Below are 57,671 nucleotides of genomic sequence, written 5' to 3'. Positions count from 1 at the left end.
TTTACAAATTTTGTGGATGAACTTGGTTACAGACGGTTTACCAGCCTTAGCATTAGCTGTGGAACCTCCAGAACCGGATGTGATGCAACGTCCGCCTTTTAGTCCCCGCGAAAGTATCTTCGCTAGGGGATTGGGTTCTTATATGATTCGCATTGGGATAATCTTTGCCATTATCACCATTGCCTTAATGTGGTGGGCTTATCAACATACCCATGCTGCCGGGTATCAGGGAAATCCCGATACTTGGAAAACAATGGTATTTACTACCTTGTGTATTGCCCAAATGGGTCATGCGATCGCTATTCGCTCCAACAACCGACTGACCATCGAGATGAATCCCTTCTCGAATATCTTTGTACTAGCGGCTGTTGTCGTCACCACGATTTTGCAGCTGATGCTAGTTTACGTCCCACCCCTGCGAGATTTCTTTGGTACTCATTACCTGACTCTAGAGGAATTGGGAGTTTGTATTGGTTTCAGTGCCTTAATGTTCATCTGGATTGAAGGGGAGAAGATATTTTTGCGGATTATGGGCAAGAAGGCTGTCTGAAAAAGTGAGGAGTTGGGAGTTAGGAGTTAGGAGTTATGAGTTATGAGTTATGAGTTGAAGAACGTTTTGCATTCACAACTCAAAACTTAAAATTCCTCACTCCTCACTCATAATTTCTAACTCTTAACTCCTCACTCCTAACTTTTCGTTATGTACCTAAGAACTCTAAACCTCCGACAATTTCGCAATTATCAAGACCAAAAGGTTGAGTTTACTGCTGCCAAAACAATTTTGGTAGGTAATAATGCTCAGGGAAAGTCAAATTTGTTGGAGGCGGTGGAGTTGCTGGCGACATTGCGATCGCACCGCATGGCCCGCGATCGCGATTTAGTTCAAGAGGGGGAAGCCATAGCCCAAATTGATGCCACCCTTGAACGACAAACAGGTGTTAGTGACCTGACCTTAACCCTACGCCGCAATGGTCGCCGTAGTGTTGCTCTCAATGGCGAATCTATCCGCCGTCAAATGGATTTTCTCGGCGTTCTCAATGCAGTCCAATTTTCCAGCTTAGATTTAGAACTAGTACGCGGCGGCCCGGAAGGTCGCCGCAACTGGTTAGATACACTATTAATTCAACTGGAACCAGTTTATGCTCACATTTTGCAGCAGTATAACCATGTGTTACGCCAGCGCAATGCCTTTTTAAAAAAAACTCAAGACTCAGCACTGGATACAGAGCAATCAGAACTAGCGGTATGGGATGCACAGTTAGCGACCACAGGAACTAGAGTAATTAGACGACGCGATCGCGCCATTCAAAGATTAGCTCCCATTGCTACCACCTGGCACGGCAGTATCAGCGGCAGTACAGAAGTTCTGCAAATCAAGTACATGCCGAATATTCCTTTAGAAGATAACCATCCAGAAGAAGTACAGCAAGCTTTTTTAGCAAAAATTCAGCAGCGAGCGGTTGCTGAAATGCACCAAGGCACGACTCTTGTCGGCCCGCATCGAGACGAAATAGAATTAACTATTAACCAGACACCCGCTCGCCAATATGGTTCTCAAGGTCAACAACGAACGCTGGTTCTAGCTTTAAAATTAGCTGAATTACAATTAATTGAAGAAGTCGTTAAAGAGCCACCATTACTATTACTTGATGATGTTCTTGCTGAACTAGATTTATCCCGCCAAAATCAATTGCTTGATGCCATTCAAGACCGCTTTCAAACCCTGATTACTACCACTCACTTGGGTTCATTTGATTCCCAATGGTTGAAGTCCTCCCAAATTATTTTGGTGAAAGCAGGAGAGTTAACAATTAAAAATTAAAAATTTATTTAAAGACATTTTCATCTGGGGATTTATAGCGTCCATCTGTATGCCTCTACTCTGATTTTTTGTGATGTTTTTCTAACCTTTTAAAAACGTTGAGAACCAAGAAAGTCAGCATAGCACTGATTAATCCTAACTGCCATAAACCACAGCCAGCAGCAATTCCCAATGCAGACGAAACCCAAATAGCTGCTGCTGAGGTGAGTCCGTGAATTTCAAGTTGCTGTGACTCTTGGGAAGATTGGCGCACAATTTCTCCAGCGCCGAGAAATCCTACACCAGCTGCAATCCCCTGAATCACTCGGCTAAGTGCATCAGGACTAGCTTGTAGTCCCTCTGTTTGCATGATTATCAAGGTAAATAAGGCTGAACCTAAACTCACCAGCATGTGAGTTCTTAAACCTAGCTGGTTTGCGCCTAATTTGACGTTCTAAGCCGATGATTGCTCCAATCAGCAATGCAATACATAGCCGGAAGCTGATATTCAGCCAATCATTAGTTGCAAGGTAGTAAGTGTTTGACAATGTTTAGTCTGATATGGAGAATTCTATATACTAGGTTAAATCGTAATATTTTTATGAAAAAAGTACAAAACTATTCTAATGTTTTATTAATGGGTGTAGTGCAGTAGCCTATCTCAATATTTGGAATCTATCAATTCAGGAATGCTTTTGAAACGGAGAATTAATATTTTCCATTATTAGGATTATTTTTCAACAAGATAATATTATTCTGGTAAATAAATGGAGATTTGCATTGTTAAATTGTGGCAACGATCGCCATTTGGGCAAACTACATGAATTTTAAGTTTGCTAAATAGTTGTTTGACTATTTAAAATGAATGAGCTACAAAATTATACCTTAAATTGTTAGATTTAACCTATATACTCAACAATGAAATATGATCCGACCATGTATAAGTAGAGCAAATCAGCTATACAGCGTATTTCAAGTTACTGAAGTACACAACGATTCGTCTCAAAGCCAGCTATCAAGCCTGTTTTACTTCTGATTTTTGACTCCTGTTAGCGCAGCGGGGCGTAGCCCATTCGGAATTTTCCTCTATCCTGCTTCAAAACCCGTAACTTTATAATTCATCCAAAAGAAAACTGCTGTAAGTCCTGAGTACTTTTTATTCAGAAGTCAGTGGATTAACCTGATAACATACCAAAAAGAAATGGCTGTGGCTACAAATAGACAACTAACAAATTGAGTGAATAAACTCTACTGGCTAGATCAAATTAAACTACAAGACCGCGCCAAAGTAGGTGATAAAGCCTTTTACTTGAGCAAAATTATCCAGCGTGGCTATCCGGTGATGCCTGGTTTTGTAGTTTCGGCAGAAATTTTGCGGCAATTTCTCGAAAATCTCAATAGTTCAGAATCATTAGTAGCTGACTTACCCCATTCTTCGCTACATCTTGATGTCACTAATTGGCGTCAACTTCAGCAGGTGGCTAGCCGCTTGCGCCAAGAAATTCTGACTGCGACTGTAACTCAGGAGTGGGTGAGTACAATTTTTCAAGCCGCTAGAGAATGGCAAACTAGCTGTTTGATTCTTCGACCTTCTTTAACAGTATCAACTGCTACTCCAGGTATAAACAACAATATATCGGGTTTACTGGAATCGGTATTTTGCCAGTGCGAACCGGAAGCGATCGCTTTGGCTCTAAAACGTACCTGGAGTCAAATATTTCGAGCTCGGAGTCTATTATATTGGCAGCACTTAGGAATTAATCTGCAACAAATTAATCTCGCAGTTTTGGTGCAACCTGTTGAAAATGCGATCGCCAGTGGCTCGCTCACAACCAATGCCTCTGGGTGGGAAATTGAAGCTACTTTGGGATTAGGAATTGCGATCGCTCTTGGCGAAGTCCAGCCAGATGTTTACTACATTCAACCGGAAACTGGGGTTGTGCTTGAGCAACAACTGGGCAATAAAATGCTGGCTTATGGCGTTGATGATGCAGCGCCTAAAGTTTTTTCGCAACCCGTGCCGAACTCAGCGTTAACAACAGATCGCACCTGTCTGATTACCTATCTACTTCCAGAAGCCCAACAAAAACAGTACTCTTTACAAGAAGAATACTTACAACAAATAATTGCTCTGGGAACTCAACTGGTAAGTGAACTAGGTAAAACCTTTACCATTAAATGGACTATCGCCGAGCAAACTACATCTGGAAAGCTCTACATCACACAAGTTAGTCCTTCACAATCTGTAATTCCCCACTTACACTTCATTCGGGGACTAGGAGCAGCCGGGGGACGGGTTGCAGCCACTGCCCTGGTAATTATTAATCCGCAACAGAAACCCGAACAACTACCGAAGGGAGTCATTTTAGTAATACCAACCATTACACCTGATTGGTTGCCATTATTACAACAAGTTGGTGGTATTATCACAGAACAAGGGGGATTAACCAGTCACGCGGCAATTCTAGCTAGAGAATTAAGTATTACAGCAGTAGTAAATGCAACATCTGCCACAACTTTAATCCAAACTGGCGAACGATTGCTGCTTGATGGCGACAGAGGAGAAGTTTATCGCATCAAAGGAGACTCAAAGGAGGAGATGGAGAGAGGGAGAGAAGAAAATCTTCTTTCCTCCCATCACCCCAATCCGAAAGTGCCTCATCCTGCTGTTACGTCTCATCTACCTATGATTGCTACCCAACTGCTGGTTAACTTGAGTCAATTCACTTTAATAGAACAAGTGCAAAACCTGCCTGTGGATGGAGTGGGATTGTTGCGTTCCGAATTGATGGTACTAAATATATTGAACGGGCAACATCCCAATAGTTGGATTTTAAGCGGGCGTCAGGCAGAATTGTTAGAGCTATGGTCTGAGCAGATTATGCAATTTGCTCGTGCCTTTGCACCAAGACCAGTTTTTTATCGTTCTTTAGATTGGCGATCGCAAGATTTACCATCATTGCGTGATAGTTTAGAATCTTCGCCCCAATCGATGTTAGGTGAACGCGGCACTTTTAGCTATTTACGAAATCCCGCAGTATTTGAGTTGGAACTGAAAGCTTTGGCAAGCGTACAGCGAGCTGGTTACACCAATGTCAACCTACTGTTGCCTTTTGTGCGGACTGTAGAAGAATTTATTTTTTGCCGTCGCAAAGTTGAGCAAGCTTTTTTAACCGAAGTGGCACAGTTTCAATTGTGGATGATGGCAGAAGTACCAAGTGTCTTGTTTTTATTACCAGAATATGTGAAAGCAGGTGTAGCCGGAATTTCTATTGGTACAAATGACCTGACCCAATTATTGCTAGGAGTGGATCGAGAACAAGGGCAGCTAGCCAAAGTATTTAATGAACGTCATCCAGCCGTTATGAGTGCGATCGCTCAACTGATCCAAATGGCTAAAAGTGCCGATATACCTTGTTCAATCTGCGGTCAAGCACCAGCCCTCTATCCAGAAATTATTGATAAATTAGTGGAATGGGGTATTACTTCCATTTCTGTTGAACCGGAAGCAGTCGAACGAACATATCAAGCGATCGCTCGTGCTGAACAACGTCTGATTTTAGCAGCAGCACGACGAAAACTTCAGTAGTTAGAAGTAATAACTACCCCTTGCTTATGAGTTTATTTCACCTCAAGGAGGGTTGAGTTGCATCTTTCTTTTGATAGGCAATATTCATCAAGGGAATTACTAATTAAAAGCCCAAATTTAAAAGCCTAAATCGCCACGTTCATCAAATGTTCGGCGTGTTAGAGTTTGCGCGTTCTGAATTGACGCCGATTCTACTATCTCGTTGGCTAAGACCTAAAGTTACTCGTTTCATAATCCAGTACAAACCTGCAAGTACCACAAAGGTGATAGCAATAATCACCAAGGGCTGTTTTCCCAAAATTTCTTCTACCCCTTTAGTTAGTAAGGCATCGGGTTGAGTAATAAAATCCCAACTGTTGAAACGCAAAAATCGCCCCCAATAAACACCAACAGCACAAAGAAAATGTGTAATCGTCTCAACGCGCCAAATCCATTGGCTCTTACCAATACGATGTAAGTAGTGACCCCAATTAATTAACGATATTACATAAGCTTCAAATCCACCTAAAATTACTAGCAAATATACAGGAATAAGTACCAAAGTAATCATCCATACCGATTGAATGGTGCGGATATCATCTATTAAGTGAATTACATCGGTTAACAAATATGGTGCATTTGGTAAAAAAGCATAGAAAACTAAGAATCCTAGCCACCAAAGCCAAGTGCCGCCACGCCTCATGCGAAATAGCCAGACACTCAAAGCCAAAGGTATAAAAGCCAGAAATAAATTCCAAGTCATCCACTTCATATTAATTTGCAAGACCTGCACAACTCTGGCTATCAATTCTTCTTTCATAGGTGCTTACTTAAAAGATGTTTGATTGATATAGACTCACTTTGTAGTGTTAGTATTAACCTTAGTGATTGATCGAGTTTTTGTAGCCTCCAAGAAAATTAATTGTCTCCAAGATCGGACAAGATTTTTATGTCAGTTAAAAGTAAATGCATACTGATATATGTCCAAAACTTAGAGTTTTTGTATATTTTATGCTGGAGGATGAAATTTATCAATCAATCGGCTTAAGTCTACTAGTATAGCCAGAAAATCATCAGGGTAAAACATACTACCGAAAGGTAGTTTTAGCAACAAAAACGCCGCGAATATATGATGGTGGGCTTTTTTAATTGCAATGTATGCCTCTGTGCTAACTATTATATTGATTTCATTTTGCCCTGCTAGAGTTCCAGAAGCATTCAAAATTTTTGTCAAGTTAGCCTTTGGTTAGGGGCGGGCGTCTCGTCCGCCCCACAAGAAGTAGTTGGATATTTTTTATTGAAAAGTTCCTAACTAACGCAGTAGCACTCGACTACGAGGACCGATCGCTTGTTTGCGTGAAGTTATTGCACAACTCTTAGCAGAATCCTGTGAACAAGCAGCTTGAGCAAGGGTTGCAGGGTTTATCTCCAGAGAATTACCGCTACTGAATTCCATATTAGGTGTAGTAGAGAGCGATGGAGAATTAGATTCAGATGTATAGGTTGTAGGTGTCGAGGAAGCGATCGCACTACCACCACTAACTACAGGTGCAGGAGCGATCGCACTACCACCACTAACTACAGGTGTAGGAGCGATCGCACTACCATCACCAACTACAGGTGCAGGAGCGATCGCACTACCACCACTAACTACAGGTGCAGGAGCGATCGCACTACCATCACCAACTACAGGTGCAGGAGCGATCGCACTACCACCAACTACAGGTGTAGGAGCGATCGCACTACCATCAATTACTGATGGAGGAATGGGTGTACTACCACCGCTAATTACTGGCGGGGGAGTCGGTGTACTACCACCGCTACTTACTGGTGGGGGAGTGGTTGTACTACCACTACCAGTAGTTGGTGGGGGAGTTATGAGAGTTGCAGTTGCAGGTACTTTGATTTGTATTCTTGCTAGGGGTGAGTTAGTCATTTCCAAAGATGTCACCTTTGGCGAACCTGGGAGATCGGATTTGAAATCAAAGACTGTGGGGGTGGCGCTACCATTGCGATCGCTATATCGCACTCCATATCCACTCACTTCAAAAGTGCCTTGATACTGGTTTCCAGTGTTTGGATCGGTGACAGTACCAGTGTATAAGGCTTTTGTGAGATTAAATTCATCCTGAACTACTCCTTGAAATGTGGTTCCTGCCAATTGTCCCTGGTATTTATAGGGTGTTAACTCACCGCCAGAGAGAATCGGCGAAGTGAGAACGCCATTAAAGGAGACAATCGGAATGCCTTTAAAGTCAACAAAATAATGCAGACTACCATCAGAGCGTGTTTGTACCTGCACATAGTCTGACTTGTATATAGGAACATAATTAGGATTGTTCTTAGTACCTAAGTTCCGCGAGTAAGTCCCCGTGTCATCTGTATCAATGCGAGTAGTGCTTTGATTGAAATTGGGATTATTTCTGGGGAGTTGGATAGTACCCGATAATGTACCAGTGCTTTGAATTGTGATTTGAGCAGAAGCACTTGTTCCACCTAAACCGATGAAGACTGCGGCTAAACTGCTGCTGCTAACAAGAACACAACCCAACTGAACTGATGAATTTAATTTCATGAAAAATTTGCTCCTTTAATCACATACAAAAAAAATACGCGTATGTTTACGCATGACTTTTCCTTGCTCCTAATGGATCGTGAAAGCATCTAATACTGAACTAATCAGTATTTAAATAGCGTATTTTATTACGTTTACATCAGTACAAAATTAAAACCGGAAACTTGCTCTTAATGTCCCAACGATTAGTGCATCGTTAGCAGCATTGTGATCGGGATTGAAAATAACGAATAAGCCTGGAGTCAAGGCGATATTGTCGCTCAGTTGGGCGCGGTAAAAAACTTCGACGTGAATTGATGTGTCACTACGTCCACCTGCTGTCCCCCCATCAGAAAAGTTGGGAAAATTGAAGCCGTCGGGTAAAGTACTGGAAGTAATTTTGGGCGGTTGTCCAACGAGAACGCCCCCTAAATTCCCAGGACGCAACAAATTAGGAAAAGCCGCGAACACCATCCAGTTAGTAGTTTCTACACTTCCAGAAAGTTTAGATGGCTTGGAGGAAGTAAAGCCACCCCAACCGCCCAAATGCAAGTTAGGGTTAATTCGCCAAGCAACGGTAGCGCCAATAGCTTGGGTATCGAAAGCTGTAGGATCTGCAAAAGGTGAAATCAGTTGAGAATCACCAATACCACCTCCCAGTAAGCCATCTGGGGAGTGGGAATAGAGATAATGTACGCCGACATCGACGTTATTTGTGGGTGCTAAACTTAACTGAGCGCCAGCAGTATATCTACCACCAAATAGTCCGCCCTGCTTGGTGTCGCCAGGAAAACTGGGTATTTCGGCACTATAAACGCCTTGTAAACTGATGCGATCGCTAATCTGCCAGTCAAAGCCTATACCACCATTCCCGTTACCAATACCTAAAATCGGGTTCCGCTGACCAAATAGAGAAATTGCGCCATCGCTAGAACCTTCTAAAGGGCTAATACCGCGAAAGGTGTTTATCGGATTGACTCCCGCCGTACCGACGACAATTCCTAAGTTATTCGAGGCGAGAAATCGATAAGATAAGTCACTAATAACTAGATTGTTGTTTGTATTTGACTCGAAACCCAACCGCCCCATATTGGTAGATAACAACGATGCATTAGAACCCAAATTACCCGCAGACAGCCCTGTTAATAGCAAATCTCGTCCTGTAAATGACGTTGCTAAGGTTAGTTGGGCGCTACTTGTAAAAGTCACATTGGTTTTTCCCTGGCGTTCAGGTACTCCATCTCTCGGAAACAAATCCACGTCGGGGCTATTGGTTCCCTGCACGCTAAAAATCGCTTGACCAAATAATCTGGTTGTTGTGGAAAACCGATTTCCTTGTAATTCACTAGTCTGCTTTTCCACAGCTTCAACACGCTGCTGTAATTGCTGCAACTCTGCTTTGAACTCGCCCTGTAATCTTTGCAGCAAGATTAAATCTTCCTTATTAACATTATTAATTTTATTGTTAGTGTAGGCGTAGCCCGCACTTCGGCTGCGCTCTTCTCTACAAGAGGCTGCACTTCGACTACGCTCAGTGACCACGCCAACGGCTACGCTCAGGACAGGCTCAGTGACCACCGCAGGCATCGCATCGTTAATCTTCTCCAAACAAGCATTTAAACCAGCCGCAAATTCATAACGGCTGATGCTACGATTCCCCAGATAAGTCCCATCAGCGTATCCCTCAATGCAGCCATAGCGTTCTACTAAAGACTGCAAAGCACCAAAAGACCAGTCGGAGGGTTGCACGTCCTGGAGTTGCGATACTGAGGTGACTTGAGACATTGGGTTGTCTGAGTCTGGAGGATGAGGAGATTGGGGAAATTCTTCTGTACTTTCCTGGTTCTGTACAACTTCTGTTACAGGTTGAGTATCTTTTAATTCAGGTAAGTTAGGGGAACTGATAAATTGAATTTTTTCTCTACTTTTTCTAAGTATATTCTCGTACTTATTTTTGATCGCTGACGAGGTGGTTATATCTGGTTGTACGAATTCAGGTGGTGTAATTTCAGCAGGTGAGACAACTTGAGATAAATTATCCTGTGTTGACTGCTGCACCGGGTTTTCTGGCAGAATTACGGACTTTTCTGGTAAATTGAGCGCAGATATTGGCGCTGTTGCCAGCACACTCACCATCAGTAGACTCATATCACTCCTGGTATTTCATTTGACTTGCACCAATACTTCTTTTGACAGATAAAGTTGGTGTATATCAGGAAATTTTTTGAAAAAAAGTGATAAAAGTTACTGTCTATCCGAGAGGCATCACCGTGTCAGTGGGAGAATGAAAGAGCAGAGGAGAAGTTACAGTAAGTTTTTCCCCTCTGCCCAATGCCTCAGATAGATTATTCTGGCTCGCTACAATACTTATTCATCTGATTCACTAATGTATCTGACTGTTTGCCAAGAGTTGTAGCTGTTGTCAGTGCTGAATCAATTTCGGCTCTAGCCTTTTGGATTTTTACTCTTCCAGATTCTGAGGCTTGTGCTGTCTTGGTTGCACCAAGTGCTTTACCTGCTTTGGCGATCGCTTGACTAAGATTTTGAAAAATCTTCACAAAACCGCTTTGAAATTCTTTCAGCTTCGGATCTTTTAGCTTCAGTTCTCCAATGGATTTAGTCACAAAGTCTAAATCTTTAGATAACTGTATGCTAGTTATCACTTGTGTTCCTTTATTTTTATCAATTAGAGAAGTTCCAGCATTGACAACTCGAATCAGTCGCTGGCACTGGGAAACTTTATTGTCACTGCAACTAGTAACTAATAAAGCAATGCTTAGGCTAACAGGAGTAAGAACAGTATATTTACGTAAAACAGACATTAACACCCCAAAGGCAATTCAACCCACAATATAGTATCCAATATTACGGGTAAATGAGGGGATTGGGCAGAGGGGCAGGGGGAGCAGGGGAAAAGGTTAAAGGTTAAAGGGAAAAGGAATAAATTTAATCTTTCCCCTTTTCCCCTNTACCCTTTTCCCCTTTCCCTTTCCCCATGCCCAATGCCCAAATCACCAATCTATCGGCAAACCCAACTGGTCTAAAGTAGCACCATCTTGTAACAGTGGTTGAATATCGCTGTCTATTTGAATACGACCACCAGACAGTACTAAAGCGCGTTGAGTAACTCTGCCTAGCCAATGGAGATCGTGGGAGGCAATTAAGATCGCTTGCACAGGTAACTTTAATAATACTTGCGCCAAATGACGCCGCCATGCTGGATCGAGACCGTTAGTTGGCTCATCCAAAATTAGAATTGTTGGTTCTAGGGCTAAAATCGAGGCTAGGGCGGCTAGGCGTCTTTGTCCACCAGAAAGTTCGTGGGCGGAACGATTGGCGTAAGCTTCTAGACCAAAATCAGCTAATAACTGGTAGGCGCGATCGCTTGCTTCTGCTGGTGATATCCCATAGTTACGTGGCCCAAAGGTAATATCTTCCAAGATAGTCGGCATAAATAGTTGGTCGTTGGCATCTTGGAAGCTAAAGCCAATTTGACGACGTACTTGGGCTAAAGTTTGTGGTTCTACGGGAATACCATTAATCGTTATTTTCCCAGATTGCGGTTGTTTTAAGCCGATTAGGTTCTCCAACAAGGTACTTTTTCCCGAACCAGTTGCTCCCATCAATGCGACGCGATCGCCTTTGTTCAAGGTAAAAGATATTTCCTGTAATACTGGCTCCTGGTGGGAATATGCATACACCAGGTTCTCAACCTCGACTACAGCTGCATGGGGATTATCGGTTGATAATTGGGGATTAGAAGTCAATGATTTCAAAATTTACAAACTTAATATGTAAGGGAATGGAGACGCAATTAATCGCGTCTCTACTGGGGAGTGGGTTAAATTTTGTAAGAAGTTAGGGTTACGCTAGCAGCGATCGCCCAAGCTAGTAATAGGGCAAAACGTTCTTTTGGTCTGAGGGTAGAATCTATTGGTAATTGTCCGTTGTAACCACGAGCTACCATTGCCGCATAGACTCGCTCTGCTCGATCTAGACTACGGAGATATAAAGCTCCAATCATGGCAGCACTGGCATAGCGCAACCATCCCGTAGTTCCATTCAGACCGCGTAGTTGAGCGCTGCGCCGCATTCGCGTTACTTCTGAAAGCAAAATTTCCATATATTGCCCAGCTAACAACAAGTTTTCCTTTAAAGGTGCTGGTACTGGTAACGTTTTAAGGGCAATGCCGAAACTGTGGGGGGTAAGGTTAACAAAAAACTATTCATCGTCACCAGACAAACTAGCGAACGAACTAGCAAAAAAGTGGCTCGTTCCCATCCCTGGGGCAATGCTAACAATGACAAAAAAATCAATTCTGTGCCGAGTAATCCTCCCAATTGGCGAATTGGTACGCGCAAGAAGCAAGCCCATAAAATTGCGATCGCGCCATATACACTTAGTCCATACCAGGCAGAATGCTTTAATAAAGCTGCCCCCACCACAATCACTAGAGACAGTTGCAAGCGTAGCGGTAAGGAAAGTTTAAGCATTCTTCGGTTTCACTACCTTGGCAATTCCAAAGGCAACAGCAAAGCAAACCGCAGCTCCCACCAGCCCAGCGATACTAGTGCCAATTGCCCCCAAGCCCTCAATTCCATAGTCAGCCAAGGGAGTCGGCACAATTATCCGTACTTTCTGGGCTAAGTCGATAAAGCCCGTATTTTCGGCAACTTTCTCCAAACCATCAGGCCATGCTGAGGCAAAGAGTGAGAGTACTCCCGCAATTAAGAAAATAGTGACAATAGGCACTGACCAGCCGCGAAACTCCTGCTGTTCCCCTGGCAATAAATCTGGTCGAGCGGTGGCCAGATAAGTCAGCACACCCCCGGTAATCAGCCCTTCGCCAATACCGATCAAAATATGCACACCAGTCATGGCTGGTAAAACTATCGCTACAGGTGCAGTTCCAGAGAGGGCTAATTCAATGGCACAAGCGATCGCAGCTACCACTACACTTACACCCCCTGCTATACCAGCAGCCAAAGGTAAGCGCCCTTTAGATCCGCCAAACAACCGTTGCAAGGTTTCGGTTAAAACCCAGCCTACCCAAACACCAATCACTCCCATATTCAAAATATTTGCTCCCAAGGCAGTAATACCACCATCAGCAAATAACACAGCTTGAATAATTAAAACTGTGGCGATACACAACGTTCCTGCCCAAGGACTGCCTAAAACGATCGCAGCTAAGGTTCCCCCTAACAAGTGACCACTAGTACCTCCTGCTACTGGAAAATTGATCATCTGGGCAGCAAAAATGAAGGCGGTGGTGAGTCCCAATATCGGGGCACGACGAATCCCAAAAGCCTCTTGCGATCGCCCGAAAGCAACAAACAACGCTGCCGCACTCGCTAAACCAGTAGCCCCTGCCACCGGAATAGAAACAAATCCATCAGGAATATGCATGATCTACCCTGTATTCTTAGTGGTTCATTTACTCAAAACAAGCAATAAAACTACGCCATCTAATTTAATAACAAACAAAATTTTTCTGTTTTTTGCAATGCCCTATCGGGGGATTTTATAGTGTTACTTTTGACATATTTTCAATTTAGTGTCTACTAAACAGTATACTTATTTAGTAACATATTAATTTTTGTTAAGCTTATTTTTGATATTGCGAAACGTTGATAAATCTTCCAAAACGAGACTGTACATATCTAGTCTCGTTTGGTTAATCAAATTACTTCTAAAAACTGGTAAGAACGAAACATTAACTGCCTTTTACCTTGATGGAGTAGTTCGTTTTTTCAAAAATCAAATAGGAATTTATAACTGCTTTTATGGTTAACAAATAGCTATAACTATTTATCAAAGAAAAATTTTGATTTTTCTTTGTTTTGTAGTGTTTAATTAATTGAATATTTATTGCATCAACAAATAAGTTTTTACGGGTGTAACAAGCTTATGTAATCAGCATTTGCACTTTCTTCTTACCTTGCTGTAAAAACAATAATGTATAAGCATATTACCAAGATTTACGATACTCCATACTAAAATAATATTCCCCGTAGTATCATTAAAAAATTATAAAGATATGCTGAATAAAATGTATATTTGCTGACTGAGTTTACTTAAAATTACACGATATTTTACTAAAAAATACGTAATTTTTCATATATTATCATAAAAACAAGGGGTAAAATGTAAAATTTAGATTAATTTAGGAAAATACTGGGATCGAAGTGCGGGAATTACTAAACTTTCAGGGCAACTAACTGTAACAAAAGGATTCCTCAACTTTTGAGCAACTAGGTTTAGTCAATAAAGTCAGCAGATGTTTGATTCTATTTTCCACGGACTTTACACACCCTCGTTTTGCAATTTGGAATATGAAAACAAACTCATCCAACTCGCTGTTACCAGTATCAACTGGCCCACTAAAGATTTCAGAGTTGCCCCCCAACCCCGTGGGTATAGATGATGATAATTCTATTCATCTTTCTCTAGTGATTCCTACTTATAAAGAGCGTGACAACATCAAGAATGTAGTCAGTATATTGAGTCAATTACTGGATGAATCTATTGCAGGAAACTATGAACTAATAGTAGTAGATGATGATAGCCCAGACCGAACCTGGGAGATAGCGCAATCTTTGACGACAGAATACCTCCAGTTGCGAGTGATGCGACGCCAACAAGAACGGGGTCTGTCCTCAGCGGTGATTCGTGGGTGGCAAGCAGCTACGGGGAGTGTACTGGGGGTGATTGATGGAGATTTACAGCATCCACCAGAGGTATTAATACAACTGTTGCATAATATTGATCAGGGAGCAGATTTGGCAGTAGCTAGCCGTCATGTAGAAGGAGGCGGTGTTAGTAGTTGGAGTGTTGTTAGGCGTTTCTTGTCTCGTGGCGCTCAGTTGTTAGGCTTGGTAATCTTACCGGGGGTAGTGGGCAGAGTTTCTGACCCGATGAGTGGTTATTTTATGGTGCGCCGGAGTGCGATCGCAGGTGCGACACTCAATCCAGTTGGATATAAAATTCTTCTAGAAGTAATTGGCCGGGGAAAAGTAGACCAAGTTGCCGAGGTTGGGTATGTATTTTGCGAACGCAAAGAGGGTGAGAGTAAGGTGACATGGAAGCAATATATAGATTACATCCACCACTTAGTGCGATTGCGGCTTTCCACAGGGAAAGTAGGACGATTGAGTAGAAAAGTCAATTTCCCCGTCGGTCGATTTGTCCGTTTTGGGTTTGTTGGCTTTAGTGGTGTGTTTGTGGATTTAACGGTGTTTCACTTACTGCGTACTGTAATTCATTTAGGTTTAACTCGCAGTACGATTCTTTCGGCCGGAGTGGCAATCGTAAATAATTTCCTATGGAATGACGTATGGACTTTTAGTGATATTTCTCAAAGGCAACGTGCTTTGCATCAACGTTTCAAGCGATTTTTGAAGTTCAGCGCGGTCTGTTTGGCAGGAGTTATATTACAAGCTCTAATAATTAATTTTCTCTATAATATCTTGGAAATAAATCAGTATTTAGCTAAGTTGATCGCGATCGCAGTTGCTACCATCTGGAATTTCTGGGTTAATTTGAAACTTAGCTGGCGCGTCACAGACGTGAAATAATCACAACGAGGGATTTGAGCTTTAGATTTTTGTTTTTAGATTTTAGAACGAACTTAAATCTCAAACGTCAAATCTACAAATCCATGACTGTGAGGCCCAGCAATGAGAGTTCTTTTCCAAGGTGCATTTTATTTTTACAAAAAAATTATCTCGTTGCTACCTGCATCTGCTATACATTTCCTGCCTCTGGCAGATAAAAACTCTGGCTCACAACGCAAGCATTGGCATAATTGGCATCGCCTTCCTCCTTTTTGGGTTAATCTCTTGCTGATCTTAATCTGGTTGATCGTCGGCATCAGCTTGCGCCTCACTAACTTGACTGCAAAGCCTCCTTGGACTGACGAGTTTGCCACCTTGGTGTTTAGCTTGGGGAATACTTTTTTATCAGTTCCCCTCGATCAAGCGATCGCACCTGATATTCTATTACAACCACTGCAACCAAACCCAGCGGCTAGTATTGGTGATGTCATTCATAACTTAGCCACACAAGATAGTCATCCACCACTGTATTTTGTGCTGGCTTATCTGTGGATGAAATTATTTCCCAGCGACGGAGGATTAGTATCGCTGTTTGGGGCGCGATTGCTACCAGCTATATTCGGCGCTGCCTCCATTCCGTGTGTTTATGTATTAGGTAGAGTAGCATTTCGTTCGTCATTAGTAGGACACTTGACTGCTGCCATGATGGCAATATCACCTTATGGCGTATTTTTAGCACAAGAAGCGCGTCATTACACTTTGGCAATCTTATGGGTAATTGGTTCCCTCACCTGCTTAGTAATTGCCACACGTCATATTCAAAACCGCACACCTTTACCTATATGGGTAGCACTTTTCTGGATAGGAATTAATGCTTTAGGTATTGCTACTCATTATTTTTTCACCCTGACTCTTTGCACAGAAGTCGTAGTTTTGATTTTTCTGGCTTGGCTTCAATTGCAAACTAGCAGTTCGCCAAGTGAACTTGGCAGGGTAAAGGGTAAGGGGGAAGGGGGAAAGGTTTTAAATCCTTTACCCTTTACCCTTTCCCCTTTCCCCAGCCCTCACCCAGCATTTTTGGGTTGGCAGACTACTAGCAGCAAATTTTCTCTCCTCTTCTCTCCTCCCTGGCGGCGCATCTATGCCGTTGCAATAGGTACTTGTGTAGCAGGTTTAATTTGGATACCAACCTTGTTAGAGAATGAAAATCGTGGTGCTTTGACCGAGTGGATTCGAGGTTCGCGCGTTGGACTAGATTGGTTAAGCCCAATTTTTCAAGCTTTAGGAACATTGATTGCCATGATTTCCCTATTACCAGTTGAATCTTCTCAAGCTTTGGTTGTGATTCCTTCTGGGGTAGTGATGCTGACTTTCTTTATTTGGGCAGTACCAATTTTGCTGCGTGGGATAAAAATTCAACTACAGCATCCAGAAAACCGGATAATGATTCAGGTGTTTGCTGGAGTAGTTATCAGTGCGATCGCAATCTTCTTTATCTTTACGTACTTTTTGGGTATTGACCTCACCAGGGGTGCTAGATATAACTTTGTTTACTTTCCCGCGATCGTGGTTTTACTAGGTGCAAGTCTCGCAGTTTGTTGGCATCCTCCCCAGGAATGGATGGAAACAGAGCCAGGGAAAAATGGGATAACAAGCATAGGTAAATGGGGAATAAACGGAAAAAAAGCCGTAATGTTAATTTGGTTAATGGGATTTTTCAGTGCAGTTACAGTAATCTGCAATCTCGGCTATCAAAAATATTATCGTCCTGACCTGTTTGTGCAACTAATTCAACAAACATCCCCAACACCAGTACTGATTGCCACCACCCACAAGACTTATGTACACACTGGGGAAATGATGGGAGTTGCGAGGGAAATTAAACGTGCAAATTCACTCCAAAATCCTCTGTTTCTCCTGGCTCATCAAGATCGAGATCCGAATGCTTCCACCATTGCTCTGGAAAATACTTTAAAACAATTACCACGACCTTTTGACTTGTGGCTGGTAAACTTTCACGACCCAGTAGCAGAAACCGTGAAAACATGTGTTACGTCTGATACTCAATCTTTGCCACCCGTAGACGGCTACGAATATGAACTTTATCATTGCCAATAAGGTGGGGACTGGGGACTGGGGAAAAGGTTAAAGGTTAAAGGGTAAAGGGTAAAGGGATAAATTTAACCTTTCCCCCTTACCCCTTTCCCTTTGCCCATTCCCAATGCCCAATCGAACTTTATCATTGCTAATAAGGTGGGGACTGGGGTAAAGGGTAAAGGGTAAAGGGATAAATTCAACCTTTCCCCCTTACCCCTTTCCCTTTGCCCATTCCCAATGCCCAATCCCCAATCTATATGCATCTTGTGGAAGTTCCTCAAATATCAATATCCATAGGAGACTAGAGAAAGAATAACAAAGTCTATCTGATACGTTTTCAAGCAGCAAAGGCTGTAACTAGTTAAGGAGGATTTATGCGTGCAGTACTGATGGCAGGGGGTTCGGGAACGCGGCTTCGCCCGTTAACTTGCGATTTGCCGAAACCGATGGTGCCGATTCTAAATCGACCAATTGCCGAACATATTATTAATCTCCTCAAACGACATCAAATTACAGAAGTTATTGCAACATTGCATTATTTACCTGATGTCTTGCGAGACTATTTTCAAGATGGCAGCGATTTTGGCGTGCAGATGACTTATGCTGTCGAAGAAGATCAGCCTTTAGGTACAGCTGGCTGTGTGAAAAACATTGCCGAACTTCTGGATGAAACTTTTTTAGTCATTAGCGGTGATAGCATAACAGATTTTGACCTGACGGCTGCGATCGCATTTCACAAACAAAATAAGTCAAAAGCTACTTTGATTTTAACCAGGGTTCCCAACCCGATTGAATTTGGAGTGGTGATTACCGATGAGGAAGGACGGATTCGGCGATTTTTAGAAAAACCCTCTAGTAGTGAAATTTTTTCTGATACCGTTAACACTGGTACTTACATTCTCGAACCAGAAGTTTTGGAATATCTGCCAGCAAATGTTGAATGTGACTTTTCCAAAGACTTATTCCCCTTACTACTAGCAAAAGATGAGCCAATGTATGGTTACATTGCTCAAGGTTACTGGTGTGATGTCGGTCACTTAGATGCCTATCGTGAGGCTCAGTATGACGCCTTAGACCGGAAAGTAAATCTCGATTTTGCCTACAAAGAGGTTTCTCATGAGTTATGGGTAGGCCAAAATACTTATATTGACCAGACGGCTGTGATTGAAACCCCAGCAGTAATTGGTGACAATTGCCGCATCGGGGCAAGAGTCCAAATTGAGGCAGGAACCGTAATTGGGGATAATGTCACTATTGGTGCTGATGCTAATCTCAAACGTCCCATCGTGTGGAATGGGGCATTCATTGGCGATGAAGCACATCTTTCTGCCTGTGTGATTTCCCGTGGCACTCGTGTAGATCGCCGCGCCCATGTATTAGAAGCTGCTGTTGTGGGTTCGCTTTCCACAGTGGGAGAAGAAGCCCAAATTAGCCCCGGCGTGCGCGTTTGGCCCAGTAAAAAGATTGAATCAGGGGCAGTTTTAAACATTAACTTGATTTGGGGAAACACCGCCCAACGGAATTTATTTGGGCAACGTGGTGTCCAAGGATTAGCTAATATCGACATCACCCCAGAATTCGCTGTGAAATTGGGATCTGCTTACGGTTCAACTTTGAAACCTGGTTCTAAAGTAACGGTTTCCCGCGACCAGCGTAATGTTTCTCGGATGGTGACGCGATCGCTGATTGCTGGTTTAATGTCTGTAGGTATTGATATTCAAAATCTCGATGCCACAGCTATCCCCATTGCCCGCACAGTTATACCCACAATGTCGGTAGCTGGTGGTATCCACGTCCGGGTACATCCCGATCGCCCTGATTACATTCTAATTGAATTCATGGATGCTAAGGGCATTAATATCACCAAAGCCCTGGAAAAGAAAATCGAAGGGGCTTACTTTAAGGAGGATATGCGGCGGGCGCTAATTCATGAAATTGGCGATGTGTCTTATCCTAGCCAAGTCATGGAGCGGTACTGCACTGCTTTTGAAAAACTTTTGCATGTGCATACACTCCGCAACAGCCGCGCCAAAGTGGTGATTGATTATGTTTATGCGGTATCAGGGGCAGTTTTACCCCAAATGTTGGATAAATTTGGCGCTGATGCCGTGGTATTGAATGCCAGTGTCAATAAAAGTGCGATGTCAATCACCGATCGCGAAGGATTGCTGACTCAGTTAGGTCATGTAGTGGAGGCATTGAAAGCTAACTTTGGGGTGCAAGTATCCGCTAATGGAGAACAGCTAATTTTAGTTGATGAATCAGGCTACCCAATTCGTGGAGAAATTTTAACAGCACTGATGGTAGACATGATATTAACCGCTAACCCCAGAGGGACAGTAGTTGTACCAGTTCATGCTTCCAGTGCGATTGAACAAGTTGCCCGTCGCCATGATGGTAGAGTGATTCGCACTAAAGCCAACCCGACAGCTTTAATGGAAGCTTGTCAGAAAAACCCGAATGTGGTGCTAGGAGGTAGTGGAGAAACTGGTTTTATTTTCCCGCAACTGCATCCGGGATTTGATTCCATGTTCTGCATTGCGAAGATCATTGAGATGTTGACTATCCAAGAGCGATCGCTTGCTGCGGCGCGGTCAGAATTGCCCCGTGTAATTCACAAAACTTATACAGTCCGTTGCCCGTGGACAGCTAAGGGTGCTTTGATGCGTTACTTGGTAGAAACTCACCCAGCCCAAAATCTAGAATTAATTGATGGAGTAAAAATTTGTCAACCCTACGATGACAGTTGGCTGTTAGTTTTACCAGATGCCAGCGAACCACTGGTGCATTTGTATGCAAATAGCAACGATCGCGAATGGGTAGATGAGACTGTGAGAAACTACCGCACCCGTGTTCAGTCGTTTGTAGAAAGACAACAAGAATATCAACCAACCGAAGTGTAATTCGTAATTAACCGCCTATAGCCAGAGGCGGGCAAGATGCCCGCCCCACAAGATTGGATAATTTATTTATTGGAAGTCCCTAAGTGCATTTAGCTATTACGTTAGTGATTTCTAGTCTGTTAGAGGATGTCTGAAAAGTTTTTTTGTATACATCTAACCTTTGGAGATCCCCCTAAATCCACGCCACTTGCTCATGGGGGAAACCCCCAAGACCGCAGTGGCTCCCCTTAAAAAGGGGGACTTTAAGACTCTTATTCCCCCCTTTTTTAAGGGGGGTTAGGGGGGATCAAGAAATATTTGATACTTCTCAGACATCTTCTTAGCACCGTGGGATTTTTGCTTTTAAAACTCTCCAGCTAAGGCTGCAACGCATCGTTCGCAAATTAGGGGATGTTTTGCTGATTCTCCCACATGAGTAGAGTAGTTCCAACAGCGATCGCATTTTTGCCCATCTGCTTTTACTACACCAATTGTCCAGTCTTCTGTCTGTGCTGTATATTCTAATCCTTGCAACCCTTGAGCAGAATCTAATAATTCCACCTGGGAAGTCAGCAATAAATACCGCAGTTCGTCAATCCCGTTACCCTTAACTGGGTTAAAGGCTTTGATAGCATCACCTAATTGTTTGTGAGGGATATGAATCAAAGCTTTCGCCTCCAGGGAAGAACCAATGAGTTTTTCTATCCTGGCTTGTTCCAACACCTTATTAACATCGGTACGGAGTTGTCGCAGTGTTTCCCAAAATTCTGCTAAATCTGGATTACGCCATTTTTCTTCAACCTGCACCCAACTGGCTTCAAACACTGATTTGTAAGGTGTTTTGTAAGGGAGATATTGCCAGATATCTTCGGCAGTGTGAGATAACACTGGTGCGATCGCTCGTGCTAAATTATCTAAAGCTATTTTCAGCACCGTTTGACAACTGCGACGGCGGAAAGCATCTTTTGCACTGATGTACAGCCTGTCTTTGGCAACATCTAAATAAAAGTTGGATAAATCCACCACGCAGAAATTCTGCACTGTTTGGAAAAAGCGGAAGAATTGGAAACTCTCAAAAGCTTGAGTGACTTCTTCAAATACTTCGGTGATGCGGTGCAGCATATAACGGTCAAGTTCGGGCAATTCCTCGAAGGGAACTGCATCTTTTTCCGGGTCAAAATCATCCAAGCTACCCAACAAAAACCGCGCCGTATTACGAATTTTACCCCTAACATCATTCATTTGCTTAATGATGTTTTTGCCAATGCGGACATCGCCGGAGTAGTCAACCGATGATACCCACAATCGCAATACATCTGCACCGTAAGGCGGTTCTACTTTTTGATTTTTGCCGCCTTCAATGATTGTATTTGGATCGACCACATTTCCTTCTGACTTGCTCATTTTTCGCCCTTGTTCGTCCAAAGCGAAGCCGTGAGTTAGCACAGTTTTGTAAGGTGCAATGTCATTTACCGCTACACTGGTGAGCAAACTTGACTGAAACCAACCGCGATGTTGGTCGGAACCTTCCAAATATATATCAGCAGGGTAGCGTAACTCTGGACGCTGTTGAACTACAGCTGCCCAAGATGAGCCAGAATCAAACCATACATCCATTGTGTCTGTACCCCGGCGGTACGACTTGCCATTATTACGATAAGATTCTGGTAATAATTCCTCAACTGAAAGTTCCCACCAAGCATCGGAACCTTTTTCAGCGATGATTCCTTGGACGTGGTTGATAATTTCTTCATTCAGCAGTGGTTCTCCCGTGGCTTCGTCGTAGAAAACGGGAATGGGTACACCCCAAGCGCGTTGACGAGAGATACACCAATCGGAACGTTCCGCCACCATTGGCGTGATGCGATTTTCACCTTGGGCTGGAATCCATTTTACCGTGGCGATCGCCTTCAATGCTTCTTCTCTAAATCCTTCCACAGAAGCAAACCATTGTTCAGTGGCGCGGAAAATTGTTGGCTTCTTCGTCCGCCAATCATAAGGATATTTGTGGGGATATGGTTCTTCCTTCAACAAAGAACCAGCCGCAGCCAGTGCATCAATCACCGCTTGATTCCCATCACCCAGCACATTCAACCCCGCAAATTGTCCCGCTTCTTCGGTAAAATTGCCATTGTCATCCACTGGTGCAAGGATGGGTAAACCGTAGCGTTGACCAACAATGTAGTCTTCTTGACCATGACCCGGTGCAGTATGTACCAACCCAGTACCCGATTCAGTAGTGATGTAATCACCGCCGACAACAATCGGACTTTCGCGGTCATATAGAGGATGACGATAAGTAGTATGTTCTAAATCATTCCCTTTGAATGTGGCTTTTACAGTTAATTCAACTCCCAACGTTGAAGATAAACGTTCCACTAAATCAGCAGCAACAATGAGATAGCGGAACCTCACCCCCTCAGTCCCCCTCTTCGTTAACAGAGAGGCGGAAGCTACTTCCTCACTCCCCCTCCCTGCTTGCGGGGAGGGGGTTGGAGGGTGGGGTTCTACTTCCACCACTGCATAATTCAAATCTGCATTTACCGCCACCGCCAAATTCCCTGGAATTGTCCAAGGTGTAGTCGTCCAGATAGCCACGCCCAAATCTGACTGATATTCCGCCAACAGTGGTTTTACAGTTTCCGCCAAACTTGTGATTGCAAAAGCTGCATAGATACTACGAGAAACATGACCTTCAGGATATTCCAACTCAGCTTCAGCCAAAGCAGTTTTAGAACTGGGACTCCAGTGAACCGGCTTTAAACCGCGATAGATGTAGCCTTTTAAGAACATCTGACCAAACACGCCAATTTGAGCCGCTTCATATTCCGGCTTCAAAGTTAGATAAGGGTTTTCCCAATCACCCCAAATACCGTAGCGTTTAAAATTTTGGCGCTGGTTATCTACCGTCGCTAGTCCAAATTCTTTCGCTTTCTGCCGCAGTTGTAAAGACGTTAAATTTTGCCGTTCTGCTGACTTCATGTTCTGCAAAACTTTTAACTCAATTGGCAATCCGTGACAATCCCAACCAGGGACGTAGCGAACTTTACGCCCTTGTAACATTTGGTAGCGGTTAATAATATCTTTGAGAATTTTATTTAAGGCATGACCAATATGGAGTGAGCCATTAGCGTAGGGAGGCCCATCGTGCAGTATAAATAATTCGCCGGGGTTATTTTCAAAGAGGCGATCGTAAATTTTATTTTCTTCCCAAAATTTTTGGATTTCCGGCTCGCGCTTGATGGCGTTTGCCCGCATATCAAAATTAGTCTTGGGTAGGTTTACAGTATCTTTGTAACTTCCTGATTCGGTCACAGTCTCATGCCTAGAATTAGGTGTGCAGGTTTTACTAATTATAGAAGATGGCGTCAAGAACTCTATCAGGCTTCACGGCTGAGGATGGAGCTTTCAATAATTAATTCTTGCGTATTAGACAAGCCCACTGAGCCTAATCTTGGTACACACACCTGCACACTTTCCCAGTGCGGATTAACTGTAAGCCTTTTATATTAAAAGGTACCATGTCTGCAATAATCGGCAAAATTAGCAGTTAGATGGATGGTGTTACTTTCTCTAGCTGTGCAGTTTCAGTTTTACTTGTACTAAGAGGATGCTGTACAGTCAAGACTGAACAAGAGGCATGGTGAAGGACATAATTGCTGACACTACCTAAAAACAACTCAGACAGACCAGAGCGACCCCTACGCCCGATTACAATTAAGTCAAATTTGCCATTACGGGCAAATTCACAGATAATGCGTCCAGGGCTACCTGGTTTTTGATAAAATTCAGTACTAATACCAGTACTAATTGCTTCATCTGCAAGCGATCGCAACATCTCTAGTCCCTGATTAAGGAACTTTTTCCACTGCTTTTGCTGCATCTCCAAAATTTCGGTACTCATTCCTAGCCCCACATAATATTCAGAGCTAGCCAGTAAAGAAATATCTGGGCTTCCTTCTTCTTCTGGTGATAGTACGTGCAACAACGTCAAGTTAGCTTGTAAAACCTCCGCTAAGGCAAGTGCTTTCTCAAACACACTCCTATTGCTAGTTGATGTATCTAATGCAACCAATATTTTTTGAAACATATTAGTTTATCTCCAAACTATTTTCCTCAAGCTTTTAGCTACTGATGACCGGAAGGTTTACTAATTCGCGATCGCTTTCACTTATCTTTTACTTATATTTATAAGAAAACAATTTGAGGAACTTGTGAAGGTATGGGGCAAAACGTGACATCATCACCGACCTAAAGGCGCTCTTAAGAAGGAGTAATGAGTAATAAGTAATAAGTAATGAGTAAATACCCATTTTTCATCCACTCATTACTCCTTACTTTAAAGCATTGCGTGAAGCCTTATGATTCAGACCCAAATATGTGGTGACAAAGGTGGAAAACCCTAACGAGATTTAATTTTGAGGCATAAACAAGCCTCAAACCCATGTAGGGCAAAGAAAATGCACCAAATGATCCAAAATGCTTGAAACGCATATATATCAATAAACTAAGCAAAACGATGTCAAAGTCTTTCTGTATATAGATTTGATGGTTTTTTCTAGCTACTTTTTGTCTAAGTTGCATTAAAAAACCACTGTTGCGAGAAAATTTAAAGCCAGAGCCGATATTAGAGACAACGTGTAAATCAAGGGAACAGAAAGTAGTATACTTTTCTGGGTTCGCCTAAAGCTATCAAAAAGTTTCGTCTAAAAACCAAGAATTTTGGGGTTGCTCTAATGCTAAGTCCTGTAATCACAGTCAGTATATTTCAAAAACAACCCGACCCTAAAGCATTTTCAGCAGGCCAAGTCATCTTTGAAGAAGGACAGTCTGGTGATGAAATGTATGGAATTATCGAAGGAGAGGTAGATATATTAGTTAATGGCAAAGTTGTAGAAACCATTGAAACAGGCGAAATTTTTGGTGCAGGGGTACTTGTAGGAGTCAAAAGTAGAACTTACGCAGCTATTGCCAAGGTGGATACCAAGCTGGGTTTTCTTGATGAGCAAGGGTTTCTCTTTGCTGTTCAGGAAACACCCGTGTTTGCTCTACAGGTGATGAAAAGTTACTCAGAGCGTCTGAGTCGCTTGCAACGTATGGTGTAAGGCAGAGGGCAGAAGGATGCAGTAAGTTGCAAGGTTTTTTTCCAAGTAGCTTCTCTAACTTCTGCCTTTTTTAATGTCAAAATGCAAGATTTACCGGAGTTAGCAATGGCGCGTAAACGCTTGATTATCGAGATGGGGATGGGAATAGATCAGCATGGACAAGAACCAACAGTAGCAGCATCTAGGGCAGTACGTAATGCGATCGCTCACAATGCTTTACCTGGTGTTTGGGAAGTCGCAGGTTTAAGTCATCCCAATGAAATGATTATAGAGGTTCAGGTGGCAGTGCCATATCCAGAACAAGTTAGAGAAGAAGAAGTACTCGCTGTATTACCATTTGGGCGAAAAACCCTCACGGTAGAATCTGGAGGGATGATCGTTCAAGGGCGGGCGATTCCCGAACTCAATGATAAAAATGACGAAATGTTAATTGCGATCGCTGCTGTTACAGTTATAATTGAAAATTGAGTAGCTAAAGTCAATAGCCTTCCCTAATTTACGATAATTGACATAGAGCAAAGCTAGATGATGCACACCTTTTTGTGTATAATCGCAAAAATTTATCCTATTTCCAAAAATCTTTGTAACAAATGAATCGGTTGTAGGGGCCTACCCTTGTAAATAGTGCAAAGTTAAGCTTTGAGCTACTTTTTAAGTATATTCTGTATCTTCCAAGTTTTCCCAAATAGAGCGACTTTAAGAAGAATGACATTTTGCTTATATCCAAAATAGTCAATATCTAACAGAACTTTAAAGTAGGAGGAAAAATGTACACTATATCAAACAATAAAATTGATACAGGAAGATATTGTGAAATTAATGTAGTGCATCATTGTAATTTATCATGCCGTGCTTGTACTCATTTATCCCCAGGTGTTGCCAAATATATTGCTGATCCACAAAAGATATACAGTGATCTTTCTATTTTATCCAAATTCTATATTCCACGAGGAGTTAAATTAGTTGGGGGAGAACCTTTACTACATCCGAATATAATTCAAATAATTGAAGCAGTTCGGGCATCAGGCATAACTAAGTTTGTTAAAATGGTAACGAACGGTCATTTACTTTCAAAAGTACCGGATCTGTTTTGGGAAAAAATTGATGCTATAGAAATTTCACTTTATCCAAGTAAAACCATAAATCCTGAAACTTTAAAAACATTCAAACAAAAAGCTAAAGACTCTAAAACAATTTTAGAATCTTATTATTGGGATGACTTCCGCGAATCTTATTCTGAATTAGGCACGGAAAATACAGAATTAGTCCAAAAAATTTATTCAACTTGCGCTGTAGCTCATATTTGGCGCTCTCATACTGTTTCAGAAGGATATTTGTATAAATGCCCCCAAGCGGTGTTTATTCCGAAAGTTATTAAAAAACAAAATCTCCAAAATGACGGAATTAAAATTACTGACTCTGGAGATTTTTTTGGAAAATTATTAGCTTACTTAAAGTCGGAAGAACCTTTAAAATCTTGTTCTCATTGCTTAGGTTGTGTAGGAAAAAGATTTACCCATGAGCAAGTGAATCCTAAGCTATGGCGCTCTCCGCAACAGTTGACATCTGAAGAACTTGTTGATTTAGATTATTTAAGCTTTTTAGAAAAACAACCATCTCAAGCAAAAGCCTGCCATAGGAAAGTTTCTTTATTGGAAAAAATTACTAAAATAAAAACTAGGCTATTCAATATAAATTATCGCAGGTAATTGTCGCTCTTTAGCTTTGCTTATAGCGGTTCCCACTCAAATGCGGTACAAAATTATATCGCAAGGTGTAGGGGCAATTCATGAATTGCCCCTACGAGTGTACCTCACGTGAACGAGAACCGCTGTACAACAATTCTTTTCCCGTGGTAATGAATCTGAACTTCTGACGGTAATATCATGTCCGCTTGATTGCTTATTAAACTCGAAGAACCCCACCCCCGCCAAAGCTACGCTTTGTCTCCCCTCCCGAAGAGCGGGGAGGGGATTAAGGGGCTTTCAAGGGCAGGTTTTTAGGCTTTCGATAAATAGTTGAGAATGTTCTCAATTATTGAACGTAGTTTTAAGTTCTCAGACAATGATTTTGATTTTAAAATCCCAAAAATTTGTCTAATCAAAAAAACCTGCCCCAGAAAGGGATTAAGGGGTGGGGTGCAATGACTGTGGTTAGCATAACTAATTATGCGGACATGATATAAGTCTTCAAACCGCGAAACAGCATTACTTTTTCCCCAGGCTAATTTTGAAGAAACGTGAGTTAAGGGATTTCCAAGCTTCACCCTAGAAATATTCTATCTTTGGGATTAAGTAATATCTGCATAATAAAAAGAGATAAAATTATATAAACCTGGAGAACAATATGTCATTAGAAACAGAAACACTACAGGCGACACCACCAACTTCTACTTTTGAGAAACTAGAGGAAAAGCAAGAATTTAACTGGAGGCAATGCTGGTATCCCGTCACCTTTGTACAAGACTTGCCTGCCAACCGCCCTCATAGCTTTTCCTTGTACGATGAACCTTTGGTTTTGTTCAAAAACAAAGATGGACAATTTATCTGTTTAGCAGATCGTTGTCCTCACCGTACAGCGAAACTTTCTGAAGGACAAATTATTGACGGCAAAATTGAGTGCTTATATCACGGTTGGCAGTTTGGCAGTGATGGCCAATGTCTGCACATTCCCCAATTAGCAACAGATGCAAAAATTCCAGTCAATGCTTGCGTGCCATCCTTTAAAGTTGTGGAACGCCAAGGTATGATTTGGGTATGGGCTGGCGAAAAAGAAACTGCTGTTGATGAAATTATTCCAACTTTGCCAGATTTAGATAAGTCAGGATTTGTGTGTGCAGACTTTACATTGGATCTGCCTTATGACCAAACATATCTAGTAGAAAATGTTATCGATCCAGCTCATGTTGCTATTAGCCATAATAGCACTAGAGGGGGTGGTAATCGTAAAAATGCTCAACCGCTAGAAATGGAAGTGCTAGAGAATTCGGCTCAGGGGATTAAAGGCAGGTGGCGGGGAGCTAACAAATCAAATGAAGCCTGGAAGTATGTTGATTTTGTTGCTCCAAGTCTTGTGCTAAACACTGCTTATATTGAAAAAAAAGATTGGACATTTGGACTAGCTTTGTATTCAATTCCTTTAGGTAAAGGGCGATGCCGTCTTTTAGCTAGAGGTTATCGTAATTTCATGACTTGGGGAGTTAAGCTGAGGCCGCGCTGGCTGGATCACTTGAATACGAACAAAATATTGGAGCAGGATTTGCCTCTAATTGCGGGACAACAAGCAGAAATTGAGCGCTTAGGAAGAAGTCTCAAAGAATTATATTTGCCGCTGAAAACATCTGACACATTAGTGATTGAGTACCGCAAGTGGCTAGATAAATTTGGGTCATCTTTGCCTTTTTATCATGGCTATTCTACATTTAAAAATGTTGAGAATGACGAGTTGAATTCAAAGCCAATTTTGCTAGACAGATTTTCACGACACACACTTATTTGTAGTTCTTGCAATCGAGCTTATCAAGTTACAAATAGGGTTAAACAAGGTTGTATAGGAGTAGCGATCGCTCTAGCGGCTATAGCAATACTTGCAGATGATTTTAGAATCAAAATCGCAGCAATATCGGTTTCCATAGCAGCAATTGTCATCTCTGTTATGGCTCATACACTCAAAACTCACTTTGAGCATTCCTACACTCGTCACTAAAATAGGTGCTGGGAACAGTTCGTAGTAAGGACTTTAGTCCTTATTTTCTAAGCACTAAAGTCCTTACTACAAACTTTTCATTACTAGCTTAGACATTGTACTGATAGATGTGTGGTAAATTTGCTCACCTCAAACGATTTGCTCAAACCCCAAGTCTTGTTAAGTCACGATCGAGTTAGTGGGTCTGCGCTAAAGTAAAAATATTGGGATAAAAATCTCTGGCAGTAAGTTCAATAGACCACTAATCTTTACCACTGCGGCGATCATGTCTCAAGAGCATAACGAATCACTCCAAATTCAGGAAATCACCAAACTCAAACCGAAACACTTTGCTGATTTAGTCAGATCGGCACAACTGGTTTTCGACCCTACAGCCGGAGTTTCGGGAAGACATATAACAGTTGACTGGGAACAATTCGGAATTCCCCGTGATGTTGCAGATAATCTCAAATCACTTGGTCAGCAATACCAGTATGCATCTCCTCACATCCCTGTTGAAGACATTTGGAGTAAATTAACTCCAGAAACTCGTATTTGGTTTGTTGAAAATAAAGATCGGTTGTGGCAGCTTGAAGAAGCTTTCCCAGCCCTTGACGAAGATTGAAGAGGATATGAGGTAGAAGGTTGTCACTTTCTGCCTCTCTACAAGGATAAGCAAGCAAAAACTGCGATGGCGTAACCGCCCGCTGGAAGCGATCGCAAGCAAATAGCAAATAGTTAAGCCTACAACCCTCATGTAGAGACGCGATTTATCGCGTCTTAGAAAGACCAATTATCTACACCAATAACCCTTAACCAAGCGTATTAATCTAAAATCGGGTTTCATACTCAACTTGGAGTTGATTTTCATCCCCCAAATCAGTTGAGCCTCGCATCAGAATTTCGTCATTGACTCGATAAAGCACATTGTAACGAAAAGAGTCATTGCTAGAAAGAGCGCGTGATAAAGAGGCAGAGAAATTTTTATTGATGTCAAACACACCTTCTGCTGATAAATTCAGAATTGAAGCTCTCGATGCTTCATTGGTAGATGGAGTCGGAAATATCCGAAATTCACTAAAACCAACAGCCTGTCCGATCGCAGTGATAGTTCCTTGTAAACTACCTAAAATGGTAGAACTAGCGAAATTAGTCAGCCCTTGGCCTGCATCTGCTTGACCAAAAGAACCCAGAATTGAGCCACCCAGCAGAGCAACTATTTCTCCCTTACTACGGCTAGGTTCACTCGTCAGTTCTAGATTCTCACCCAATTTACTAGCTGGCCCGTTCACCCTAGCTTGAACGCGAACGCTACGTAAAGTCCCAAAGTTATTGACAGAAACATCGCTGACTTCAGAAGACAAGGGTGATTCCAAAGTTTGAGTGTTCCTTGCTGATGCTTCCGGTACAATTGCCGTCAATCGAACATCCAAAGTCGGGTCAAGTCCTTGACTTGGAGTAAACCGCGCAGTTTGTTCATAGCCCCGCGCCAAGGTAAACTCAGTGGAAAATAAGCTCAGTCGTCCTCCTGTCAAACGAATGACTCCTTGAGGAAGTGGTTTGGCTAATGTACCATTAATGGTCAAGCCGCCTTTAGCGTCAAAGCTCAATAAAGGCTGACTCAATGCCTCTCCTCCTGGTACAAAGCTTAAGAAGGACTGAGTTGTAACCCGAATATCTTTGTCTAAAATCAACTTTAAATCTGCAAACTCTACAGGTAAATTGGGTGGAGTTGCAGGAAGAGTGCTTGCGTCTGCTGTCGCCACTGGCTTAGTACTTCCATCTACTGTAGCCACTGGCTTAGTGTTATTCTCTGCTGTCGGTGTGACGTTAGAGTTAGCCTCTTGTCTATCTAGATTTATGACCTTAGTATTAGCCTCAGTTGTAGCTGCTGATTTTTTAGCGGTAGTAGTCGAATTGCCAATAATTACCTTACCATCACTCAGTTTAATCTCTCCGCCAATTACAGGTTTTAAGGCTGTGCCGCGAATCACGACATCGCCACCAACACCACCTTCATACAATCCTGCAAGCTTAAAATTGAGTTTGTCTGCGATTGATACTGTGAGGGGATTCGCTGCGGCTTGTTGAGCATCAAAAATTGGCAAGATACCTGATGCAGTTACTTGCCCTTGATTGTAATTACCTTGGATATTTTCAACGCTTACCGTACTACCATTAAATAGTGCTGTTCCTGTGACATTCGTGAGAGGATCGGATAAGGCTTGAGCGCTAAAAGTAGCATTATTAAATGTGGCGTTGCCGTTAATAATTGGTTCGTTTAAAGTACCTTTAACGTTTAAATCTACTTTTCCTTGACCGTCTACCCAAGCGACTTGATTGTTGGTCAACAGATTTAACAGTGCCAATCCTTCATTTTGCACATTGGCGTCGATATTGATTTGATTGCTATCAGGTTGCACTTCGGCAAAAGGTAACGGTGCAGGTACGCTACCTGTAATGGCGACTGGCTGCGTTCCTGTCACGAGTAAGGTACTATCAAAATTCAAGCGAGCTTTGTTGTAATCAAAATTCACCTCTCCTGTTTGCACAGGTTGTTTGTTAAGAGTCGCATTCGCTAGCGCCACTTTCCCTTGAACTCTGGGGTCTTGCAAACTACCTGCTAAAGTGGCATCAGCATTTACATTACCAGTGATATCTACGGGGTATTTTTCGATAAAAGGCTCTAAAAGTGATAGAGGTAGAGTGGCTACATTCAACTTTCCAGATAGTTGCTCAGTTCCTAACTGTCCTGAAAAGGCCACTAGTCCTCGGTCAATCCCCACACTCAAGGGCGAAAGGGTGACGATACCATCGGCGAAAGTGCCTTGAGCAACAACTTGATTAATGGAGTAATTACCCCATTGCCAGTTAGCACCTTGAAAATTAAAGCCGACATTCAACCCAGATTTTAACGAGCCATTGGCTGTAATTGCTCCGTTTAAAGCACCTGTTAATTCTGCAAGGCTAGGCAAAGATGGGGTTTGTTTTGTTTCTACTTGCTGTTGTTTTGCAATTCCTGCTGTAATATTCGAGAAATATGCTAACTGTGTTTTCAAGTCTGCATCGGGCAAACTGATAGATTCAGTTTCAAGTGCTTCTGCACCAGCTAACGTCGGAGGCTGCAACCCAGTACTGAGGTCTTTAAAATCGAAGATATTAAACGCTTGTAAAAGTCTCTGGATATTGGCTTCGGCAAAATTAGCTTGGAATTGAAATTGCGGATCATTCCCTGCTTGCACATTACCACTGAGAGCGATGTTGCTATCGCCAATCCGCAATTGACCATTAGCCAAGCTAGCCGTACCATCAGCATAATTGATGCTGCCGCGAAATTCATCGGCTGCAACTCTGGCAACACGAGGCCCTGCGATCGCCACATCTCCCGCAATGGCATAATTATTCAGATTGACAACTAAATTACCCGATAGTTGCCCGCCCAGTGGTTTCAATTGATTGTTAGGTAAAAAGCCGCCAACCAGAGCGATGGGAAACTGTTGGGCGTTGATTATCAAGTTATCTCCCTCAGTTCTACCTGTAGTAACTGCCTCATCGCGTTTAACTAAAAATGAGGTGGGACGATAATCTGCACCTAAGTTAAGCGCAATCCGATCTTGTTTCCCAGCTAATCGTAGACTTCCCCCTTGTCCCCCTTGAAAATTCACATTTCCGGTTAAAAGTGGGTCAAATGCCAAGTTACTGACATTGAAATTCCGCAGTCGGATATTCCCATTAGCTTGGGGGACATCTGGAGTACCTGTAACTTTTCCATTAAAATCAAGTCGTCCTGCTATTGCTACGTCCCCAGGAACTTTAAAACCAGTATTTTGTAAGTTGAAATTCTGCGCCAGTACATTTAAATCAAATCCGGTAATTTGGGGTGCGCCAGTTGGGGGAGACTGAATAGCGATCGCACCATTAGCATTAAATCCTGCGGTACTTGCGTTTTCAACGATAATCTGCTGTCCATTCCACTGAAATCTTGCAGTCAGCGGTTTTGCCAGCTGCGCTACTCCTTGGGGAAGGCTGATTTGTCCGGCGGCGCGAATATCCGCAAGCTGGAAGGATTGGGTTGTGCCAGCTAGCTGTATATTGCTATTCAGCCGTCCTCGCAGTTGTGGTGAAAAACGGCTGAGTTGAATTTGAGAAGTTTTGACTGATCCTTGCCAGCGTTGTTGTGCAAGTTGACCTTGAGCTGTGATTGTCCCCCCTGCGACGTTCACAACCGCATCGGGAAAGACGATATTCTCTCCTTGTTTGGTAACAACAACTCGTCCGGTAGTGGGATAGGTGGCACTTGGCGCTTGCACCCGCGCGACTGTTTGCAGATTGCTCAGAGTGCCGGAAATATCGGCATTTGCCGAGACATTCCCAATGGTGATGGAGGGTGAGGAATTGTAGGCTTTGGCGATCGCATCTCCTGGTATATTTTTTGCTTGGACATTCAACGCCACCCTACCTTGGGGTGCAAGCTGAACTCGTCCGCTAGCTGTGACTTGCCCTCCCACATCTGGATTTGCTTGAACGCGAGAAACGTTGACATTTAACGGTGTACCCAGAGAACCAGAAATTTTAGCGTTCGCAGATATACCACCAACATTAATTGGAGTTGAAACGCCGTAACCTTGAGCGATCGCATTTCCTGGGATACCTTGAGCTTGAATATCTACGCCTACCTGACCTTGGGGAGCCAATTGAATTTGACCATTGGCGGTGATTTGTCCTCCGCCTGGCGGCGTTACCTGAACATTGGAAACATCAAGTTTTAAAGGCTGTTTGCGAAGTGAGCCAGAAATTTGAGCTTTTGCGGAAACATTTCCCACTGCGATCGGGAGAGTAACGCCATAGCTGCGTGCTAGTATATCTCCTGATATCCCATCGGCTTGCGCATTAAATATTACCCCATCTTTTGTTCCTAGATTAGCTTGACCACCGCCGATAATTTGACCACCTGCTGCGGGGACTATTTTTAGATTGGAGACAGTTAGTTGAGATGCAGTTTGAGATGCATTCAAGCGAAAATCAGTGTTGATGGTTTTAAATTGAACGCGATCGACTTGAATCGGTTTGGTGTTACTTACCGTACCACTGACGACTGGTTGCTGAAGTGCGCCTAGTATTTTAATATTTGCTTGAATTTCGCCACTAGCCGGGACTGACGAATTCACTTTCAGGGTATCTAAGATATTTTTCGCAGTAACAGGTTTTATCTGAGCAGAAACATTAAAACCTGTTTGACTATTAATTGTTCCATTAGCCAGAATGGGAACTTTGCCAAAGTTTGTACTCAGATTATCTAAAGTAAGTGTCTGACCCTGAAATAAAAATTTCCCATTAAAATTAGAAACCGACTGAGGAAGATTTTGAATTTTAGCGGTGACTTGATTGGCTGTAGCTGTTCCCGTAATTGCGATGTCTGAAAGTTTGGGTGGAATCTGCACCCCTAAGTCAGCATTTAAATACCCTGCTTGCAGCGCGATGGGTAACTGAATTAATCGAGTGATATCAGATGCTTGTAAATTTTGTGTTGAAAGCTGGAGGTTAGTTTGTTGAGCTTTGAGTTGGGTTTCGCCAACAATTTTAACAGCCCCTCCCCTAGTGAGTTGAGTATTGAAGTCATAACCGATTCTTTGATTTTGATCGGAAAATCGGGCAATCCCACCAACTCGATCTAATATTACTGAGCCTTTGGGTTTAGTTGGTGCAGCGAATGGCATCAATTCTATATTGCCATCTTGAATTTGAAGTGACTGCAACTCAGTTTGAATAAAGCTTTGTCCCTCTCCAGCCTTAACTTGGGCTGTCACCCAACGACCATCTTTATCCTGTTGAACGTAGACGTTGGGTTGAATTAAGGTGACATTTAATGCCAGTTTTCGGGTAAGAAGAAGTTGCAGCGGCGAGAACTGCACCTCCAAAGCTTTTGCTACCACCCGATCTTGATCGCTGGGAGTTGCTGGTATCGATAGAGAGCTAAATCTCAGACTAGAAAGCGAAAAACGTTCAACGTTCCCAACTTTTACCGGACGCCCCAGTAATTGCTCAAGATTTTGCTGTACTAACGGTGCTAAATCTTTGTATACATAGTTTCTAGCCCACCAAGCACCAACTATAATTCCAACTAGTAAAACCCCACCCAGAGCCAAACTGGTACGTCCTAAAAGCAGGAGCCACAGACGACGATTAGATGGTTCCTGATTGTTTTCTGAATTTGGCGATCGCGTCATGATTGTTAGTACTACCAGTAATTTTTCTGGAGTGAGGCTAGAGACAAATTAGTTAGTTGTATCCGCAAGTTACAATTTATGGTTTCACAATATCAGGACTTACGCAAGAACTTTGTGGCAAGCTGCTGGTATTTTTTAGGAGAGGCTGTGTCAATAAGACGCATTTACGGTGTGTTTATGTTATTTCATAATTTCGCGTAATTCCTGAATTGATTTCGATTAATAATTTATTACCAGACATTAGTTTTGTTGGTTTTTAAACTTGGAAACTTTGCTGGTATTAGGAAGATTATTTATAATTGTATGTGCGTCTTCAACAGAATTGGTGTGGATATTATCTTTCAGAAATTAGGTAACATTTTATGATTAAATTACTTTGCGATCGCACCTGTATATACGACTCTGGTTATAAAATTTCATCTTTGTAAAATCTAACTTAGTATAGATGACGATGGTAATTAATCTTAGATTTGCAAGTAATGTAGAGTAGAAAGTCACTTCTTGAAGCTGGATTTAGATCCTCGAATAACGCGATGCGAATGTCTACGACACACTAGTTGAATGCACTTACAAAATATTTGTGAAGAAAACTTAGCCTTACGTCAAGTTCTCAAAGAATTTTATTCGGTAATTCATCAAGTCAAATTTGAGACTATGACTGTGCTATTAAACATCAATACGCCAGAAATATATCAAGAAAAACTAAATACCAAAATTCCCGACTTTTTAGAGAAGTCGGGAATCTGAGCTTTTCGATTCCTCTTTCGCAAACCCAATTAATCATCAGTTGGATCGTCAATCATTTCTGGTACTAAAGCTGGGTTACTTTTACGTTCTTCTGGTGATTGCTCCCGAATAACATCGTCTATTCTCGCAGGGTGTTTGATTTTGTCCAGTACCTCTGGACTTAATTGTGGCGCATCACCTTCTGGATTAGACTTTTCAGCCTGACTAGGCACTGTTTCCTTATTCATAATTATTTCCCTAAACCCTAAACCTATAAGCCAAGCTTAAGTTCTTCGATGGTCGGGTACACACTATCTGGGGACTTAATTTCACCTAACGGTGGGAAGAAAGGCGATCGCTAAAGTAACGATTAACTAAGTTTGCCCCACGTTTTGGTTTGCGATCGATATTGGCCAACTAGGAATTTAGTGGTGGGTTCAATGCCTAATCCCTTTGAATCCTACTCCTTTGTTTGTAGATTGTGATTTTTGGTTAGCTAAAAGAGCAATGTCATGAAAGCTTGATATATTTGCTATTGCTTAACGTGTAAATCACCAAAAATGTTATGAAAACATGACAATTAGATCCCAGAAGGGCTGATAAATTCGTGAAACAGCTAAAAAACCTACTTCTTACCCCTTGATCCCTAGATATGCTTAGTGGTTAATATTGACTTAACAAATAAAAATCCTCCGATCCCAAAGAAATGCTAATTTTGGCACAATAAGGAATTGAAAGGGTGTTAGCTCAATTTAAAAACAGATTAAAAAACTTAAAAACTGGGCAAAACCAGGAGTCAGGATAAAAAATTCATCTGGAATGGATGAGATTTTACATAGCATTCTTTAACCAGGGGAAATCATTTACCGCTTAAACTACTGGAGGCCAAATTAATGGCAAAAGAACGCCCGCCACTAGAGGAGATGACTTTACGCCAACTACGCAAAGTTGCTAGCGAATATAGCATCTCTCGCTATAGCCGAATGCGTAAATCACAACTACTGGCATCAATACAAGAAGTCCAGCGTAGCAGAACCTTACTCAGTCCATCTCGTTCATTGGAGGCACAAGAAACCGTGGAAGCTGCAAAGTTTGAATTAGGTCAGGAAGATCGTACTGGCGGATCTTTAGCTGATGTTGATGAAGGACTGGCAGATTTGCCCTCTGGCTATGGTGAAAGCCGGATTGTACTCTTACCGCGCGATCCTCAGTGGGCTTACACTTACTGGGATGTTCCCAATGAACACAAAGAGGAACTGCGTCGGCAAGGCGGACAACAACTAGCACTACGGATTTATGATGTCACCGACATCGATATCGAATACCAAAGCCCACATAGTATTCAAGAATATCCCGCTGATGAACTAGCTAGAGAATGGTATATACCAGTTCCAGTTAGCGATCGCGATTATACAATCGATATTGGCTATCGTGCTGCTGATGGTCGTTGGTTAGTACTAGCTCGTTCTAGTAGAGTACACATTCCTCCTGTCTATCCTTCTGACTGGATTGAGGATGTCTTCATCACTGTAAATTTTGAAGAAGATTTACGTGGCAAAACTCAGTACGAACTAGTTCCTCCTGCCAAGAAGATTGCAGCTACCGCCAACGGCAATGTTGGTAATGCTGTGAATGGCAACCCCATCTACGACGAAATATTTGGTTTAGCAGAATCTGCCGAAGCACTACGGGTTGCTGGTTCTATCTTCGGCTCCCAACAAGGTGCAGCGCGTCCTGAACAAGCCATTAGCTCCTACATTTTCCCATCTGGTGTGGGTATGTGGGCAACTCCTACCGTATCTGGCTTAACCGCTTCCGGTGCAGGAATGTCAGGTGTTGGCTTCTCAGCTTCTGCCGTACCAGTGCGTCCGCGCAAGTTCTGGTTAATTGCCGATGCTGAGTTGATAGTCTACGGTGCAACCGAACCCGATGCGACTGTAACCATTGGTGGCCGTCCAATTAAGCTGAATCCAGATGGAACATTCCGCTTCCAGATGTCCTTCCAGGATGGTTTAATTGACTACCCAATTATGGCTGTAGCTGCTGATGGTGAGCAAACCCGCTCAATTCAGATGAAATTTAATCGTGAGACACCATCTCGGAATACTAACACCAAAGAAGAAGCTGTTTTAGAATGGTTCTCTTAAGTTTTGGCTCTGAGATTGACTCCAGACTGAAATTTTAAATTATTCCCCGCTATAGTAATTCTGTAGCGGTTTTTTTTGTATTATTATGTCTACAAAAAAATTATTTTTGTTATTTATCTTGATAATCAGTGCAAGCTTATTATCAGGTTGTCAAAAAATTGAAGCAAATTTAGTCCCAAAAGCGTCTAAAAGTTGCCCTGGCAAAGATGCCAAGTTCAGTATTGATTTTTTTAAAACCAATAATCAAGGTAAAAAAAATCCTAAAGGTATTAATAATGTAATTATTTTTAATCCCAAATCAGCTGAATTAGATTTCAAAGTTAATGTTGGTCTATCTCATAAACTTTATGCCAAAGATAGTAGAGGTAAACTGCGTAAAGAATATGTAGCAAAACAGTTTCGTGAACTCATTGCTGATGAGAATGCCAAGTTAAACGGACAGCTACCCATTGCTGCAATTAATGCGGACTATATAGATACTGAAGATAAACCCCAAGGCTTAAATATTTCTCGTGGCGTAGAGTATTCAGGAGCATTTAAAAATAAACGTTCTTCCTTTGGGGTATCAGGAGGTACACCCCGGCAGCGACAGGCTACTATTCAAGCTGGCAGAAGAACAAATGATATTCTCAATTACAATTTAGTGGGCGGGAATGGCAGATTCTATCGTCAGGGGAAGTTTAAAGATATTTGTCAAGATTTGGGAGAATTTGCTTGTAAAAATGCAACTAATCGCTCTCTAGCAGCTATCACTAATCAAGGCTATGTAATCTTATTAGTTAATGACTTGAAAGCTAATTCAGAGATTGAATTATCTCAACTTAATCAAGAGTTACTGCCAGATATGTTTGATAATGTCCTAGAAGGTATTGCTAGCAATAACTGTTTAGGTAAGATTCAAGAAGGGATTTTATTTGATGGAGGTATGTCTCCAGGATTGTATTACAACCAGAAAACTTATGTAGAAAACCTTGGACCGATTGGTTCAGTTTTTTTGATTTACAAAAAATAAAATAGTTATAATTCCTAAAATTATTGTGCCCCTCCCCGATGCTTTGTCCTACGGTGTACACACAAGTTCTAAAAACCTAGCTTTATAAGACTTTCCTCGTTTTCTCTCGTTCCCAGTCTCCGACTGGGAACGAGATAGAATGCTTATTTACGACTTTGTGGTTCATCTTGATTTTTAGTTTTTTGATGAGAAAAGCGAATTCCTACAAAGATATCGTAAATAAACTCTAAAAAGTCTTTCTTTTGTAGTAACCCTGAAGTTTGATAACAGCCTTTTTCATCTAATAAAGGCTTCATCAGATAGTATGTAGACTGATATTTGTACCAGGGAATACAAGTCCATAAATGATGAATTAAATGGTAGTTCTGGCCTAAAATTAGGATATTAAGAATTGGGCTAGGGTATACACGAGCATTTTTCCAGCGATCGCGTTCAACAAAGGGACGATGGGGCAAATAATCAAAAAACAAGCCCAGTATTAATCCTACGATACCAGAAGGTACAACCCAAAAATTGAGAACGTACATTAAAAAATGATACTGAACTGAGATATAAACAATTGCAACAACAATTGAGCGGCTAATTAACCATTCCCATAGCTCATATTTGCGCCACAGTCGCCGTCGAAAGAAAAACACCTCGTGGGACAAGAATCGAAATGCAATCATCCACAGCGGGCCACCTGTAGAAACAAAATGATCTGGGTCATCTTTGGGATCGTTGACATGAGCATGATGCTGCAAATGTACTCGTGTAAACACTGGGAAAACAAACCCTAGCATCAGGGCGCTACCATGCCCTAATATGGCATTAATGATTCGATTGCGGTGGGCAGATTGGTGACAAGCATCATGAATTACTGTTCCAGCACAATGCAAAGCAATAATATTAAAACTAAAACACAGCCAGTCTGGCCATTGCCAAAGCCAGTAACCACAATGAGATGACACCAGTACTGTCACAGATGCAAAAAACAGTAGTAATGTAGGATTGAAATCACCAGGAGGCGCTAACAATTCCTTCGGTGGAGCTTTCAGCAGTTTTTCTGCTTCTGAATTTACTGTTCTTACTTCTGTATCTACTACGTCTTTAAATATGACTTCCAAGTTGTTGCCATTTAGCTTTTTATAGTCATCAACGGCTGGGTCGATGATGATTAGGCTTTTGTCCGGGATGTCAAAAAAATTAGGATCTAAAGAGGTCATAATTTTCCTGGTCTTGATTCGTTGATAAAATGGGTTTGAAATCCCAAACTCAGCCAGCACAGAATAGATTTCTTGCCCCGATTAGAGAGATGAAAAGATTGAAAATTTAGCCAATACTCTTCTCTATTCAAATTAGGTATGGACTGTAAGAGATAGGGAATAGAAAAAATTTTTAATTCCTTGTTACACTACACACATAAACAAAAGATTTGATTTTTCATTTCGGGAGTTGCTCCTGTTACTCATAATGCCAGCGACAACAGCATACATAGATTTTGGTTTGATATCGACATTTATCGATTTGCCTAGTCAATGTTTTTTGCGATGTGCTGAAATTGTGCTTTGTTATTGATTGTGTGAAAAACAATTTTCAACAATATAAAGAATACAGTTATTTTAACGATCAATGCAAGAGTTTTATCGGAATTTGGCTGTATAATAAAAATATTTTAGACACAGATATCATACTTCAAACAAAAATATATATTTTATTTGCTTAAATAAAAATCTCATCCCTTTTTCGGGATGATGCAATAAGTATATATACTAGCGATCGCTTATCCCTTTTCGATTTCATGCAGTTGCCGTGTTCTTCTTTTAACCAAAACTCCATCGCTGGAGTGTACTGGTAGCCAGAATGAACCATGACACCTCTTTGTGGAGCATACCACTTCCTACTCTGATTCTGAGTTCGAGGCTACCAAAAATATCAAATTTCTATACTTAACAACAAAGATTTTGCTATGCGTCAATTATTACTAGTTTTTTCCAGTATACTAACCCTCAGCAGTTTAAATACTCCTGCGATGACAATAGCAGGTACAACGCCTGATTTATCTGAGATGCGCTTAGTTCAAAAGTTAAACTGCAATAATCCTCAAACTCAAGCAGCAATTAATGAATGTACGAGGTTATCTTATCAGAATGCAGATAGAAAACTAAATCAAGTTTATCAACAATTGATATCTACACTAGAAAGACCTAGAAAACAGAAATTGATTGCTGCACAACTTGCATGGATCAAGTTTCGAGATACCAATTGTGAGTTTGAAAGAAGCAGATATGAGGGCGGAAGTATTGCCTCTAGCATTTATTCTGGTTGTTTGGAAGATACCACAAAACTGCGTACCCAACAATTACAAGAATATCTGAAAACTGACCCTTAAGCTGAAGCTGAAAGTCAGTCTATAATAAGCTTTTAGAGATTAGACTTGTTGCATGAATCTAAAGCCCTCACCCTAAATCCCTCTCCCACGCTTGGCAGAGGGACTTTTAAGTTTGCATTTGTGCAAGAGGTTTATTGAGTCAGAGACTCAATGAATGCATTCTCAGGCAGCAGCCTGGGAACGAGGAAAAGCTAGGTTTTTATTAACTACTAGTTGTCATTAGGAACTAGAGTAATTATCTTTTTCTGAGATTAACGGAAACCTAAAATTTCGGAAATCGCCCTTACAATATCCAAATAAAAGTTGCCTTTCACTGCCCGAAACAACTCAAATTTAGAGTCAGGCGCACCAAAAAACGGCCTGAGAAACCATCCTAACTGCATACCAACAAAGGCATAAAGCAATAACCAGGATCTTAAAATAGTGGTGCGGGTTTTTTTACCAACTTCATCTTGTTGAGAAAGTAATTGCATTCCTTCATATAGAAACTTCACGCCAAATACGCCTGTAATACCAAAAATAAATACATTCAGCAGTTTAAAAAATTGATAAGAATCGGGTGTAGTGATTAGAAAAAATAGCGTAACTGGTGCCAAGCTAAATAAAAGTACGCTAATCACTGATACAGATGTGAGTAATACAACGAAATGCTGTAAAATACTGCTCCGAGAACCAAACAAAACATTAAAAAAGAACAAAGTTGGGAAACAAATAATCAGTGTGATTAAATAGAAAACCGGAAGCTTAATAGCGCCCGATAATGCCTGTCCCCAACTATGGGATGCACCGATAATTGCTCCATAAAGGGCAAAAAATATAGAACTAGTTACGAACAGAGAACTGATTTTATTTTGTAATCGTACTCCCTGACGAATTTCTTCTAAAAATGACTGGCGATCGCGCAGTAAATTCACTAAAACACCAAATTGTTGAATTCCGCGATTTTGCTTTTTCAGCATGATTTTATAGTTTGTATATTTTGTGGAATTACTAATTACTAATTAACGGAATCCAAAGAGATAGCTAAGAGATTTAATGACGCTTAAATAGAAATTACCTTCTCTTTCGCGGAATAGTTCAAACACAGAACCAGGTGTGCCAAAAAACGGTCTGAGAGTCCATCCTAACTGACTGCCTACGAAAGCGTAAAGAAATAGCCAAAATTGTAAAATTTTCTGGCGGGTTTTACTACTTTCATCATCTTGTTCTAAAACTAAACTTGTGGCTTGATATAAAGACGAAATACCAATAAATCCAGTCATGGCAAAGATAAAGACATTTAACAAAATTAGAAATTGGTAATTATTGGTGGTAATTAAGAAAAACAGCGTGATTGGAGCAAAGCTAAATAAAAGTACGCTGGTGACTGAAACCGCAGTTAAGACTAATGCTAAATGCTGGGCAAAACTCCGTTTGGAACCAAAAATGATGTTCGCAAAAAACAACGTCGGGATACAAATCAAAAGTGTGATTAAATAAAGCGCTGGGAGTTTAATGGCGGAAGATAAAGCTTGCATCCAGCTATGGTATGCACCAATAATTCCGCCATAAGCAGCGATGAATAAGGAACTGCAAACCAGCAGCGAAATGATTTTATTTGGTAATCTCGTACCTTGGCGAATTTCCTCTAGAAAACCTTGGCGATCGCGCAGGAATCCAATCAGTACTGCAAAGTATTTGATTCCTGATGATTTCCGTTCAATCATGTTATCCTCACACCGATATTATTTTAAGTTTCATCTGAGTAATCACCGCCAGAACCATACTTCCAAGCATCAATCAAACGATGCCAATAATATTGTTGTTCTTTTGGTTGATTCTTAATCCATGTTTCTAGCATTGGACTTAGCGAAAATAAGGCAGTGTAAACACCTAAATTACTGTAATGTAACATCCAATCTAGCAAACTTGCCAAACCTACTTGCGGAATTATCTTGGCAACTATTCCAGGATGATATAAACCAGTTTTTAACAGTGTTTGCGTTAGTGCCGAAAACTGCACTATATCTTGTAAAAAGGGTTTTAGCACTGGTGTACCTAACTGTTGCATTTCTTGAAATACTGCCGAGAGTAATTGGTTAATTTGATCTGGGGCAATTTTCTGATTTACACCAACACTCATTGCCCTTTGAAATAACCAGGTAACAGTCAAACTCGGCTGGTAGGGTTGCAGCAGTGTTAACGCTTTTGCAGATAATTGTTCTGTTTCTAGCGCTTCGTCAATGCCATAAGTTAAACGCTTTAGGTGACGCACCATTGCTCCAAAACCACCAAAACTCAAGGGAGATTGACTACCACTGCTATCTCCGGCTGGTAGAATACGATTCCAAGGGGTTTTTAGCGGACTTTGGCGATAGGTGGGAAAGAAACCAAATAATGCCCGTTGAAATTTCAGGTTGCTCAACTCCACTCCCTGATATTCTGGTAAAAGACGCAGATATTCCTCAAATAGAGCTTCTAAACTCAAACGTTCAGGATGTGCATCCATGTAGGTAAATAAGTAAGTTGTTCTGCCATCCCTAGCTGGAAAAGCTTCCCAGAAGTATTGGCATTGATTTTGCAACTCAGTGAATGATAATAATAAATCGCCTGAGTTATTTTCTGGAAAACCTTGAGCGCAACTTCCTACAACCAAGCACAGCGCATCTGGTTTTTTGCCTTGGCGTGCTTGTTGGGTGATTGGTGAAAAATGCCCCATCGCGTCGATTAATAACCGAGTTTTGAATTGGTTATTTATCATCACCCCATCGGGATGAACTACTGCTTCGGTAAAGGGTGTGTTTTCTAACAACTTTCCCCCAGCAGCGAGAAATCGGGTTTTCAAAGTAGCTAGTAGATAAACCGGATCTACGCCGATATTCAAGACATCCTCTACCCAAACTTCTGTACCGCCAGCAAAACTAACTCGCGCTGGGTTATATTGAGTGGCGATCGCACTCTCCAATTCTTTCTCAGTCAGCAAGTTTAATTCCACAAACACATCTAATTCTTTGCGAGAAATATTCCATTCTTGTTCTCTCCCCCGCAAAATACCCCGTTCCAGCAACGCCACCCGCAACCCCTTCACCGCCAAGGCGCAACCAATTAAAATGCCCAAAGTGCCACCGCAGATTAGCACATCGAAGTCCGTATCGCCTAAAAGCTGTTGATTTTCTTTAACTAACGTTGGTACTGGTGCGGAGTTTTCGCGCACAGATGTTAAGATGCGATCGCCTTGGCGCAATCCTCCTAAAACATCGCCGGGTAATTGGGAAAGAATTTCTTCAGTTAAAGACATTTTGGAAAAATTTAACTCTACATTCCAAAACTACCTGAGAATGAAGAAAGTAAATACGATGATGAGGAGTCGGAAGATATTTAAGTTACTTGTAGCCTCAATGTTAGTCAACAGGCTAACCCATACAGCACTTCCGGCAGCTATGAGGTACATCCTCAAAGCTGAAAGCTATGATAGAAAAGGGCAAAAAGAAAAACTGTACTGTATTGCATAATAGCTGTCATATCATGTCCGCCAAATTACCCATAATAAAATAACCCCACCCCCAACCCCCTCCCCGCCTGCGGGGAGCAGGGTGGATTAATTGTCGAGAGAGAAAATATAACATAGAAGGATGATTCCTTAAGAAAAACACGGTTCTCCCAGAGGAAAGTTAGGAATGAATTTAATCGAAGCAATCCAAGGGGTTCCCGATTATCGACATGCTAGAGGTATTAGACATAGACTTTGGATAATACTAACTATAGTTTTGTTAGGTAGTTGTACAGGATATTGGGGGTATAAACCTTTAGCTGAGTTCACAAAAAATCATCGATTATCTCTAATCAAATTATTAGATTTATCTCCAGATATTCAATTTCCGTCAGCATCAACATTCAGAAATATTATGATGTCAATTGATTTTCAGATATTAGCTGAACTGTTTAACGTCTGGGCAGAAAAGAGTTTGCCAATTAATTTCAAAGAATTATTTGCCATCGATGGGAAATGTATTAAAAGTACTGTAACCGGGGGAAATCAATCCTATCAAAACTTTGTGAGTATCGTTTCAGTTTTCAGTTTATAGTCATCAGCAAGGATGGGTAATCAGACATCAAGCTATGGAAAATAACAAAAACAGTGAGATTAGTGTGGTAGAAGAGCTAATTAAAAAGCTTTATGGGCATCATATCGTGATTACAGCCGATGCACTACATTGCCAAAAAAACTGTTGAGCTGATTATCGAGGGAGAAAATGACTACATTATTACTATTAAAAGAAACCAGCCAAATCTCCTGAAAGTAGCTACTGAGCTAGCTGAATCCTCAATCGCTATCGATACCAATTACCATGATGAAAATTTACATGGACGAAAGACTACTCGTCAAGTCAAAGTCTATCCAATTCCATTTGAGTCACTACCTGATTGGGTTGGCGCTAAAAGTTTAATTGAGGTTAACAGATATGGAACTCGACCTCAAGGATAGAATTGTCGTCGCCAGATTGTTGACTATCATGAACAACACTTTTATTTAAGTAGCTGAAATTATTCAGCTTCAGAATTCGCGGAGATTATTCGTGGTCATTGGTCAATTGAAAATCAACTTCATTGGGTCAAGGATGTAACTTTAAATGAAGATAACTGTATTCATACTGGCGGTTTTTCACCAGCTAATTGGGCGATGGTCAGACAGTTTTTAGTTTCCCTGGCTCGTCAGTTAAATTGTCGGACTCTTCCCGAAGCGTTAAGGCTGATGGCTAACCAACTTCAAATGATTTTTGATGCGCTATTTGACCACTCCGACTCCTTTTGCCCAATGCCTGTGAGTCCAATGGTCGAGTGAGAAAACTTTTTCTCTCCCGACAATTAATCCACCCTGCCTGCTCCCCGCAAGCGGGGAGGGGAGACAAAGCGCAGCTTTGGCGGGGTGGGGTTCTTGGGGTTTAGTAAGTAATCAAGCGGACATGATATCACCTACGATCGCGTTAAATTATCCCAAACCGAATAGTTTAGAAATGGCAGGTAATAATTTATTACCCGCTTCCACCAGAGAAGCAACAGCAGGTAAGCCTGTAAATATCCCTTTCAACATGGTGATGGCTGTTTTTGCCGTCTTTTGCGTAGTGGATTCTTGAGGATTTTTCCCCGCTTCAGCTAAACTGTTCACCTGTTCTAGCGCTTCGGTTTTGTCTTCTTCTGACAAATATGTGGATTGGATGATTGCATCTTGCAACTGCGACAATAATTCTTTGATTCCTGGTTTATCGGCATCGGTTGCATCAGGTAACTCATTGAGGGCAATACTCATGTTACCGCTAATGGTTCCTAAATTAGCAATAGAATTATTGCCAGCGATACCGCTAACATTACTGCTACCTTCAATATTGATGCCGCTGATATCTGACATATTTGTATCTCCTTGAGTATAAAATTTCGGCTGCTTGAGAGCAGTATCTACCATATTTTCTAAACTAATAATGCGTTTATCTTTTTCTACCAGCAATAATTGCTGACTCTGCGATAAGGCTTTGAGTTGATTATAATCATCAAAATATTCTGCACTCAGTTGAGATTTATCGCTACCTGGGGCGGTTTTGGCTCTGAGCAAGATTTTATCATCGCCGCGCTTCTCCATTGCCACGATTTCTAACTCGGCTTCGGGATGATTTTCGGCAAGGTTTTTGAAGGCTATGGCAACAGCGCGGGGGTCAACGCCTTGATTATGATAAAGATCGAGGGTGTCAAAAATTGGCTTGATAAAGTCGGCAAAGTCCCCGTCTGCAAATACCTCTTGTTTATTATCAGGTTTGCGGAGCGGGTCGGGGTCTTCTTTAGTGGGTAAGCGCATGAAGACATATTCACACCTCACCCCATGCAATTTAGTTGTATTTGTAATGCCCCAATCTTCAATGTACGCGCTATGTGAGGGTTGCACCTGTAAATCTGTGCCGTCTAGTTGGGTTTGCTTCAGCTTTGCTCTTGACAAATCGGCATCTTGCAAGTTTGCTTCACTGAGGTCAGCACCGATAAAACTGGCATCTGCTAGGTTCGCTGATTGTAAGTTGATACCTGGCAGGTTTTGACGGTCAAAGTTTTTATCCTGTCCCTGTCCTGTAACCAGCAGTTGACGTACTTGTGAGTTCTGAAGATAAGTCAAACCAGGACGAACACGGTCAAGCATTTTGGCTTGATGCCAACGGCTACGGATAAGGATAGTGTTTCGCAAATCTGTACTTTTGAGCGTAGCTTGGGTGAAATCAGCATTGGTTAAGTCAGCGCCACGAAAACTTGTACCTCCTGTAGCAGCAAAGGCGATCGCAATATTACGAAGCAAGGAGTGCTTTTGATTTCCTTTCATAGCTTGCCAACCAATAGAAATGCTAAGTAACACTCCGGCTATGGCTATGAGCAAGGCTATAACTGTGTTGAAGTTTCCGGCTTTGGCTACTCCAACTATAGCTACGAGTATGACTATGGCTATGGGAAAGGCTATTGTAAATGCAAAGGTTATGGCAAAAGCTATAGTTCCGCCTACGGCTATGGCTACGGCTACAGCTATGGCTACAAAAAAGACTACGGTTATGGTGAAAGCTCCAGTTATGGCTCCGTTGAAGGCTCCACTTCCGGCTATAGCTATGGCCCCAGATCCTTCTATGGCTATGCTTTTGGCAAAGCTGAAGGCAAAGGCGAAGCTTCCAGCTACGGCTATGGCCAAGGCTACTGATCCTAAAGCAGCTTCTAATCCTTGAGCAATTGTGACGAAGAAAAAGACAATTAATACAATTAAGGAAGTCCAGCTGCCAATCTGATTTTCTAAGCTGGAAGTATCAAATATTGTTGACACTAATAACCCGTTGACATACCATAAGTATCCTGATAGTCCCGACAACAGCCACGAGACAAGGACTAGGAAAATTGCCCAACGGCGTTGCAGTCCAGCTTTGGCATGACTGAAGTTCGTACCTGTTAAATTAGCGTTGGTGAAGTTTGCCCCTCGGATATCGGCATAGCTAAAGTTTGCACCCGCAAGGTCTTGTCTACCTTTAAAGTTGCGTCCTCGAAGATTTTGACCGGAGAAGTCTAAAGTCATGTTCCACTTTACAGAGGTAAGCAAATTTTACTACACGCTCACCCCTGTAAATTCAGGAATGGTTAGATATATTTGTTAGTTGAGGATAAAAGGTGCAACTTCGAGGATAAAAGGCGCAACTTTGAGCCTCAGAAGGTTATCGTTGAGCCTCAGAAGGTCATCGTTGAGGATAAAAGATGCAACTTCGAGGATAAAAGGTGCAATTTCGAGGATAAAAGGCGCAACTTTGAGCCTCAGAAGGTCATCGTTGAGCCTCGGAAGGTCAACGTTGAGGTTCAGAAGATCATCGTCGAGGTTCAGAAGGTCAATAATATATAAAGAAGGAAACCAATCGATGATAAATAGCGTTAAGTGTAGAAATAACTATGGAATCAAAGCAAGATGACGTTACTATTCTTCAGGAAGCTGAGAAGCGTTTACGGCGACTGTCTCCAGAAAGGCTGCGGGTAGTGAGTGATTTTCTAGCTGATCTAGAAGAAAGAGAAGAAAATGAGGCGACAACGGAACTTTTGAATGTCCCTGGTTTTGAGCAAGCTTTGCGTGAAGCTATGCAGGAAGCTGAGGCTGGGGAAGTGGTGTCATTTGACAGTATTCGTCGTCATGTATGAACTGGTACTGACTCGCAAAGCACAGAAGTTTTATCAAGAAGTAGATGCATCACTAGCCCAACGACTAAACCGTTGCTTTGACCAACTGCGGCAGAATGCTTACGAACATCCAAACATCAAGCGGCTCAAAGGTGATTTCGCAGGTCTTTTTCGCTATTGAGTTGGTGTCTGGCGAGTTGTTTATAAAGTGGATGAAGAACAGCAACTAATTACTATTTTACTGATAGCCCATCGGAGCGATGTATATCAGTAAGTGTTTAGTGTATCTCAAGCATTAATGTAGATATAGGCGCAGATGTCTTTTAGCGATCGCACATCGGTAGTAATTGAGAGTTCACTTCCGTCCTGCCAAGACTTGTTCGGCACTCAAATCCAACTGTGGAAAAGTAAAAGAGATAATGCGTTCTTGTCCTCGGAATGCAACAGCATCATAGAACCCTTCTACTAAGGTGCATATTGTTACTATCTCTTGAATCGGGTCAACAATCCAGTATTCGGGAATTTCCAGAACAGCATACTCAGAACGTTTGCTGCGATAGTCTGTGGTTTGTGTAGATTCGCTGACGACTTCTACCACTAATATAGGGGGAGTTTCGTTGAGTTCGATTACAGCCTCTCGATTAGAAAGTGCTTCCCACTGCTGTGTCGGTAATACTACTACATCTGGAATTCGTGAGGTGTCCCAGCGTCCTCCGCGTGGCGAACGCACTCCGACAGAAAACTTTTGCGCTGTCCAATTCTGGCCAATTTTGGCACTTTCATCATCAAAGCTTCGTTCTAAAAACTTGGAGATGCCACCGTGCTTGCCAGTGCCAAGGCTCATGGGAATTAATTCTCCATCTACCAATTCATATTGGGTATCCGTGCCATCGTTATACTTAAGATACTCTGCAAAAGTAAATTTTTTTGTGGTTGCAGTCATAGTGATACCTACTGTGGGCTGCCCCTATGCAATTCTCATCGATGACTCAATACAGTTATTCTACTTGCATTACAGGAAATACTCATGGAACGCTCAAAATTAATTGCTATTCTTACAGGTGCGATTTCGGTGATTTTAGCGATCGCTTACCTCATCGTAGTCCAATTGCTAGACTACAGGGATATGAAACCCGCCCCCATCAGCCAATTTGACCAAGGGCCTGCAATTATTTCTGTTGTTTGGCAGATTGACAAAATTACCTAATTTTCAAAACAAAGGTTGGCTCAAAGCTAGGGGAAAAGCCAGAACCGACTCGACCCATGTAAATGTTCGTAATAAATTAGGCTTTTCAAACAACCTCTTAGGCAATACGGTTAGGTTAAGGTTTTTTGATGAAAATTATCAATCACAAAGACGCGATAAATTGCCGTCTCTACAATAATGCATTGGATTCAATTATTAATTCTTTAACGCGATCGCGCGGTAAGCCTAACTCTTGACTAAGAGCAGCTTCAAGTTGGCTTATATCTGTGATTGGAAATTCAAATACTATCCTCGTGAGAACTGAGTTGTTAGTTTTAACGTTCACCCGTGAAATTCCTTTTTCGGGGAGAACTTCGACTTTGATCGCTACTATCCTTTTCATAATCTGTCGTGCCGATTGGGTGTCTGCTAGCAGATATTTTTTGGTGAGGTTGGAGCGACTTAAAATTCGATCTCCGACAAAACCGCTCCCTAGCCAAAAAACTAACCCAATCAACGGCAAGGAAAACCAAAATACAAAGCCTAACGATCGCAACACTTGAAAAAGTTGGAGTTGCTGCATGGAAGGTATAAGGTTGAATGTTTACCGTTAGTTTTGTGTCATCCTTTTAGCTTAATCTTAAAATTAGCAAGCGAAAATTACGGCAACCTGAGCAAATAGGATGTTGATCTTACTAGTCGAAGATGACCCATCGCAGTTAGAGCCACTGCGGGCAGCATTATTGAAGGTGGGGCATACAGTAGATGCGCTCGCTGATGGGGAAACAGCACAATGGTTTGCCTTTCGCAAAGACTATGACTTGCTGATTCTAGATTGGATGTTGCCTAAAGTAAGTGGCGTAGAATTGTGTCAAGTATATCGACGAGCAGGTAAGCTGACTCCTGTATTGATGCTGACGGCGAAAGACACGGTTTTAGATAAAGTAATGGGTTTAGATGCTGGAGCCGATGATTACTTAGTAAAGCCTGTGGATGTCCTAGAGTTATTGGCACGAGTCCGGGCACTAGGAAGGCGATCGCCTATGTGGCAAGGAGATATACTTAGCTTGGGCGATTTGCAACTTCATTTATCCAGTTTGACGCTCGAACTTGGTTCGTTGACAACTCAACTTTCTAGCCGGGAGTTTCAATTGATGGAGTATTTAATGCGTCATCCCCGCCAAGTATTATCTCATAACCAGATTGAGCAAGCCCTTTGGAGCTACGGAGAGGAACCTGAAAGTAACGCAGTGACTACCTTAGTTCGCCGCTTGCGCCAGCGCCTACAAACCATTGGTGTCAAAGATTGGATAGAAACAGTGCATCGAATGGGCTATCGAATAAATCCGCCTTTCTAAGCCGTTAGGGGGCAGGGGGCAGAGGGGCAGGGGAGCAGAGGGGCAGGGGAGCAGGGGAGCAGGGAGCAGGGCGAGAAGAATTAATAAGCAGTGCCCAATGACAAATGACCAATGACAAATGACTAATAACTAATGTTTGATCATAGCCGTCGTAATCTTGCTCACTGGTTTGCCCTGTCAATGGGTGGAATTTTGTTCGCCTTTGCAGGGGTGGGCTATTGTCTGAGTGTCGAAGAACAGTTGCGGGTTTTTGACGACGAACTCTTTTCACAAAGTAAAGCCTTTGCCGTCAAAACCCAATACTCGCTTTATCAAAGTCAATGGCAAAATCAGCGCGGCCAGACTCCTGTAGAAAGTGATGCATCCTTGAATGGCGGGCTAATGTATGCACGGTGGTATAACTCTAATAAACAACTTTTGCAGTTTATCGGTTCATCGGGTGGCAAACAGTTGACTGCAAAACCTGGCTTTCAAACAGTAGAAGCACCAATAGACTCAGAATCATTTAGTACAAGAACCTGGGTTCGCCAAGTTACACTTCCTGTTTTGGAAGGTAAGGTGCTGATTGGCTATTTCCAAACGGCAGTTCCAATGAACTCTTTACGCGTTGGACTAAATCAGGCCCGCTTGTTTTTAACTTTTGGGGTTCCCGTGACCTTTGGTGTAATAGGCATTACAGGTTGGTTTTTGGGCGGATTGGCAATGCGACCAAGCCTCCGTGCATATCAGCAATTGCAGCAATTTACAGCCGATGCTTCTCATGAATTACGCGCACCCGTTGCTACGGTATTAAGCAATGCCCAAGTTGCTCTGATGCCCCCCGAAGACCCGGTGGAACAAAGATTGCGGTTGCAAAATATCGCCCAAACTGCTAAGTCCATGAGTACGCTGATTAACGATCTGCTTTTTTTGTCGCGTCATAATGGCTCCCTTGCAGAAACCGGATTAAAACCCGTTGACTTGTGTGAAATATTGCGATCGCTTGCTCAGGAGTTCGCAGCCCTTGCTCCTGCCCAAAATCTCAATTTCAATGCTCACCTTCCAGAGCATCCGATCATGTTAAAAGCTGATGCTAATTTGCTCAAACAAGCTGTGATTAATCTACTGACTAATGCCTTTAAGTACACATCAGCAGATGGAAAGGTAGAATTATATCTTTTTACTCAGTCTCACTCTGCGATAATTCAGGTCAAAGACAACGGCATTGGCATTCCGTCCACTGATTTGCCACATATATTTGATCGTTTTTATCGGGTAGATACTGTCCGATCTCGGCAAACAGGCGGCTTTGGACTCGGACTTGCGATCGCTCAACAAATTGTGCAACGATACGGAGGCCAAATTACTGTAAATAGTATTCTAGGTCAAGGCTCAACCTTTCAAATTAGCCTTCCCCTAAAACTTTGACAAAAATAATTCAAGCTTTCACTCCGGCAAATGTTCACCAGTTTCAAGATTCTGTTTCATTGCAGCACCTATGCCATGAACAGTTGGGTCTGTACTTTGTAGCAAGGCATGGGCAACATTATTCTGGTCAGAATGACTGCGATTTTGGCTAAGTTTGTATTTCCCTTCCAACCGCGTGATGGTCATCTCAAAACCAATAATGCCATTCATCATTCCCTCGCGAAAGTTATCGGATAAGCTATGCCATTGAGATTTATACTCAGAGCCATAGGTGTCAATCATGTCCTCAATCATCTTATCCATTAATTCCGGTGAATCACCAAGGGTAATAACTTGCGGTACACCGTAGGCGTGTACAGCAATGTAGTTCCACGTAGGTACACTCTCTTGCTTCTCATACAAAGAGGGCGAGATATAAGCATGGGGGCCAGTGAATACAGCAAGTGCCTCGCCTACCCCAAAGACCTGCCATTGAGGATTTGGTTTGGCAACATGACCCGATAGCTTCACCACATTATTTTGCACTGTGACAACCAGCGGAATATGTGAGGCAACAGGTACATCATTTAGAATAGACACCAATGTGGCAAAACTATTCGCACGCATGAAGGCAACAAGTTTCTCAATGTCATCTTCTCGAAAAGCATTTGGGATGTACATGATGCTTTAACCTCACTCTCATTCCTCTGGACATGATAAGCTGTTACGCATTTAAGTTGCACATCAACTGGTGAGGTTGGTTGTCCTTTGTCATTTGTCTTTGGTAAACACAAATGTCTAATGACTAATGACGGCCTACACAGAAAATAGTGCAATATGTAGGCGCGTTAGCTTAACGAGAGTTGTCGCAGTTTTTTGAGGTGTAAATATAACTTTGGATCATTCAATCACACAAAGAGATAATAATTGTCTCCTGGTGTGATTGAGCAGGCGATCGCATCTGTTGATAAAATTCAATCACCGTTTGACAATTTGTCTTAACCCAAGCCCATTGTGGTACTAGTTATTTTTTGACGCTTTCTAACACTTCCATCACTTCTGCCTCCGGTTTTACCCTAGCTTCTGCTTCCAGAAATTCAGTTACTTGCGCCTCAATTTCATCTCGGACAATTTGGCGATATTCCAAGAAATGCTCAATTTGGGCACAAACAGCTAAGTAGCTACTCACCCCACCCGGATTATGCTGATACATGCTCCACAAGTTGCGCCAGAATTGCCAGCGTGTCTGACGACGTACACCTTGACGCCAACAAATGATCAGAAACGCTCGGAGTACTTTCCAGTTCAATGGTTTCTTGGCAGCTTTGCCCTTTTTCGGATAGGTTGCTTCGCCCAAAAGCCGGAAGTGTTTGTATGTACGCTCCAAAAACCGCTCTGGCTCATACAAATCACAGAATGCTTGCACATATTCACGAGCAATGTCTTCTAACGGTCGAGTTGGCACAAAGTTCATCAACGTGGTTTGGTTGATGTTGGCAGATTTATTACGGAGTCGTCCTTCCTTTTCTAATCTATGCCAGAGGGGCCGTATCTGGAAGCGCTTGCAACATACTAAATAAGGCTGTGGGAATTGCTGTTTGCTCGACAAACTTGACAATTCGTGCGCCTAGCTCCGACTTTCTCGCCATCAAACCCAATGATAAACCCTGCCATAACTCGCAGCCCGGAGCGGGTAATTCTATTCACCGCCTCGCTGAGTGAGTCTCGCGTATTCTGATATTTCTGCGTGAAAGTAAGACTTTCTTCGTCGGGGGTTTCAATTCCCAGAAAAACTGCTCCAAAATTACACGCTACCATCAAATCCATCAGTTCTTGATCTTGGGCTAAATCAACTGAAGCCTCTGTGGCAAAGGAAAAGGGATAGTTATGTTCTACCATCCAAGGCAGAAGAGACTTCAAGAATAATTTGACATTCCGCTTATTGCCGATGAAGTTGTCATCCACCATAAAAATACTGCGCCGCCAACCCAGTTTGTAGAGATACTCAAGTTCTGCTAAGAGTTGCTCTGGGTTTTTGGTGCGGGGTTTGCGACCGTATAGCACAATAATGTCGCAAAATTCACATTGAAAGGGGCATCCACGGGAAAATTGCACCGACATCTCTGCATAAGCTTCAAACTCTAGCAAGTCAAAGCGAGGTGTTGGAGTGTTAGTGACATCTGGTTTTTCACCACCAGAGCGAAATATACCTGTGCGATCGCCGCGTGCGATCGCTGCTACAAATAAGGGTAGAGTGATTTCACCCTCGTCTAATATCAAATAATCTGCCCCAGCAGATGTCATTTCATCTGGTAGCGCTGTCGGAAAAGGCCCACCTACAGCAACCCGCTTACCTCTCCGTTTTGCTTCCAATATCTGAGAGAGCAAATCCTCTTTTTGCACAATCATCGCCGACATAATAACCAAATCGGCCCAAGCCCATTCGGCTTCTGTACAGACGCGAACATTTCGATCTACTAGCTTAAAATTCCATTCTTGCGGTAAAATCGCCGCTACAGTTACCAAGCCTAAAGGCGGTAGCATTGCTTTACGGTCTAACAAAGCCAGTGTTTTTTCAAAAGACCAAAAACTTTTTGGAAAGCGGGGGTATAAAAGTAAAACGTTCATATTTGATGCTTATAAACCTTGATTTTCGTTGCTAGTTGAGTTCATGTCAAACTAAACCAGTCGTGATAACACATTAGAGGAGCTTCTATATCCACTAGCTGTAACTTATACTATGACTGATTTAGATAAAGCAATATCTTGTTAGGGCGATTATTACTGTTTTTAGAGTAGGGAGTAGCTGAAAATTGCTCAATCAGTGTTAGGAGTGCGATGTCTACGACGAGCAACTCTTGGATAGGCTACACCAACACCTACGCAATTTCCGAAAATCCTCAAACATAGATAATTAAAGGATTTACCTAGAAAGACTAGAACTTGTGGGACGCTCATAAACCAATACAGTTCAGAATGAGCGACAAAACCCAGATGTAGAGACGCGATTTCTCGCGTCTTGAAAGACCAATTATTTACACCAATAACCCCTAACCCAAGCGTATTGGGTTATAAACAAATAGCAGTTCAATATCTGTTCTTTTTATGACTTGGCAAATTGGCAATTCTCAGAAAATTAACTGTGTTATTTTCAATACTATATAAGGTGTATTTGCACTTTCAAGCTATTTAGACGGGCTGCAACCCGTCTTTTTTATCCCTGAATCATTTTAACGTGAAGTTCGATGAACCTCTCTCTCCCACCCTGCCCTCTCCGAAACGGAAAGGGAGGAGCAACGAACAATTCAGCTTTTTGCTCCCCTCTCCGTGTCGGAGAGGGGTTGGGGGAGAGGTCAAATAAGACTTGTCGAACTCACGTTAATTTTAAAATCTCGTTAAATCTCGTTTTCGGGTAGAACTGAAAATGCTCTTTCAGGAGGCAGCAGCCCACTAATCGCTATTCCCAGCCGGAGGCTGGGAACGAGGTAAGACATTGCCATGAATTAGCTGCCAGTGGAAGCGCTTGCGCTTTCTCTGACAACTTCAGCTTTTTTGTCATCAATAGGAAGTTGCACAACATAGACTGAACAAGGAGCATGGTGAAGAACGTAATTACTGACACTACCGAGTAATAGTTCCGCTAGACCAGAGTGACCTCGACGCCCAATCACAATGAGGTCGGCGCCCCAATTCCCAGCTAAGTCACAAATAACTCGACTCGGACTGCCAGGGATTTGCCTAAATTCAGTGTTCACTGCGGCTGTATTTGCTTGAGCGCAGAACGATTGCAACATCTCCACACCTTGATTTTTCCATTTTTCCCACTCCTGTATGTGAGACTCTGAGACTTGGTTCCACATTCCTGGATAGTAGTCAAAAGTAGACACGGGTATATAAGGACTACCTTCTTCTTCAGTAGATAAAACGTGTAGCAGCAATAAACTAGCTCCAGTCATCTTAGCTAAAGCAACGCCTTGCTCAAAAATATGTTTGCCCATCTCAGAGCAATCTAATGCAAGCAGAATTTTTTTAAACATATATACCTCTAATACTTCGGCTAGGTGAGTTTTTTCAGATCCTCATCTTTATAGTCAGGTATAGAGAAATAATTTGAGAAACTTGTGAGGAATGCAAAAGAGCATACAACACTTTATATTACATTTTGAAGTACAAAAAGTCGGTTAAAGCATGGAGTNNNATGATTACCGACACTACCATTAACCATATACGAATAAGTAGGTCGGTGNNNATATTTATTGTTGGGATGAGGCAGGAGGCAGGAGGCAGGAGGGAAGAGGGTTTAAGTCTATTTAATTTTTCTNNNCATAGTTTGGTTTTTCCACATCGTTCTACT

The 57,671-nt window shown here is 42.1% G+C and carries 43 protein-coding genes and 3 pseudogenes (1 of these 46 running past the window's edge); 23 read left to right on the top strand and 23 right to left on the bottom strand.

Going from position 1 to position 57,671, the window contains the following annotated elements; genetic code table 11:
* Together QUD05_RS17470 and recF are read left to right on the top strand one after the other, a co-directional pair.
* A protein-coding gene (locus QUD05_RS17470; RefSeq protein WP_289797178.1) for a cation-translocating P-type ATPase crosses the window boundary here: on the top strand, positions 1-550 show its 3' portion. The gene continues 2,309 nt to the left of window position 1, outside the view; only the last 550 of its 2,859 coding nucleotides appear in the window; its start codon lies beyond the left edge, outside the window; it ends in the stop codon at positions 548-550.
* A gap of 150 nt (positions 551-700) precedes the next feature.
* Complete coding sequence (recF, locus tag QUD05_RS17465) at positions 701-1,822, top strand: DNA replication/repair protein RecF (RefSeq protein WP_289797177.1); 1,122 nt, start codon at positions 701-703, stop codon at positions 1,820-1,822.
* A gap of 55 nt (positions 1,823-1,877) precedes the next feature.
* Here recF and QUD05_RS17460 read toward each other — a convergent pair.
* Positions 1,878-2,349 (bottom strand): annotated as a pseudogene (locus tag QUD05_RS17460) (MgtC/SapB family protein).
* Between the two features lie 689 nt (positions 2,350-3,038).
* On the opposite strand from QUD05_RS17460, the gene QUD05_RS17455 reads away from it, so the two are divergent.
* Positions 3,039-5,390: a putative PEP-binding protein gene (locus QUD05_RS17455; protein WP_289797176.1), complete on the top strand. Its 2,352-nt coding sequence runs from the start codon at positions 3,039-3,041 to the stop codon at positions 5,388-5,390.
* A 142-nt stretch (positions 5,391-5,532) separates the two neighbouring features.
* On the opposite strand, the gene QUD05_RS17450 is transcribed toward QUD05_RS17455, so the two are convergent.
* The 8 genes and pseudogenes from QUD05_RS17450 to QUD05_RS17415 form a co-directional block, all read right to left on the bottom strand.
* Complete coding sequence (locus QUD05_RS17450) at positions 5,533-6,189, bottom strand: DUF1361 domain-containing protein (RefSeq protein ID WP_289797175.1); 657 nt, start codon at positions 6,187-6,189, stop codon at positions 5,533-5,535.
* Positions 6,190-6,378: 189 nt separating this feature from the next.
* Positions 6,379-6,603 (bottom strand): hypothetical protein, encoded by a 225-nt coding sequence (locus tag QUD05_RS17445; RefSeq protein ID WP_289797174.1) that lies wholly within the window; start codon positions 6,601-6,603, stop codon positions 6,379-6,381.
* A gap of 78 nt (positions 6,604-6,681) precedes the next feature.
* Complete coding sequence (locus QUD05_RS17440) at positions 6,682-7,944, bottom strand: hypothetical protein (RefSeq protein ID WP_289797173.1); 1,263 nt, start codon at positions 7,942-7,944, stop codon at positions 6,682-6,684.
* Positions 7,945-8,094: 150 nt separating this feature from the next.
* The gene (locus tag QUD05_RS17435) at positions 8,095-10,071 is read right to left on the bottom strand and encodes an iron uptake porin (protein ID WP_289797172.1); all 1,977 of its coding nucleotides are present in this window, start codon (positions 10,069-10,071) and stop codon (positions 8,095-8,097) included.
* A 197-nt stretch (positions 10,072-10,268) separates the two neighbouring features.
* A complete protein-coding gene (locus QUD05_RS17430) occupies positions 10,269-10,745 on the bottom strand; it encodes a hypothetical protein (RefSeq protein WP_289797171.1) in 477 nt (158 codons plus the stop codon).
* A 189-nt stretch (positions 10,746-10,934) separates the two neighbouring features.
* Entirely contained in the window at positions 10,935-11,699 is a 765-nt protein-coding gene (locus QUD05_RS17425; RefSeq protein WP_289797170.1) for an energy-coupling factor ABC transporter ATP-binding protein, read from the bottom strand.
* A gap of 65 nt (positions 11,700-11,764) precedes the next feature.
* Positions 11,765-12,417: pseudogene (locus tag QUD05_RS17420) on the bottom strand (energy-coupling factor transporter transmembrane component T family protein).
* A complete protein-coding gene (locus tag QUD05_RS17415; protein WP_289797169.1) occupies positions 12,410-13,333 on the bottom strand; it encodes an energy-coupling factor ABC transporter permease in 924 nt (307 codons plus the stop codon). Before QUD05_RS17415 ends, QUD05_RS17420 begins: the two are co-directional and overlap by 8 nt.
* A 926-nt stretch (positions 13,334-14,259) precedes the next feature.
* Here QUD05_RS17415 and QUD05_RS17410 point away from each other — a divergent pair.
* From QUD05_RS17410 to QUD05_RS17400, 3 genes are all read left to right on the top strand, one after another.
* Positions 14,260-15,501: a glycosyltransferase gene (locus QUD05_RS17410; protein ID WP_289797168.1), complete on the top strand. Its 1,242-nt coding sequence runs from the start codon at positions 14,260-14,262 to the stop codon at positions 15,499-15,501.
* 102 nt (positions 15,502-15,603) lie between these two features.
* Positions 15,604-17,598: a glycosyltransferase family 39 protein gene (locus tag QUD05_RS17405; protein WP_289797167.1), complete on the top strand. Its 1,995-nt coding sequence runs from the start codon at positions 15,604-15,606 to the stop codon at positions 17,596-17,598.
* A 353-nt stretch (positions 17,599-17,951) separates the two neighbouring features.
* Complete coding sequence (locus QUD05_RS17400; protein WP_289797166.1) at positions 17,952-20,480, top strand: mannose-1-phosphate guanyltransferase; 2,529 nt, start codon at positions 17,952-17,954, stop codon at positions 20,478-20,480.
* Positions 20,481-20,822: 342 nt separating this feature from the next.
* Here QUD05_RS17400 and ileS read toward each other — a convergent pair whose 3' ends face one another.
* Together ileS and QUD05_RS17390 are read right to left on the bottom strand one after the other, a co-directional pair.
* Positions 20,823-23,774, bottom strand: a complete 2,952-nt coding sequence (gene ileS / locus QUD05_RS17395; protein WP_289797165.1) for an isoleucine--tRNA ligase — start codon at positions 23,772-23,774, stop codon at positions 20,823-20,825.
* A 235-nt stretch (positions 23,775-24,009) separates the two neighbouring features.
* Positions 24,010-24,549 (bottom strand): universal stress protein, encoded by a 540-nt coding sequence (locus QUD05_RS17390; protein WP_289797164.1) that lies wholly within the window; start codon positions 24,547-24,549, stop codon positions 24,010-24,012.
* 646 nt (positions 24,550-25,195) lie between these two features.
* On the opposite strand from QUD05_RS17390, the gene QUD05_RS17385 reads away from it, so the two are divergent.
* The 5 genes from QUD05_RS17385 (at position 25,196) to QUD05_RS17365 (ending at position 29,873) form a co-directional block, all read left to right on the top strand.
* On the top strand, positions 25,196-25,564 hold the full coding sequence (locus tag QUD05_RS17385) for a Crp/Fnr family transcriptional regulator (RefSeq protein ID WP_289797163.1): 369 nt from the start codon (positions 25,196-25,198) through the stop codon (positions 25,562-25,564).
* Positions 25,565-25,669: 105 nt separating this feature from the next.
* Positions 25,670-26,032, top strand: coding sequence for a Lin0512 family protein (locus tag QUD05_RS17380; protein WP_289799992.1), 363 nt, complete (start codon positions 25,670-25,672; stop codon positions 26,030-26,032).
* A gap of 299 nt (positions 26,033-26,331) precedes the next feature.
* Positions 26,332-27,273, top strand: coding sequence for a radical SAM protein (locus QUD05_RS17375; RefSeq protein WP_289797162.1), 942 nt, complete (start codon positions 26,332-26,334; stop codon positions 27,271-27,273).
* Positions 27,274-27,910: 637 nt separating this feature from the next.
* Positions 27,911-29,269 carry an aromatic ring-hydroxylating dioxygenase subunit alpha gene (locus QUD05_RS17370; RefSeq protein WP_289797161.1) on the top strand — a complete coding sequence of 453 codons (1,359 nt, stop codon included), beginning with the start codon at positions 27,911-27,913 and terminating at the stop codon, positions 29,267-29,269.
* A 265-nt stretch (positions 29,270-29,534) separates the two neighbouring features.
* Positions 29,535-29,873 carry a hypothetical protein gene (locus tag QUD05_RS17365; protein WP_289797160.1) on the top strand — a complete coding sequence of 113 codons (339 nt, stop codon included), beginning with the start codon at positions 29,535-29,537 and terminating at the stop codon, positions 29,871-29,873.
* 205 nt (positions 29,874-30,078) lie between these two features.
* Here QUD05_RS17365 and QUD05_RS17360 read toward each other — a convergent pair whose 3' ends face one another.
* Positions 30,079-35,475 (bottom strand): translocation/assembly module TamB domain-containing protein, encoded by a 5,397-nt coding sequence (locus QUD05_RS17360; protein WP_289797159.1) that lies wholly within the window; start codon positions 35,473-35,475, stop codon positions 30,079-30,081.
* A 561-nt stretch (positions 35,476-36,036) separates the two neighbouring features.
* On the opposite strand from QUD05_RS17360, the gene QUD05_RS17355 reads away from it, so the two are divergent.
* The gene (locus QUD05_RS17355; RefSeq protein WP_289797158.1) at positions 36,037-36,222 is read left to right on the top strand and encodes a hypothetical protein; all 186 of its coding nucleotides are present in this window, start codon (positions 36,037-36,039) and stop codon (positions 36,220-36,222) included.
* Between the two features lie 29 nt (positions 36,223-36,251).
* Here the strand turns inward: QUD05_RS17355 and QUD05_RS17350 are convergent, their stop codons facing one another.
* Positions 36,252-36,449: a hypothetical protein gene (locus QUD05_RS17350; protein WP_289797157.1), complete on the bottom strand. Its 198-nt coding sequence runs from the start codon at positions 36,447-36,449 to the stop codon at positions 36,252-36,254.
* A 645-nt stretch (positions 36,450-37,094) separates the two neighbouring features.
* Here QUD05_RS17350 and QUD05_RS17345 point away from each other — a divergent pair.
* Positions 37,095-38,348, top strand: a complete 1,254-nt coding sequence (locus QUD05_RS17345; RefSeq protein WP_289797156.1) for a DUF4912 domain-containing protein — start codon at positions 37,095-37,097, stop codon at positions 38,346-38,348.
* 85 nt (positions 38,349-38,433) lie between these two features.
* Positions 38,434-39,360, top strand: a complete 927-nt coding sequence (locus QUD05_RS17340) for a phosphodiester glycosidase family protein (protein WP_289797155.1) — start codon at positions 38,434-38,436, stop codon at positions 39,358-39,360.
* 143 nt (positions 39,361-39,503) lie between these two features.
* Here the strand turns inward: QUD05_RS17340 and crtR are convergent, their stop codons facing one another.
* Complete coding sequence (gene crtR, locus QUD05_RS17335) at positions 39,504-40,565, bottom strand: beta-carotene hydroxylase (RefSeq protein WP_289797154.1); 1,062 nt, start codon at positions 40,563-40,565, stop codon at positions 39,504-39,506.
* Positions 40,566-41,308: 743 nt separating this feature from the next.
* On the opposite strand from crtR, the gene QUD05_RS17330 reads away from it, so the two are divergent.
* A complete protein-coding gene (locus QUD05_RS17330; RefSeq protein ID WP_289797153.1) occupies positions 41,309-41,731 on the top strand; it encodes a lysozyme inhibitor LprI family protein in 423 nt (140 codons plus the stop codon).
* 251 nt (positions 41,732-41,982) lie between these two features.
* Here QUD05_RS17330 and QUD05_RS17325 read toward each other — a convergent pair whose 3' ends face one another.
* The 3 genes from QUD05_RS17325 to QUD05_RS17315 are packed head-to-tail and all read right to left on the bottom strand — an operon-like array spanning position 41,983 to position 45,008.
* A complete protein-coding gene (locus tag QUD05_RS17325) occupies positions 41,983-42,690 on the bottom strand; it encodes an actin-binding WH2 domain-containing protein (RefSeq protein ID WP_289797152.1) in 708 nt (235 codons plus the stop codon).
* A 42-nt stretch (positions 42,691-42,732) separates the two neighbouring features.
* Positions 42,733-43,437 (bottom strand): actin-binding WH2 domain-containing protein, encoded by a 705-nt coding sequence (locus QUD05_RS17320; protein ID WP_289797151.1) that lies wholly within the window; start codon positions 43,435-43,437, stop codon positions 42,733-42,735.
* 23 nt (positions 43,438-43,460) lie between these two features.
* Positions 43,461-45,008 (bottom strand): FAD-dependent oxidoreductase, encoded by a 1,548-nt coding sequence (locus QUD05_RS17315; RefSeq protein WP_289797150.1) that lies wholly within the window; start codon positions 45,006-45,008, stop codon positions 43,461-43,463.
* Positions 45,009-45,387: 379 nt separating this feature from the next.
* Here QUD05_RS17315 and QUD05_RS17310 point away from each other — a divergent pair, with 379 nt between their 5' ends.
* The 3 genes from QUD05_RS17310 to QUD05_RS17300 all read left to right on the top strand — a co-directional run bounded on the left by QUD05_RS17310 (position 45,388) and on the right by QUD05_RS17300 (position 46,553).
* The gene (locus QUD05_RS17310; protein WP_289795575.1) at positions 45,388-45,795 is read left to right on the top strand and encodes a transposase family protein; all 408 of its coding nucleotides are present in this window, start codon (positions 45,388-45,390) and stop codon (positions 45,793-45,795) included.
* Between the two features lie 119 nt (positions 45,796-45,914).
* Complete coding sequence (locus tag QUD05_RS17305) at positions 45,915-46,196, top strand: hypothetical protein (protein WP_289795576.1); 282 nt, start codon at positions 45,915-45,917, stop codon at positions 46,194-46,196.
* 195 nt (positions 46,197-46,391) lie between these two features.
* On the top strand, positions 46,392-46,553 hold the full coding sequence (locus QUD05_RS17300; protein ID WP_289794484.1) for a hypothetical protein: 162 nt from the start codon (positions 46,392-46,394) through the stop codon (positions 46,551-46,553).
* 147 nt (positions 46,554-46,700) lie between these two features.
* Here QUD05_RS17300 and QUD05_RS17295 read toward each other — a convergent pair whose 3' ends face one another.
* Entirely contained in the window at positions 46,701-48,800 is a 2,100-nt protein-coding gene (locus tag QUD05_RS17295) for a pentapeptide repeat-containing protein (protein WP_289797149.1), read from the bottom strand.
* 365 nt (positions 48,801-49,165) lie between these two features.
* On the opposite strand from QUD05_RS17295, the gene QUD05_RS17290 reads away from it, so the two are divergent.
* Both QUD05_RS17290 and QUD05_RS17285 read left to right on the top strand, forming a co-directional pair.
* Entirely contained in the window at positions 49,166-49,408 is a 243-nt protein-coding gene (locus tag QUD05_RS17290) for a hypothetical protein (RefSeq protein ID WP_194001515.1), read from the top strand.
* Positions 49,401-49,568, top strand: a complete 168-nt coding sequence (locus tag QUD05_RS17285; protein ID WP_289797148.1) for a type II toxin-antitoxin system RelE family toxin — start codon at positions 49,401-49,403, stop codon at positions 49,566-49,568. Before QUD05_RS17290 ends, QUD05_RS17285 begins: the two co-directional genes overlap by 8 nt.
* A gap of 174 nt (positions 49,569-49,742) precedes the next feature.
* Here the strand turns inward: QUD05_RS17285 and QUD05_RS17280 are convergent, their stop codons facing one another.
* The gene (locus QUD05_RS17280) at positions 49,743-50,330 is read right to left on the bottom strand and encodes a Uma2 family endonuclease (RefSeq protein ID WP_289797147.1); all 588 of its coding nucleotides are present in this window, start codon (positions 50,328-50,330) and stop codon (positions 49,743-49,745) included.
* Positions 50,331-50,414: 84 nt separating this feature from the next.
* Here QUD05_RS17280 and QUD05_RS17275 point away from each other — a divergent pair, with 84 nt between their 5' ends.
* A complete protein-coding gene (locus tag QUD05_RS17275; protein ID WP_289797146.1) occupies positions 50,415-50,594 on the top strand; it encodes a hypothetical protein in 180 nt (59 codons plus the stop codon).
* Between the two features lie 169 nt (positions 50,595-50,763).
* Here the strand turns inward: QUD05_RS17275 and QUD05_RS17270 are convergent, their stop codons facing one another.
* A complete protein-coding gene (locus tag QUD05_RS17270) occupies positions 50,764-51,156 on the bottom strand; it encodes a hypothetical protein (RefSeq protein WP_289797145.1) in 393 nt (130 codons plus the stop codon).
* Positions 51,157-51,256: 100 nt separating this feature from the next.
* Between QUD05_RS17270 and QUD05_RS17265 the strand changes: the two genes are divergently transcribed.
* Both QUD05_RS17265 and QUD05_RS17260 read left to right on the top strand, forming a co-directional pair.
* Positions 51,257-51,931: a response regulator transcription factor gene (locus QUD05_RS17265; RefSeq protein ID WP_289797144.1), complete on the top strand. Its 675-nt coding sequence runs from the start codon at positions 51,257-51,259 to the stop codon at positions 51,929-51,931.
* A 132-nt stretch (positions 51,932-52,063) separates the two neighbouring features.
* Positions 52,064-53,338 carry a sensor histidine kinase gene (locus QUD05_RS17260; protein WP_289797143.1) on the top strand — a complete coding sequence of 425 codons (1,275 nt, stop codon included), beginning with the start codon at positions 52,064-52,066 and terminating at the stop codon, positions 53,336-53,338.
* Between the two features lie 18 nt (positions 53,339-53,356).
* Here the strand turns inward: QUD05_RS17260 and QUD05_RS17255 are convergent, their stop codons facing one another.
* The 3 genes and pseudogenes from QUD05_RS17255 to QUD05_RS17245 all read right to left on the bottom strand — a co-directional run bounded on the left by QUD05_RS17255 (position 53,357) and on the right by QUD05_RS17245 (position 57,354).
* Positions 53,357-53,998: an FMN-binding negative transcriptional regulator gene (locus QUD05_RS17255; RefSeq protein WP_289797142.1), complete on the bottom strand. Its 642-nt coding sequence runs from the start codon at positions 53,996-53,998 to the stop codon at positions 53,357-53,359.
* A gap of 343 nt (positions 53,999-54,341) precedes the next feature.
* Positions 54,342-55,945: pseudogene (locus QUD05_RS17250) on the bottom strand (B12-binding domain-containing radical SAM protein).
* 875 nt (positions 55,946-56,820) lie between these two features.
* Complete coding sequence (locus QUD05_RS17245) at positions 56,821-57,354, bottom strand: universal stress protein (protein WP_289797141.1); 534 nt, start codon at positions 57,352-57,354, stop codon at positions 56,821-56,823.
* Positions 57,355-57,671: the final 317 nt, after the last annotated feature.

This window comes from Nostoc sp. GT001, from assembly GCF_030382115.1.
Lineage (GTDB): Bacteria > Cyanobacteriota > Cyanobacteriia > Cyanobacteriales > Nostocaceae > Nostoc.
This window is presented reverse-complemented; position numbering and strand designations above follow the sequence as displayed.

Coding starts and splice junctions, on each gene's coding strand:
- recF (WP_289797177.1), top strand. CDS start 701: ATGTACCTAAGAACTCTAAACCTCCGACAATTTCGCAATTATCAAGAC.
- QUD05_RS17450 (WP_289797175.1), bottom strand. CDS start 6,189: ATGAAAGAAGAATTGATAGCCAGAGTTGTGCAGGTCTTGCAAATTAAT.
- QUD05_RS17440 (WP_289797173.1), bottom strand. CDS start 7,944: ATGAAATTAAATTCATCAGTTCAGTTGGGTTGTGTTCTTGTTAGCAGC.
- QUD05_RS17435 (WP_289797172.1), bottom strand. CDS start 10,071: ATGAGTCTACTGATGGTGAGTGTGCTGGCAACAGCGCCAATATCTGCG.
- QUD05_RS17430 (WP_289797171.1), bottom strand. CDS start 10,745: ATGTCTGTTTTACGTAAATATACTGTTCTTACTCCTGTTAGCCTAAGC.
- QUD05_RS17415 (WP_289797169.1), bottom strand. CDS start 13,333: ATGCATATTCCTGATGGATTTGTTTCTATTCCGGTGGCAGGGGCTACT.
- QUD05_RS17410 (WP_289797168.1), top strand. CDS start 14,260: ATGAAAACAAACTCATCCAACTCGCTGTTACCAGTATCAACTGGCCCA.
- QUD05_RS17405 (WP_289797167.1), top strand. CDS start 15,604: ATGAGAGTTCTTTTCCAAGGTGCATTTTATTTTTACAAAAAAATTATC.
- QUD05_RS17400 (WP_289797166.1), top strand. CDS start 17,952: ATGCGTGCAGTACTGATGGCAGGGGGTTCGGGAACGCGGCTTCGCCCG.
- QUD05_RS17390 (WP_289797164.1), bottom strand. CDS start 24,549: ATGTTTCAAAAAATATTGGTTGCATTAGATACATCAACTAGCAATAGG.
- QUD05_RS17385 (WP_289797163.1), top strand. CDS start 25,196: ATGCTAAGTCCTGTAATCACAGTCAGTATATTTCAAAAACAACCCGAC.
- QUD05_RS17380 (WP_289799992.1), top strand. CDS start 25,670: ATGGCGCGTAAACGCTTGATTATCGAGATGGGGATGGGAATAGATCAG.
- QUD05_RS17375 (WP_289797162.1), top strand. CDS start 26,332: ATGTACACTATATCAAACAATAAAATTGATACAGGAAGATATTGTGAA.
- QUD05_RS17370 (WP_289797161.1), top strand. CDS start 27,911: ATGTCATTAGAAACAGAAACACTACAGGCGACACCACCAACTTCTACT.
- QUD05_RS17365 (WP_289797160.1), top strand. CDS start 29,535: ATGTCTCAAGAGCATAACGAATCACTCCAAATTCAGGAAATCACCAAA.
- QUD05_RS17360 (WP_289797159.1), bottom strand. CDS start 35,475: ATGACGCGATCGCCAAATTCAGAAAACAATCAGGAACCATCTAATCGT.
- QUD05_RS17355 (WP_289797158.1), top strand. CDS start 36,037: ATGCACTTACAAAATATTTGTGAAGAAAACTTAGCCTTACGTCAAGTT.
- QUD05_RS17350 (WP_289797157.1), bottom strand. CDS start 36,449: ATGAATAAGGAAACAGTGCCTAGTCAGGCTGAAAAGTCTAATCCAGAA.
- QUD05_RS17345 (WP_289797156.1), top strand. CDS start 37,095: ATGGCAAAAGAACGCCCGCCACTAGAGGAGATGACTTTACGCCAACTA.
- QUD05_RS17340 (WP_289797155.1), top strand. CDS start 38,434: ATGTCTACAAAAAAATTATTTTTGTTATTTATCTTGATAATCAGTGCA.
- crtR (WP_289797154.1), bottom strand. CDS start 40,565: ATGACCTCTTTAGATCCTAATTTTTTTGACATCCCGGACAAAAGCCTA.
- QUD05_RS17330 (WP_289797153.1), top strand. CDS start 41,309: ATGCGTCAATTATTACTAGTTTTTTCCAGTATACTAACCCTCAGCAGT.
- QUD05_RS17325 (WP_289797152.1), bottom strand. CDS start 42,690: ATGCTGAAAAAGCAAAATCGCGGAATTCAACAATTTGGTGTTTTAGTG.
- QUD05_RS17320 (WP_289797151.1), bottom strand. CDS start 43,437: ATGATTGAACGGAAATCATCAGGAATCAAATACTTTGCAGTACTGATT.
- QUD05_RS17315 (WP_289797150.1), bottom strand. CDS start 45,008: ATGTCTTTAACTGAAGAAATTCTTTCCCAATTACCCGGCGATGTTTTA.
- QUD05_RS17310 (WP_289795575.1), top strand. CDS start 45,388: ATGAATTTAATCGAAGCAATCCAAGGGGTTCCCGATTATCGACATGCT.
- QUD05_RS17305 (WP_289795576.1), top strand. CDS start 45,915: ATGCACTACATTGCCAAAAAAACTGTTGAGCTGATTATCGAGGGAGAA.
- QUD05_RS17300 (WP_289794484.1), top strand. CDS start 46,392: ATGGTCAGACAGTTTTTAGTTTCCCTGGCTCGTCAGTTAAATTGTCGG.
- QUD05_RS17295 (WP_289797149.1), bottom strand. CDS start 48,800: ATGACTTTAGACTTCTCCGGTCAAAATCTTCGAGGACGCAACTTTAAA.
- QUD05_RS17290 (WP_194001515.1), top strand. CDS start 49,166: ATGGAATCAAAGCAAGATGACGTTACTATTCTTCAGGAAGCTGAGAAG.
- QUD05_RS17285 (WP_289797148.1), top strand. CDS start 49,401: ATGTATGAACTGGTACTGACTCGCAAAGCACAGAAGTTTTATCAAGAA.
- QUD05_RS17280 (WP_289797147.1), bottom strand. CDS start 50,330: ATGACTGCAACCACAAAAAAATTTACTTTTGCAGAGTATCTTAAGTAT.
- QUD05_RS17275 (WP_289797146.1), top strand. CDS start 50,415: ATGGAACGCTCAAAATTAATTGCTATTCTTACAGGTGCGATTTCGGTG.
- QUD05_RS17270 (WP_289797145.1), bottom strand. CDS start 51,156: ATGCAGCAACTCCAACTTTTTCAAGTGTTGCGATCGTTAGGCTTTGTA.
- QUD05_RS17265 (WP_289797144.1), top strand. CDS start 51,257: ATGTTGATCTTACTAGTCGAAGATGACCCATCGCAGTTAGAGCCACTG.
- QUD05_RS17260 (WP_289797143.1), top strand. CDS start 52,064: ATGTTTGATCATAGCCGTCGTAATCTTGCTCACTGGTTTGCCCTGTCA.
- QUD05_RS17255 (WP_289797142.1), bottom strand. CDS start 53,998: ATGTACATCCCAAATGCTTTTCGAGAAGATGACATTGAGAAACTTGTT.
- QUD05_RS17245 (WP_289797141.1), bottom strand. CDS start 57,354: ATGTTTAAAAAAATTCTGCTTGCATTAGATTGCTCTGAGATGGGCAAA.